This window comes from Anabaena sp. PCC 7108, assembly GCF_000332135.1.
Taxonomy (GTDB): Bacteria; Cyanobacteriota; Cyanobacteriia; order Cyanobacteriales; family Nostocaceae; genus Anabaena.
In genome coordinates, this window is the sequence record NZ_KB235896.1 from 990054 (window position 1) to 1046663 (window position 56610).

Consider the following 56610-nt stretch of genomic DNA (forward strand, 5'->3'; position numbering starts at 1 on the left):
TAAGTTTGGCACTGTCCAATGTAGACGCTGCTTCAAAAAGCGATACCAATGGTCAATCGTAAAGCGACGCAAGTAAAGAGACCAAACTTCTTCTAGAGGTGGTATTTCTTCTCCTACCCAAGCCAACCATAAAGGTTTGGATACCCTCATGTTACCTTGCGCGTCCAGACGTTCAACTCTGATGATTAACATTGGGTGTGTAGCAGCTTTACGGAAGTGTAAATCTTTCCACAAGCTCACACGCACACGTCCTAATTTTGAGTCATTTATTTCCAAAACAGATGTCGCTTCACTCCATGTTGTTGGCTCATTGAGTTTAAATTTATCACCGGTAAAGGCAGAGGGCAGGAGGCAGGAGGCAGAAGGAATGTCTCCTCTGCCCACGACTGAAAGGAGTAAGGGTATGAAGCCCCTCCCAAATCGAAAATTTGGGAGCTTCCGATTGGGAGGGGTCACAATCCCTTTCCAATTGGTTCCTTCTGCCCTCTGCCCTCTGCCTCCTGCCTTCTTGAACATGTTTTTTGGGTCGTCCCTTACCAGAATAAGCTCCCGGTTCACCCCATAAACACAAATTTGAACGCAACCGAACCAGAATATCTGCGGGAATACTGGCAGTTTTTAAGACAAACGGCGCACAACCGTATTCACTATCCCAAACGGAAATTGGTCTAGTAGGAAAATATTTACACACCTGTTTGAGTTGCCAAATTGCTTTGCTAATTGGACTTTCGGCACTTGTGATTCTTTCATGTCTTAAAGGTAATGCCCAACTCCCCTCTTTTTCTGGTATCCAGGCTATTGTGCTATATCCCTGTCCTACAGTTATTGGTTTATTTCCGGCGATGGATGTGCCACTATGTTGATAAGTTCTTTCTTTGAGTTTGACTGCATCTGGTCGTGACCAGTTCGTATGATCTCCTGCCAATAGAGGTCGCTCCACAGTTGGTATCTGTTTGATATATAGCTGCATCAATTTCTGTCGCTGTGGTCTGCTATCTTGTAGCGCCTCATAGATGCTTGGCCACTTGCGTCTAAATACTGGCGATAAGGACAACTCTGCTAGGCAATAAACATTTCGAGTCAGTAATATCGCATCTGTCAATTCAAAGGTAGCGTCTTTCGCTTTGCCTAAATGTTGGTAGGCTGCTTGACGGAATTCTTCTAATCTGGCAAGTTTCATATTGGCAGGTGAGTAATGGTAGTTCGTTTCTCAGCTTCTGCCAAAAGGGGGTCTGTATTCAATCAGACCCCCTTTTTTTTCTTGAACATCACCGATTTAGTCTAAACTCCAGTCTATAAAAGTTGCTGTTGTTTCATCCCCACGTTCACGCGCAAATTGAGCAGCGCAGATTAAGCCAGCAATGTTACAAGCTAGGGTAGAAGGTGAATAACCACTACATTCCTCCCATCGTTCTTGTTGGGTAACAGGACTATGACGAATTAAATAACCCGCCGCCCGTAAAATCATGGGATAAATATCAAAGTTTAAGCAAGTATTTTGCTGGTGTAATAGCCATGCTAATAAAATAGGAAATGCCACTTCATCCAGTTGAATACCTTGCCAGTAAGGTTCACCATCAACCCAGAAATTTTGGGCAAAACCGCCGTCTTCCTGCTGACTGGTGGCCAGATAAATGAGCGATCGCGCTGCCGTATCAATTTCCCCAGCCGCCACTAAACCTGCTACACTACTGACCATATCCCGCGTCCAGACAAGGTGATATCCTCCTCGATCTTGGTCGTCTTTGGCTTCACCCCAAGGGATAGCCAGGGAAGCGATTAAAGCACCAGGATAAGTTTTGTCTTCATGTGCTAACAATAAACTAATGCTGTTGTGATACAACTCGCCATGATCACAGGAAAGATTCTCTAATGGTTTGATATTATCGCGCGATAGCTTCCACTGTTTAATATAGTGTTGCTTCTGTTCTGAGAAAGGAATATTGAGTGATTGAAATAATGTAGATATGGCATTGTGAAATGTTGTTCCAAATGCCAATCCTAAAGTAAACTCTTTAGTGCTATCTAAATTTAGTTCTCCAGTCAGAGCCAGGTTGCCATCTACAGCGCTATCAAACTCCCAATCCATCTGAAAATTATCAGCTAAATCTGTCCAACCATCACTTTCACCAACGTAGCCACAAGAAAGACGGGTAAAGGGAATTGTTGCCACTACTGCTAACCATGTACCCCCTTTCTCAGCTGTCAGGATTCGATGTCCAGCAACTTCTACAGCGTAACCATTATTACCTCTACCTCCAACTTCCAAATGTGGCGCACACAAAGCGTATAACTGGAGTTGGGAAATAAACTCACTCTCTCCTGTGATTTTTGTGTGTTGTAAAATGCAGGATAAATGGGGGTCGGCAATCACTTCTTTAATGACAGCATAACGTCCTTGAGGATCAGAATTAGTGATTCGGTATCCTAAACTATTAGTGCATAGAGGTTCTGTGATTGATTGAAGATGGCGTTTCTCTTCGTGAAAAAAGCTTTTGCCATCAGAAATTAGGTATTGCAAATCTCGAATTTGGGGTCTGTCTACTGTGGGATAGTAAACTTCAGTAATCACACCGTTCCAAACAGTAAACCAAACGTGACTGGAGGTAGAGTAAGCTGTTCCGACTCCATCTTTATTGGCATGAGTCCAGCGCGGATCAATGCCTGGTGAGCCAAAAGCCGTTTTTTGTCCAAGAATTTTCATATTAACAAATTAACAAATTTTATTGAGAAGGTTGAGAAGATTTGCCAACGGAACTTAAAGATTTAGCTTCTATAAAAATTTGTTTAATTTCTGGATGATGTTGGCGAATTTTTGCTTCTAAATTATCTACAGTTAATGCTATTTTTTCACTTGTAAGATTTTGGGAAAATTGAATTTCTAAATTAAGTAATACTTCCTGTGGCGCAAGGTGCATTGTTAGCACCCGGATGATTGTTTGTACTCCTGGTTCTGTTTTTGATAAAGAACGAATATTAGCTACGGTTTGAGGATCTGCACTTTCCCCAACTAATAATCCTTTACTTTCTCTTGCTAATACCAAGGCGACAACCGCTAAAATAATGCCAATAATAATTGAGGCGATAAGTAGGTCGGCGTTAAAAATTGTCGTTATGACAAGGCAGGAGGCAGAGGGCAGAAGGCAGGAGGGAAGAGGTTTTTAGGCAACTTTACGTTTCGTTACATACTTCTGTTTTTCTGCGCCTTTCTACTTACCATCGAAATAAACATTATCAAATAAATGACCTAAAAAGATGCCGATCAAAGCGACAAGTAAACCTAAAATTGCGGCAGAATCTTCAAATAAGATCGTGAATACTGTCGGATCTTTACTGTTTCTAACTGCTTGCCAGAAATTTTGTTTACCCTTGGTTGGCAAAAACTCTTTTAAAGCTATAGTCCAAGAAAAGCCTTCAAAGAATATTGCGATAGCTAAGACAATATAATTCCAGATGGGGTTTTCTAAAGGACTAGGATTTATTAAATGAGTAATTCCTTGATAAATGGACATCCCGCCACCAATAGAAAAGATGAAGATAGCAACAATGAAAGTCCAGAAATAAAGTTCTTGACCATAACCAAAAGGATGACTATCATCTGCTGGTTTTTGACTCATGCTAATTCCTAGCAGAAGTAATAATTGATCTGTAGTATCTACTAGTGAATGAATACCCTCAGAGATCATCGCTGAACTATTGGTAATGAAAGCAGCAATAAATTTAGTAATAGCGATTGCTAAGTTAGCTCCCATTGCAGCAAAGATTGTTTTCTGAGATGAATCAGTGGCCATAATTGTCAATATTAGTAAAAATTAGCTGTCTAAATAGGTAAGTTTCTCACAGATTTTGTTTTCCTCTTTCCCACCGCATAATGCATCATATGGGTGGTTTATTTCCGCTGTGTTGTATAAGTCTCTTTTTTAACCATTTTCTGTAAATCCTGGATACAAGGTCATACCACCATCTACAAATAGTGTTGCCCCATTCACATAATCAGAGTCATCAGCAGCTAACCAAACTACTGCTTTGGCGATGTCTATAACATCACCAACTCGTTTTGCAGGAATAAGTTGCAGTAATTTTGCCTCTGCTTGTGGATTATCCCAAGCTGATTTATTAATGGGAGTTTTGATTGCACCGGGAGCAATACTATTAACGCGAATTTTGTGGGGAGCAAGTTCTTGGGCAATACTTCGCATCATCATATTAATACCACCTTTACTAGCGGCATAATTGACATGACCCGCCCAAGGAATAACTTCATGCACTGAACTAATACAAATAATCTTACCTGCGGCTGATGAAATATGTGGCTGTACACCTCGACGCAAAAATTCTTTTGCTGCTTCCCGCGCACACAAAAATTGTCCGGTCAAGTTCACCCCAATAACTGCATTCCATTGCTCAAGACTCATATCTACAAAAGGTGAATCTTTTTGCAAACCTGCGTTGTTTACTAATATGTCAATAGTTCCAAATTGCTGGAGTGTTTGACTAAACATGGCCTTGACTTGGTTTTCATGACTGACATCAGCCTGAATAGAAAAAGCTTGACCGTTTGCAGCCTGAATATCATCGACAATTTTTTGCGCTTCTTCAGCTTCAGAATGATAGTTAATCGCTACTGCTGCACCTGACTCAGCCAAAAGACGAGCTATAGCTTCACCAATACCGGAACTAGCACCTGTTACAAGGGCTTTTTGACCTTTGAGGAGGTAAGGAGAATAGCTCATAATATTTTTTCATAATAATGTAGAACTTGAGTGTTACTAATCCTGAAAACTTAGGCTTTTTTGGTCTTGTTCATTATGTAAATAGTTCAGGACTTACGCAACTGGCACATTGGTAGGGTGCGTCAGATATCAAAAATCTGTTTATTTACTAGATTTATGCAGTCTGACGCACCCTACAATAGATTTTTGGTGTGACACGCAGCTTTAGTCCTATAGTTGTGCAAAATAAATTAGCTGATGATGGCACTACTTTAGAGCTTTGCTGTAGCGATCGCTTCTAACTATTGGAAGAATCAGTATCTATAACTAAAGAGTTAAAATTTTCTTTGCCGATGATCAAGTTAGGTATTAGAAAAATATTTGTGATGAAAATTTAGTTTTTTTACTAAATTAAAATAAAGTTGCATAGGATGAGGATGTGAACGCAGATAAACGCAGATAAACGCAGATAAATACAGAGAATACTTGTATTTTGATTCTTTCTTAGATAAACATTTATAAAAAATAAAAATTGTTAATTTTTTATGTAAATCATCCCTAAGACAGGGTATTTTTTCTAATCTATTGGAGATACTATCAACAATCCAGTAGATTTTGATAATGAATTGATTTTTTAAGCAAAAATAAGGAAAAATACCACACTGAAAGAATTTTATTGTCACTAAAAACTCATCACAGCGTCTGGATATTTTCAGGAAAAAGTAATGCCTGCGCTACCTCTCAATAACCAAAATCTGCCATACCCTGACCCTATACATCCCATCATCGTCCACTTTGTAATTGCGATGGTGTTATTTTCGTTTTTCTGCGACGTAGTGGGCTATTTTACCCAAAATGTGCGTTTGTTAGAAGTCAGTTTTTGGAATATGTTTGTCGCTGCGGGAGCTATTTTCCTAGCAGTTATATTTGGTCAATTGGAAGCAGGTCTAGCACAAGTTTATGAAGCAGCCAAGCCAACACTAAATTTTCACACATTCATGGGATGGTTGCTGGCAGTACTTGTGGCTGTTGTCACAGGTTGGCGGTTTGGAATTCGCAATCGCAATCCCTTAAAAATACCACCTGCTTATCTTGGTGTAGCCACATTTTTGATTTGTCTGATTTTCTTGCAAATGTATCTAGGCAGTAAACTATTTTGGGTATATGGGTTTCATGTCGAGCCTGTTATTGAAGCCATGAAACAAGGAATTTCGCCATGAACTCCCAGCTAATTGACCAGTTCGGGTTGCAGTTCGGTGCTAACAGACTACCTTACGAAATTCCCATCCATCCCCAGTTGGTGCATCTGACATTGGGTTTATTTATTATCGGGATTTTATTTGACATAGCCGGAGCGATTTTCCCCATAGAACGACCTATCTTCAAATTTTTGTCTCTTCCTGTGATTCGTTCTAGCTTCTTCGATGTTGGTTGGTACAACTTATTAGGAGCATCTGTGATCACATTTTTCACTGTCGCATTTGGGTTTTTTGAGCTACTACTGGCGAACCCACCAGTTAATCAAAAGAGTGACTGGGGATTGAATGCTAGTTGGACGATGTTATTGCATGGTTTAGGCGGTATTTTACTGTTGGGAATCATTGTGGCGATGACGGTATGGAGAGGTTGGCAACGTTATCGTTGGCGCAAGAATGCTGCTAGACAAGTGCAGTGGAGTTACTTGTTGGTGGGTATAGCAATGTTCGGTATTTTGTATGTTCACGGAACTTTAGGGGGACAACTGGGAGAACAGTTTGGGATTCATGTTACTGCGGCTAAGTTAATCCGAGAAGGTGGAAACCCAAATTTACTACTCAAATAGACATCTTATCTGCTGGAAATGTAGAGACGTTTTGGAAATGTAGAGACGTTCCATGGAACGTCTCTACAAGAGTTAAAAGCAATACTTTATTTATAAGCATTTGTTGGGTTTTGCGATCGCTCAACCCAACCTACCTACATTTCCTTAACCGATAAATATTGGGGTTAAAGGTATCGCATATTTACTTTTCACCAGATGTCTAAATAATTAAACGAGAAGTTCTCGAATTTTATGTGGAGATTTTTAGAATATTTACTCATAGCTGGTTGTATTGCCGTGTTGCTCGTTGTCAGTCATTGGCTTGGACAACAAGCTTATACTTGGATGCCCGCTGAAGCGACAGCAGAAGCACAAAAGGTAGATAGTTTGTTTAGCTTTTTAGTCTCAGTGGGCGCGTTTATCTTCTTGGGAGTTGTGGGTATGATGGCATATTCGGTACTTTTTTTCCGCGCCCCCCAGGAAGACTACACAGAAGGTCATCCCTCCAGAGGTGATGTCAGACTAGAAATTCTCTGGACAGCAATTCCCACTTTGTTAGTGATGTGGATTGCTTTTCAAGGCTTCAATATTTATCAGCAATTAAATATTTTAGGTTTGCGGCAAATCGTGCATTTGCATACACCTCTAGAATCTCAACCAGCTAATGCTGCTCAAATTAACAATATTCCCACACCAGCAGATGAAATTATTGAAGTTTTTGTTAAGCAGTGGGCTTGGTCTTTTCGCTATGCCAATCATGTCACAAGTAATGAATTACACCTGCCTGTTAATCGTCGCACCCGTTTAAATATGCACGCCCAAGAAGTGATTCACGGGTTCTACGTGCCTGAATTTCGCTTAAAGCAAGATATCATCCCTGGGCGGGACATTGACCTGGTAGTTACACCCATTCGCCCTGGTAAATACAAACTAAAAGATTCTCAATTTAGTGGGACTTACTTTGCCTTAATGGATGCGGATGTATACGTTGAACCGATTGAGAAATATCACCAATGGCTCACTCAAGTAGCTAGTCAATCAATAAATACAAACAATCAGGCTGTGGCTGAATATACCCAACCGCCGAAAACATTATTTAAAACTAGCTGGTACACTGTCACACCCGCGCAAACAGCCGTTGCTAATGAGAGGAAGAATAATAATGACACATGATGCTGAGGCAAATATTACTACTGTCCCTACTGGAGAAAATTCACCTAACGAGATTGTTAATAACTGGCGACAATATTTCAGCTTCAGCACCGATCATAAAGTTATCGGTGTGCAGTACATGATCACGACCTTTATTTTCTTCTTGATTGGCGGTTTGTTAGCCATGCTGATTCGGGCGGAACTGCTGACTCCTGAATTAAATGTCGTTGACCGTCCCCTGTACAACAGCTTATTTTCTATGCACGGGACAATCATGATTTTCCTATGGATTATCCCCTTCAATGCAGGTATTTCTAACTACCTAGTACCTCTGATGATTGGAGCGCGAGATATGGCGTTTCCGCTGCTGAATGCCATTTCTTTTTGGATGATTCCACCTGCGGGGATTTTGTTAATCTCTAGCTTTTTGTTACCTAATGGACCTGCTAAGGCTGGTTGGTGGTCTTATCCTCCAGTCAGTTTACAATTTCCGCCCGGTCAACCTTTTAATGGTGAGTTGTTTTGGATTGTCAGTTTGTTACTAATTGGCATTTCTTCCATTATGGGGGCAGTTAATTTTGTAACAACGATCTTTTGGATGCGTTGCCCTGGGATGACTTTTTTTCGGATGCCTGTGTTTGTTTGGTCAGTTCTCAGCGCCCAGTTATTGCAGTTAATTAATTTGCCTTCTTTGACTGGTGCATTGGTCTTGCTGTTATTTGACTTGGCTTTCGGTACACAATTTTTCAAACCTTTGGAAAATGGCGACCCTATCCTTTACCAGCATCTCTTCTGGTTTTACTCCCATCCTGCCGTTTATATCATGGCGTTGCCAGCTTTTGGTATTTTTGCGGAAGTATTGCCAGCTTTTGCGCGGAATCCTCTATTTGGCTATCGCTCTTTAGCTCTGGCTTCTTTAGGCATTGCTTTGGTAAGCATTTTCGTTTGGGTACATCATATGTTTACCAGTGCTACTCCTGGCTGGATGCGAATGACTTTTATGGTGACATCAATGTTAGTTGCTATACCCACAGGTGTGAAGGCATTTGGCTGGACGGCTACAGTGTGGAAGAGTAAGCTGCATTTGAAAACACCGATGCTGTTTGCTATGGGAGGTGCAGCGATGTTTATTTTTGGGGGTGTTACTGGTGTGATGTTGGCTGCCACACCTTTCGATATTCACGTTAATAATACTTACTTTGTGGTGGGACATTTTCACTATATTGTCTTCAACACGATCACAATGGCAATTTTTGCCGCCATTTACTTTTGGTTTCCGAAAATCACTGGCAAAATGTACGCCGAAGGTTGGGGTAAAGTGCATTTTCTGTTGACATTTATCGGTGCAAACCTGACTTTTTTCCCTATGCACCCTTTAGGTTTACAGGGGATGGTGCGGCGGATTTCCTCTTATGATCCACAGTATCAGGGATGGAATGCGATCGCTAGTCTGGGAGGTTTTTTGCTGGGAGTATCTATCCTCCCCTTTATTGCGAATATGGTGGGTTCTTGGCTATATGGGACAAGGGCAGTCAACAATCCTTGGCACGCTACGGGATTGGAATGGACTACTACCTCACCACCACCGCAAGAAAACTTTGCAGAGATTCCTATTGTCAGAAGACCTCCTTATGATTACGGTGATCCTAAATACTCGGTTATAGAAAATTCTGACAATGGTGAGTCAACGGAATAAAGATAGAACTTACCCACAAGTCACGGAAGAATGAACCACGAAGGGACGAAGGACACGAAGAAAGAAGAGTTTTAGAGATATTTTGCGTAAGTGTTATTGCGATTAAATTCCTATCCAAAATCGCAAATCTAAAATCCCCAGTCACATTTTGAATTATGACCCGTCGCGTCATTCATATAGATGAAAGTCCTATCCGTTTTGAACGGTGGCTAAGATATTTACCACATTGGTTACAACGCTTTTTGCCCAGTGGTGGCGGAAATTTTGAAGACCATCATGGCAAAGGGATGTTTGGGTTTAGCATCTTCTTACTATCAGAAAGTTTAGTCTTTTTGAGTTTTATTTTGACATATATTGCTCTGCGGTTGACGCACTCAAAAAATTGGCTGCCACCTGGTGTTTCTGGTCCTGAATTGTCGATTTTTGTGATTATTAATACGGTGGTATTGCTTTCTAGTAGTTTTGTCATTCAACCCGCAGAAAATGCTCTTAAAGGAGGTAGACTTAATAAATTTCGGTGGCTGTGGTTGCTGACAATTATCATGGGCAGTTACTTCTTAGTTGGTCAAATCATTGAGTGGCACAAACTTGATTTTAAGCTCACTACTGGTTTAGTTGGTTCAACATTTTATCTATTAACAGGTTTCCACGGTCTGCACGTTCTCACTGGTGTGATTCTCCAGATAATTATGCTTGTCCGTTCTTTCCTTCGAGGTAACTATGAAAAAGGTCATTTCGGTGCAAGTGCAACTACTTTATTTTGGCATTTTGTTGATGTTGTTTGGGTGTTTTTATTTTCTCTTCTCTACCTTTGGCGGACATAAAATTTGCAAAAGTTAAAGATATAGGACTTACGCATTGACAAGATTCCTCAAATATGTAATATGAATTGTATTTCTTGTAGGGTGCGTCAGACACGATATTTTCACAAAAAACAGATTCTCTCTATCTGACGCACCTTACTCAATAAGTTATTCCCAAAGGCGAAAACGACGCAATTTCGTTCATTTACATCATGGCAGATTCGTACAGTGCGTAAGTCCTAAGATATTATAAATCCAAAAAAAATAAATAATTTAACAACAGTTGGGAGAGTTTTTTATGACCAGCCCAGTTTATCAAACGGTGATTGTCGGTGGTGGCTTTACAGGACTATTTACAGCCTTACATTTAGCTCATGAACATTATCCTCGTTCTGTGATTTTGATTGATAAAAATGAGCGATTTTGTTTTAAGCCATTACTTTATGAATATTTCGATGGTGAGATGAATGCTTTTCAAGTAGTACCGCGTTTTTCTGAATTACTCAAAGGTAGCGGTGTCATCTTTATTCAAGATGCAGTTCAGTCCATAGACTTACATCAAAAGGAAGTTAAATTAGCTTCGGGAAACTCCTATAATTACAGCAACTTAGTGTTAGCTTTGGGCAGTGTTACTGGCTATCATCATGTTGAAGGAGCAAAAGAACACGCATTTCCTTTTTGGACACAAGCAGATGCGATCGCTCTTGATCGACATTTACGTGATTGTTTGCAACAAGCAATCCAAACCAAAGATCCAGAACAACGCCGGAAATTGCTCACAGTAGTAGTGGTTGGTGGTGGTGCAAGTGGTGTGGAAATGGCAGCGACTCTAGCTGATTTTCTCCCCCGTTGGTATGGGTCTTTAGGAGGAAAAATTTGGGAAATCCGTGTGGTAATTATCCATCATGGTCAAGTAATTCTTGAAGGTGATATTAATGATTCACTACGTCCAATTGCCGAGAAAGAATTGCAGAAACGCACTGTCCCCATTGAAATCTTTACGGAAGCAGAAACTACATCTGTTCACCCTCATGAAATTGAATATAAGATTAACAATCAAGTTAAGAAATTACCAACATCCACGACAATCTGGACTGCGGGAACTTCTATTCATCCCTTGATTAAAGACTTACCAATTTCTCAAGAAAATCGAGATGAACATGACCGTCCTCTGGTGACTCGCGCTTTGCAATTGCTGGAATTTCCAGAAGTTTTTGCAGGTGGTGACTGTGCAGGAGTTCAGGATAAATCGTTACCACCAACAGCCCAAGTAGCCTATCAACAAGGATCTGATATTGCTCGGAATTTGAAAGCACTGGCGTTAGAAGAAAAACTCAAACCCAGTAAGGTTAACATTCGCGGAACTCTCTTAAAGTTGGGGATAAATGATGCGGCTGCTAATCTTTTTAACACTTTGGAAGTTGTAGGAGAACCCGCTCACCTGATTCGTCAAGGAACTTATTTAACTTTGTTACCAACTCCAATTCATGACTTTAAAGCCACGACTGAATGGCTGGATGAAAATATATTTCACCATCATTTACCTTTCAAAATGTTTTTCAAAAAAATGTGCAAATATTGGCATCGTTTGAAGTTGCAATTCTAGTGAGGAGAAAATTACTGCAAATGTTTGGAATTAGGAAGTAGAAAATACTTTTCTAGTCAACCCTAAGTATAGAGGTTGTTGAATATGTCTAGTCGAACTGATGTACAAGTAGAAAGAATTATATCTATTAGATTAACAGTAAAAAATTGTGATCGTTCTTTGGATTTCTATACACAAGCTCTTGGTTTTGAACTCGTTTCTGATCTGACTGTAGAAGGACAGGATTACAGTGATTTAGAAGGGGTAAATGAGGCAAAAATTCGGATTATTACTTTGCGACTTGGAGATGAATTAATCGAGTTAATGGAGTATTTTAATATTCAGGGTAAACCAATTCCCAGTGATTCACAAAGTAATGATTTGTGGTTTCAACATTTAGCAATTGTGGTGAGTGATATGGATCGCGCCTATGCTCATTTGCGCTCATTTCCTATGGAACCAATTTCAGTTAATCCCCAGACTATACCACCTGATAATGAAACCTCTGGTGGTGTTCGTGCTTTCAAGTTTAAAGACCCTGATGGTCATTTTTTAGAGTTAATTTGGTTTCCGCGTGATAAAGGACAAAAGAAATGGCATCAAAATACAAATCGCTTATTTTTAGGAATCGATCATAGTGCAATCGCTATTTCTAATACTGAACAAAGTCTACACTTTTACCGTGACCTTTTGGGAATGCAAATTGATAGCCATAGTTTCAACTGGCGTGCGACTCAAACTCGCTTGGATAATTTACCCGGAGCAGAAGTCAAAATCACAGCCTTACGACCTATTCAAGATGGTGTAGGAATTGAATTACTAGACTATATTGTGCCTGGTCACGGTCGCCCTATACCCAGTGATTGGCAAAGCTGTGATATTGCAAATATGCAAATTGAAATTGTTGTCAATGACATTGAACAAGCTATAGATAGACTACAGCAAAATCAGGTTAAATTTGTGTCAACAGAAATTGTACCTCATGGTAAGAGTTGTTTAGTTAAAGACCCTGATGGACACGCAATATTGCTACTGTCTAGAAATGAAAGCTTTTATTCAGAGGGAACGGGCAACAGGGAACAGGAAAAACTCATGTTTTTAAACATGAGATTGAAATAATGACACTGTTTTTTTTCGTGTCACTCTCCTGGTAAAAACATCCTTTTTTTGACTGAGCTTTAAACTGAGAACTAAAGTTTCTTATCTGTTCCCTGTTCCCTTTTTTTGTGAAAAAGTAGGCAATTGATCATCTGTTTATGGAAATAAATTTATATAATTTATATATTAATCTTAAATTAGTTATCAACAACAAAATATCCGAATTCTTACTTAAATAAATCGGGAATCTGACTCTTACAAATTATCAAAAATGGCAAATTTTAGAGATAGAGAAAATGGACAATCTCGGTTAACTCATGGCGCACCATTGGCAGTCCTACTTGCAGCAACACTCTACATCTTATATCACCTTTTACCAGTCTTAGAACTATTAGCTATTGCCGCCTTAATTGCTTTAGTTTTGCGAACCCTATTACAGTTTTTACAAAAACTAGTTAAATCACAGGATGTTGCCGTTTTGCTATTAATTGGATTAATAGTTGGTTTTGGTGTATTGCTGGCTGGTATAGTCATACCTAACGCTATCTCTGAGCTTCAAAATTTACTCATCACATTGCCAGATTATCTCAATAGATTGACGGGAGATGTTGAGCAACTACGGCGCAAATTTACCTTTATTCCTGACATATCCCTATCCCTAATACAATTGCGGAACTTTATCAATCAGTTATTAGGTAGAGTTCCAATTTTTTTGAGTCAAGCCTTCAATTCCACAGTCGAATTGATAGCGACGGTAGTTTTAGCACTGTATATGGCTTACGACCCTAACTCTTTGGTAAATGGTATTCTCCGGTTAATTCCTCGCCGACATCACCAACAGTTTACACGAGTCCTCAACGCTTGCCAAACCAGACTCCGTGGTTGGATTTTTGGTACAGGAATTGCGATGATCTTTCTGGGAGTAGGGGCAGCATTTGGACTATGGATTTTGGGGATTCCCTCAGCTTTTGCTTTTGCCACTATTGCGGGTTTATTCGAGATTATTCCTTACTTTGGTTCGATTGTCGGGACTTTTTTACCAGCATTAGTAGCACTGAGCATTTCACCGATAAAGTTCGTATTTGTTCTGATCCTATTTTTAATTCTGAATCAAATAGATGCTCATCTGATTCAACCATTGGTAATGGGGCGGCAAGTTAATATACATCCTGTCATGGTAATTGTCACGTTTCTGGTTATGGGGAAATTATTCGGATTTATTGGAGTGCTACTTGCAGTTCCAGCAGCTGCTATCATGGTGACACTAATAGATGAATTCACGGTTAAGGAATCGGAACCGGAATTGCCGCTGACAGAGGAATAATTCGCTAACTTAGTAGCAATATAGAAGTCATATTTGATTTTTGAAAAAATTAGGTATTGTAGGGAACTTAGTAGCAATATAGAAGTCATATTTGATTTTTGAAAAAAATTAGGTATTGTAGGGTGCGTCAGATATTACAAATCTGTTTATTAATAGAATTTATGGAGTCTGACGCACCATACGTATCTTTTCATAAATCAAATATTATTCCTATAGCAGGAAGATTAGTCTGAAAATATCATTTTGAGGGCGATAGCTAATATTGCAAATCCAAACACTTTTTCTAAAACATGATTAGATAGTGAAATTGCCAGTTTAGCACCCAAAAACCCTCCCAGAAAAAATCCTAGACAAATGAAAGCTGCTATTTTCAAATCTACATAACCTTGCTGATAATATGCCCACGCAGCAAGTAATCCAATCGGTGGGACTAATAATGCCAATGTTGTACCTTGAGCTTCATGCTGTGATAAACCAAACCAAAAAACTAGAACGGGAACAATCAATACTCCGCCACCAATACCCACCAGCCCACTGATAAATCCTGCTAGTAAACCCAAAAATAAGTAAAGTAAAATGTTAGTCATAATTAAAAAACTTAAATTTAGCAAGACGTTTTATAGATTAGTCTCATACTAGAAATTTAATTTTCACTGTCCAAAAATGAGAGCATCTAGGGAATATGCACCAGGACCAAATACGGCGAGCGCTATCAACATGACACAATACATAAACGCCTTTTCCCAACTTGGCGGTTCACCTTTTCCTAATGGTCCTTGATACTGATCTTCGGAAATTAAATAGGGATCTTTAGCTATAAAAGGTTTGCTTTCAATTAAATGTAATACGATCGCAAACAACATCGAAGCCAAAATCGGCAAAGTTGCCAAAAGTGTGAGAAATCCCAAAATCAGGAATAATCCCCCACCTAACATCGTCCATGCTGACAAAAAGCAAAGAAACACAGGTGTTTTGATAGAATTAGCCCACTGACGCAGATGTAATACTTTAGGATAACCGTGGATCATAAACAAACCACCAACACTAACTCTCAGCAGTAAAAGTGCTAATCCTGAAACTCCGCTAGGATAAGCATGGACAAGAGAACTCAACAGATATGGTCCGAGAAATGGATGATTAACCGCAGCTAATAGAAAAGCGATTCCCTGGGGTAGTATCCACAGCGTAATCGCTAAACCCAGAACAAATTGATAAATCATAACTGGACACCACGGGTATTCAGGTCAATAGCATATAGAGAATGACCAGCGGTAATAAATAAGCGTTCATGTTCTTTCCCGCCAAAAGTTAGATTCGCGCATATTTCTGGTACGAAAATTTTTCCTAATAGAGTCCCGTCAGCGGCGTATATCTGCACACTATCTTGAGAACTAGTAAAAACATTGCCATATTCATCAACCCGAAATCCATCTGGTTGTCCTGGTTCAATAGTTGCGAACACACGGCCATTTTTTACATGGCGATTATCTACAACCTCGTAAACTCGAATATGATGAGGTCCTCCAGGAATATTAAAGGCGGCTGTATCTGAAACATACAAAAGCCTTTCATCTGGACTAAAAGCCAGCCCATTAGGACGTACCATATCAGTGACGACAGGATCAATTTCACCAGTTGCTGGATCAAAGCGATATACGTAACTTCCCGGCTGTTCTTGCTCACCTCCATAACCTTGGTTTGGTTCAGTAATGCCATAGGGAGGGTCAGTAAACCAAATTGTGCGATCGCTTTTAACTACCAAATCATTGGGACTATTGAGGCGTTTACCCTGATAGCGATCAACTAAAACCTGCCATTCCCCATTATGTTCACGGCGGATAATAGCACGCAAACCCGACGAACAGGCAACTAAACGACCCTCTAAATCTCTGTAATTACCGCTTTGGTAATCAGATGGTTCTCGGATCACACTCACGTTCTCAGTCGGACTCCAGCGCAACAGACGATTACCGTGAGCATCACTCCAGATAACGCTATCGTCTTCGTGGAAGTAAACTGGACCCTCGCTATGGACTGCACCATTAGCCAGCTTTTGCAGTGAAGCATCCATCGGGACAATAGCCCGCAAGCGATCATCATAAATTTCCATAGTTTCAGCCATAATTATCTTCTGTTATTTAACTTGGTTACAAAAAAAGGGAACAGGGAACAGGGAACAGGGAACAGACAAGAAACTAAAGTTTAAGAGTTTAGAGCTTCAGTCAAGAAAAAGATGTTTTTACCAGGAGAGTGACACGAAAAAAACAGTGTCATTATTTCAATCTCATGTTTTTAAACATGAGTTTTTTCTGTTCCCTTTTACCCGTTCCCTGTTACCTCTGAAAGCAATTTTTGGAATAACCCAATAGACATTTGTCACCAATTGGGATTTATGCTTTGATAGAAATGCCAAATAAATTTGATTTTTCTAGACTATAATTTCTGGACTAGAAAATATTTTGAAAATCTATTTTTTTGAGAAAGCTATTTTTAAATTAAATTTTTTAACTAAATCTAATTTCAACTTTAGATAAAAGATACAGAAATGCTATTAAACAGTAACCTCTCTTCAGGCAGAAATAGTAACTAATCCATTAGGTAGAAGTCATTTTATTATAAAAGTTTTAATCTAAACATAATAAACTAAGTAGGTTGGCGTTGAAAATTGTCGTTATAGCAAGGCAAGAGGCAAGAGGCAAGAGTAAAGAAGGTTTCAGCGATTTTACGTTTCTTTACACAGTTTGGTTTTATTATGTTCACCTACTTATCTTGACATTATTTGTTGAGCTTTTTAAGTTGAGCTTTTAAAAAATATCTAGCGTTTTCTAGTCTGATGATTACAAATTCATCTGCGTTGATCTGTATTCATCCTTTTCCATCTGCGGTTAATTCTTTCTTCTTGTACTGAATTGAATGAAAACTACTATAGTGCTATGTACTTGAATGAGATAAATCATAAGCCCCCTCCTCGCTTGCGGGTTGGGGGTGAGGTTCTTGTATCTCACTCAACCGAGAACCGTTATATATACTATCAAATTAGCTTTAAATAACTTTATTTACTCATAATTAGTATAAATTACAAATTATGGCGAGTATCAAAGAACATTATGACATCATTATTATCGGTACAGGAGCAGGTGGAGGGACATTAGTTCACCGCCTTGCACCCACAGGTAAAAAAATTCTAGTGCTAGAAAGAGGCGACTTTTTACCGAGAGAGAAAGCTAACTGGAATCCAGAGGAAGTTTATCAAAAACATCATTACCATACTCATGAAGAATGGTATAACCAGGAAGGCAAAGCCTTTCAACCCCAGACAGGTTATTGGGTTGGCGGTAATACTAAACTTTACGGTGCGGCTCTAATTAGATTGCGAGAAAGAGATTTTACAAAGGTAGTTCATAAAGGCGGAATTTCTCCAGAATGGCCTTTAAAATATCAAGATTTTGAGCCGTACTACACACAGGCAGAAAAGTTATATGAGGTGCATGGTAAAGAAGGTGAAGATCCCACAGAACCACCTCGTAGCGAGTCATATCCTTATCCAGCAGTAAGTCATGAACCGGATATGCAAGCAATTGCTGATGGTATCCGCAAACTGGGTTACTATCCCTTTCATTTACCACTAGGATTAAAGCTGAATGAAAGCGATCTCATAAATAGTCGTTGTATTCGTTGCGATACTTTTGATGGATACCCTTGTCTGTTAGGAGCAAAAGCTGATGCTGAGGTAAACGCTATTCGTCCTACCTGGGAAAAGTATAGTAATTTCACTCTTAAAACTAATGCTAAAGTCTTACGACTGCATACTAATGAATCAGGGCGAGAAATCACAAGTGTAGAAACTGAAATCGCCGGCGAAAAACATTATTTTGCCGGTGATATTGTCGTTGTTGCTTGTGGTTCTGTTAACTCTGCTGCCTTGCTGTTACGCTCTGCTAATGATCAACATCCCCAGGGATTAGCTAACAGTTCTGATCAAGTGGGGCGAAATTTCATGAAACAACTGGAAACAGCGATAGTTTCCATCCATTTAGAAGTGAATCACGCCAACTTTCAAAAAACCATCGCTGTTAATGATTTTTATTGGGGAGAGCCAGATTTTCTTTATCCGATGGGTATGGTACAGAATACGGGCAATGTCCTTGCCGATATGATTCCCGCAGAAGCACCGCCATTAATGGCTCCATTGGTTAAATTAATTCCTCACCATGAGCGCCATTTGCTGGCGGAGAGGTCTGTGGGCTGGTGGTTGCAGACAGAAGATTTACCAGATCCAAATAATCGGATTCGAGTTGTGGGTGACAAAATTCATGTTGACTATACAGTAAATAATACTGTGGCTGGCGATCGCTTAATCCATCGTTGGACATCTGTACTCAAAACCATCCCCCGTGCTGCTAAACACGTCCTACCATTTAGTATTTACCCCCGCACTCACTTACCAGAACAAGCAGTTGCTCATCAATGTGGCAGTTGTCGCTTTGGCACAGACCCCAAAACCTCAGTCCTTGATCTCAATTGCCGTACCCATGATATTCATAATCTTTACGTGGTAGATAGTAGTTTTTTTCCTTCCAATTCAGGTGCTAACCCGACATTAACAATTATGGCCAATGCCTTGCGGGTTGGCGATTTTCTGGCAGCAGTGCTTCGTTAACCCATAGCAGACATTACCGCATAATGACTAATTTTTGTAAGCACAAAAAAGGCAAAGATGATGACAAACGATGAACGACAAATTACACCACCGCAACCGGACAATTTAGAAAGGACAAATTCTCTTGAGGGGGCGACAAGTCTAGGTACTGGAGGACTTTCTCCTCAGATAGGATTACTTTTTTTAATATTTGCTACAGGTCTAGGTGCTGTAGGTGGTGGTATGGCCGGAGTCGCACTAGGTCGCTCTCTTAGTGGGAAAACAGGTGCTGCAATTGGTGGGGTTGCAGGGGCAATTGTCGGTGGAGTTGCAGGTAATAAATTAGCAGAGTTGGCTGAGGAATTTACTGAGGAACTTCAGCCCGAAATCGGCTTAGGATTAGGAGCGAATGACAAACCCATTGAACTACCCCCTCACTATTCCTGGGAAGAATTACAAGCATTATCAAAAAACCACACGGTGGAGAAAGTCAACCAAGCCGCTATCAGAAGCCTTAGCTAGGCTAGACTTTGGTCGGGTAGCAGGACTATATCGCTATAATCCCGCCCCCTCAGAACCGGACTTGCGTCTTACGACGCATCCGGCTCAAGCAAGTCTCAAACTACTTGTTGTTCCAGAATGTATTTGCTGATGGCAGTACAGATGTACGAGTTGTAGGTTGCCGTAATTGTCACCACCACCCTGCGATTTGGGCTTTTTATGATGAAGATGTAACTCCTCATCATTTAATAGAGATTCCCCGCATACAGGACAGACATATTGTTGCCTTTGGGCTATCTTCTGTCTACTTTTGATTAATTCGGATTTAGCTTTAGCTTCCTGTCGTTTAATCCAGTAGTCCCTTAAATTGGGGTCATCGGGTGATGATTTACCCTTAACAAGAATGTGCCTTTCAATCTTGAACCAAGTAAATTTCAACATATAGGCTCCGGTTTGTTTATTACCGAATACCCATCGGTCAAATGGTCTATCAAAATTTAGATTCCCCCAATATTTAGCCTTACGCCAGCTATCGGATTTATTTCGATGGGTGCGTTTGGCATACATTTTCTGCTTCTCATATAACCAGTGGTCAAGAGAATTGAAAATTTTTGAGGATACCCCATTTCGGAAGTAATTGGCTTGTCCCCGAATAATCGGATTAAGCTTTTTAACCACTGCATCTACTGGTTTACCTTTACAGTTACGCCATTCGGAACGCAGTTTACTCCGAATATTTAGCACAGACTTTTTGCTAGGTTTAATTAACAGCTTCCATCCAGTTTTAGTAGTTTGGTCTTGATAGTGCCTGATATTGAAACCCAAGAAGTCAAAACCTACTGCAAGATGCGATATTTTGGTTTTCTCCTGGGAGAGGGTAAGCCCCCTGACTTGCATCCAATTATTGAGGATTTGAATAACATTTTCTGCATCTTCAAGTGTTTCACAGAACACCACAAAATCATCGGCGTATCTCACCAAAGCTCTTGCTGCACGGAGTTCTCCATCCTTGTTATATTTAACTCCAAGAGCAGATTCCATGCCATGTAAAGCTATATTCGCTAACAACGTACTGACAACAGACCCTTGCGGTGTACCTGCATCTGTAGGATGCCATGAACCCGCTTCCATATATCCTGCTAGTAGCCATTGTTTAATTAATTCACGGGCTGGAAAGCCTGTTAATCGCTCTAACAGAAAAATATGCGAAATGTTGTCAAAACATTGCGAGATATCTGCATCTACCACCCATTTCTTCCGTTTATTGGGACGGGCGAGGTTATAGATACTGGCAATAGCATCATGGGGGCTGCGTCCTGGTCGGAAACCGTAACTTGACCTTTCAAAAATTGCTTCCCATTCGGGTTCTAAGGCATTTTTAACCATTGCCTGGATGGCACGGTCTTGTATGACTGGGATTCCTAAAGGTCGTTTCTTCCCATTAGCTTTTGGGATGTAAATTCGTCGTGCTGGTGATGATTTCCAGGGAGAATAAACAGTTAATTTATCTACTAACTGACCCCTGGCTGTAGCAGTTTTAACTACTACTTTATCTATTCCTGGTGTGTTTCGACCTCTGTTATACTGCGTCACTTTTCTAACGCTAACTAGGCGATTAGAATGGCTACGTAGCATCAGTTTCTGGAGAGAGCGTACCTTTTTCAGGTTGCCCTCAGTTTTTGCCCTAAAGATTCGTTGTCTCAAATTCCGAACAATCCGATTAGCCTTGCGCCAATTAACGCAATTCCAATCTGTTTGTCCCTTGGTTCTGTTTACAGTTACCTGCATCTAACTTACACCTCGGTTTGAAATCATTACAACGGATATTGGTTGACTCACCTGCTCCCCGTCAGCACCCTTTCAGGTTAGGCATCTGCCCTATCCACCGGGTTATGGATTCCCCTTTCCTTTCGGCTGGTGGCTTTCGCTTTTGGAAGCATCCTTGACCCACTGAAGAATTAGGCTCCCCTCACGGGTTGCTTACTGGGCAAATCCCAGACTTCATTGGGGTTACTACGTTACGCACGGATGAGATTTAATTGGGTAGGGTGTCCTCTCTACACCGGAGTATTTGGTGTCCCAGTTCAACCAAATTGGGGGGCTGAACCTTGACTGAATAATTTTGGGGTATTCAGTGCCTTTACTCGTATCATCGTTTCAGCCTTTTCGATGACCATTTCTAACGATGCCTAAACAAGGATTCATTTACATTCACCCATCCAATCTTTCCTTTGCCCGGTTACATTTCTAGGCTAAATGCTTCCTTGGGCTTTACTTTCCGCTTCACACATCACCGTTACCAGTGACGCATGGGAATGTTAGGAACAGTCTTGGACACCAGACTGGAGGAATCGGTTCCTCACTCATCTTTTGGAAGCTTTATATATAGGGGCTTCCAGCCCTTCGTGCGTCATCGTGTCGCACCCGAAACGGGAAATTTGTACGCTGAGAAAGACGAAGGAATACTCAGTAATTTCCTCCGTGTCTCTCTCCCTTAAGAAAAACTCAATTTATTTCTCGATACCGTTCCTGAAGATCCGTAATTGTAAATAAGGCTACAAATTTCAATCCAGCAGACTGATATAACTCTGCTCCCCCTTGCAGCCTATCTATCAGGGAAATTACAGTATCCACTGTATAACCCGCTGCTTGCAAACGCTCCACCGCCTTGAGTGCAGACTGTCCAGTCGTCACCACATCTTCCAAAACCACCACATTTGCACCCTCTGGCAAAGTCGGACCTTCAATATAAGCCATTGTCCCATGACCTTTAGCTTCTTTGCGAATAATCAAAGCTGGTAAAGGGCGATTTTCATAGACAGAAATCACACTCACCGCTGAGACAATAGGATCAGCCCCCAGCGTTAAACCTGCTACAGCTTGTGTATTTTCAGGTAGCATGGATAACAATAACCTGCCCACAGCCACAGCACCTTGGGGATGAAGTGTTACCTGTTTGCCATTAATATAGTAAGAACTACGTTGTCCAGAAGAAAGAACAAAATCACCTTCTTGATAAGCAAGTTGGCAAAATAAATCTAGTAACTTCTGACGCAGAGTAGTTAAATCTGTAATAGCTGCCCAAATATCTGAATAGGTAGAGGTTTCAGTAGAATAAGTCATTACAAGCTGTTAAAAGTTGTGCTACACCAAAGATTGAACTCATGTGAGTTCTGAAATTAAGCATAAATTAAGATTCGCTCAAAAATTGAGGAGTAGTGAACATGAGTATAAAATTTCAAACCCTGAGTGGATTGTTGTTACTGTTAGCTACTAGTAGCGCTTTTCCTTTAGCTGCATCTGCTGAAATGCAAACAGACAATTATTCACCAATTAATGATACATTCGAGAGAGCTTTTTATCGTAATGATCCTAACTTTTACGACAATGGCAGTTTACAGCGTCAAGTGGATTCTTTAATTGGTCCGGGGAAGAAGTTCGGAACTACTTTCCCTGACAATGAAATTGCCAAAGATGCCGAGTTAGTGAATACTGTCTATCGTGATCTTCTCACTCAACAGGCTATGAATGATCCATATCTTCGCACCCCAGATTTACCCAATCCTTACGATTCTTCCCTGTTGATGTCTCCCCGCTACAATGCTAATAAGCTCAAAGTCGGGACTGAATTCCGTTTTGAAAGTTTTACTTCTCGCTAAGAGGCTGTTTGTTTCTTGAGTACTGAGTAGTTATTTAGTTACTCTCAGGACTCAGGACTTTCTGTAAATATTAAATGCGCCCTGCTGGAATCGAACCAGCCTATCTAGCTGATTCCCGATTTTAGCGGGTTTGGATTACCAGTTTTCTTTCAATTCCGTTCTTACTGATAAGCAGAATTGAGAGAGAAATGAGAGAAACTGAAAAGCAAGTTACAGCAAGCAATCTAACCAGCCACTTAATCGGCTATGAACGCTTATTAGCATTATTCAAAGATATTCAGAAACAAACACCCAAAGGTGTGGGACTGAAACGGGAAGTAAAGGCATCTGGTACATATATATTACTTCAGTTTAAGTTGGGTGATAAGCGAGTAGGTAAAGCGTGTAATTGTGACTTTACTGAAATAGGTATAGTCAAGGCGTTAGAAAAAGCTAACAAGGTAAGTGAAGCGTTAACTAAGTTTAGCAGTGAGACAGAATTTTGCGATTGGTACGATACGGTAATACTTGAGAAGAATGTTGTCAGGAATGATCTGATTACATTTAGTGAAGCAATTAAGCTGGTAGAAGAAAACTATTGGAACAGCTACACAAAGAAGCGTCAAGAGCGAGATAGAAAAAATCCTAGTCATCAATCATGCTGGTATGACACTTATGGGATGTTTTACAAGCTGCTACCACTAAATAACACAGTCAACTATAAGGACATTAAAGCCGTAATTGATAGTAAAGAACGTGGTACTAAGGTATTCAAGCTTTGTATTTGTGCTATGAAAAAGCTTGCTGAAATTGTTGATAATGTCAAGTTACGAGATGAATTAACTAAAATTGATGCCACTCAAACCAAGTTTAAGGAAAATCTCCAAAGCATCTCATTAGATGACTTTCTGAACTTGAGGGAAAGTGTAATTACAGAAGCGTTGAATGATAACAGATGTAATCTTGAATCTAGGCAGTGTTGGCTGTTTGTGTTTTCAATGCAGGTCATTTACGGCATGAGACTACATGAAGTTTTTGCAGTTCAAAATATTAATCAGCCATACAAAACGAAAGATGGGGTGATCATAGCGGCGCTTAATGACCCGAATAATAAAGAAATGATTGCTGTAGTAGGTGATAAAACGCTGTTAGGTACTACGACTAAAACAGGCTACAGGTTAGCACGTCCGATGATTCCACCTACTTATCCTGATTTGATTGAGAAGTTAGATATTAAATCAGGTAAGTTACCAACTATTGAACTTAATTCAGATAATCCAGGTTTCATTAGGAAGTATCTTAGTGATATTGCAAGAAAGTCATTAGTGAGATGGACTAAGGACACAAGATTTACTCAGACTCACGCTTTACGTCATTTAGCTAATCTCAATGGGATGATGGCAGGAATACCGTTAGAAAAAAGAGCAATGTCTTTAGGTCACAGTCCCACTATGAATGATACTGTTTACAAGAAACGTCAAACGACTAAAACGACACTGGACTTACTTACACAGTCAAGTAATCAAGCTATTCCATTACAGTCAGCAGTTGCAATGGCTCAACAGTTAGGTTGTATTGATGATAAGTCAATCAAGTTATTAGCTGCTATCTACAACGTTGCTGAAGTTGAGATTAGTAAAGTTATGGTGGTACGTTAGGTACAACAAGTAGCACAGCTATAACTGCATTATCTTACTGCCAGTAACACCACTTCAAATAAATACAGTAAGAAAAAAAGGGATAGTAATAACAGCTTTACTATCCTTTTATTTTGCGCCATTTAACTATGCACACAATAACTCACTTTAGAATAACGTCATTAAGTTAGTTACAACTAAATGCAGTTAGTGGATTACATCTAACTCAGTTAATAATTAAATGGCTTTAGATTGCAAAATAAAAGCTGCTAAATACGAAATCAAATAACGTGCTTTAATAATGCTCAAATAACTAACGTTATTATTGGGATAACTAAAGTAACGATAACTCACATAACTATAATTACAATAATAGCGATAACAGTTATGTTGATATTGCGATTACGTTAATTAGATTATGCAATCTCAACTAACTAAAACTTGATAACTCAAATAGCGAGTATGAGAAACATGAGTTATGTGATATAAGATGTTAAATTATTATTGTAATCAGCAAAGATAACCAATACTAATGTTACTTATCTATCACCTTATTTTGCAAAACCATTGTAATTTAACCCTTGTGACTAAAAAACAAAATTAATGAGTAGAACTCAAGTATAATTTTTTCAAATACAAAAAACTTACAAAATGTAAACACAACTTGACGATTACGTTTACAATATTAATTGTGAGGAATAAAACAAGCATCTCTGAACCTTGAAAAATGAATATCCAAGACGCTCTGAGGTAACAGAGGCATCGAATAGTCAAGGATGCCGACGGTAGGTAAAAAACGGGCTGAGGATATTCTGCATAGTACCTGACCATACTTGTAGAACAAGTCCGGTTATTCCTTTTCGTAAGAAAGGAAGAGTTATCTATTCAGATAACTAGGTTGTGTTTCTCAAGTTAACTTTAACTATAAAGATAGCAATGACAACTATTAAACAAAACTCTCTAACTCGTGTTGTACCAACTAGATTAACCATTAACGACTATGACCTTTTATCAGATGTTGCCAGACAAAATAAAAGTACAACTTCGGCTTTACTCAGACAGTTAGTGATGAAGTGTATTGAGAAGCAAGATAAAGAAATACCACCACTTGATTAAGTGATGGCATCTCCAAATCTGTTCAAATATACGAAACAAACCAAATTGAGTAACAATCTAACTATGATAAACAATTATAATATAACACTTTTTCCGATAATCAAGACCTAGAAACAACCGAATTAACACAGGAGGAACACAATCTAATACCGCTATTGATGCCACAAAAGTTAGATGCTAATCAACATCTACAAGACAGAGATAATGAAATTGGCATTAGTTCAAAAACTAAACAAGGAATTCCAAAAGCTGATATTTTAGGGGCGGAAATAGCTGAAAAATATAGAGGAAAATGGATATTTAACTGTGAAGCAAATTGTTGGATGGTTTATGAATTAGATCAGGTTGGTATTTGGAGTAAAGTAACCGATTACTATATTGAAGGATTAATTAATAAAGAACTAAAGGAGCAAGAAATCGCTGGTTATGGAGCTTCTAGCTATATAACTAACATTATTAGTAAAGTTAAACTTGAATTGATAGAGGTTGGTTGGAAAGAACAATCTCCTACTGAACTACTACCATTTCAGAACTGCGTATTAGAAATAGCTACAGGAAACACTTTCAATCATTCACCAGAATATCGGTTTACTTGGTGTTTACCCCGTCAATTTGATAACTCTAGTGATGAGTTTCCATTGATCAATCAATGGTTAGATGAGGTTACAGATAATAATGAATCAGTTAAAGAAATTCTATTATGTTACCTAGCTGCAATTCTGAAAGGTCGTTCTGACCTCCAACAGTTCTTGCATTTAGTTGGTTCTGGTGGTACAGGTAAAAGTACATTTGTTAAACTCGCACAATCGCTAATAGGTGATAACAACGTATGTAGCACTACTTTAAAAGACTTTTGTACTAAAGGTTTTGGGGTTGCTAATGCTTTCAAAAAGCGTTTGGTAGTATTTCCAGATCAAGATAGATATAAGGCAGAGGTGCAAAAGTTTAAGTCACTTACAGGACAAGATGAACTTCAGGCAGAAGAAAAATATAAACAACCGTTTCAATTTAGATTTGATGGTATGGTAATCATGGCATCAAACGCTCCTGTTTTTGATGGTTGTAACTTATCTTGGTTGACAAGGAGACAAATTTTAGTTCCTTTCAATAAGACTGTAGATAAAAATAAACGTAGAGATTTAGAAAAAGAGTTTCAACCGGAATTAAACGCATTAACTCAATATCTACTGGATATTTCTGATGATAAAGTTACTCAAGTATTGAGAAACGCAAGCGATAATCCAGAACTCGCTCAACATAATTTGGAACAACAAATAGCTAGTAATCCTATTGCGGGTTGGATTGATGAATGTGTTATTAGAGATGCCAAGAGTAAGTGTCAAGTAGGAAGCGATAAGACAAATAAAAATACTTTATTTGGTAACTATACAGAATGGTGTCGTAAGTCTGGTAATTACGCTCTTAGTTCACGCTACTTTAGCCAAAATCTACTAGACTTTTGCACCTCTACGATGGGGTGGAAAGATATTAAGAAACTACGTAATAAAAAGTGTAATTTGATTGACGGGTTGAGATTACGTGAGGCTGGTAAGGATGATCATCTTCTTTCACCACTAGAAGTCAGTGTAGAGTGCAACCTACACAGTGAAGGGTGAGGTGTAGCGTTGTAACCCAGTCACCATAAGGGTTGTGTAGGTTGTGTAGGGTCAGAGTATTATTCCTTTTATATTATTTATTGAGGGATGATACTCTGAGATAAAAACAAAATATGTTCAAATAATTACATAAAGATGTATCTATCACCCTACACACTCTACATAATCCAGTCACAATAAGGATTACAACTATACACCCAATCCTACACAATGTAGTGTCAACTGTACACACCCAAAACAATAGTGGTGAGTAGGTTTATTAATTTCTGTTGATTACTGTGATGTCTTAGTTAATACTGAAATACTCTAGCTATAGGTGGTATAAATAAAATAAAGAAACCATTACAGGAATTGGGTATGGATAATGCAATCTCAATATATCTAGGTGGTGAAGAAGTTTATGCAAAGAACTGTAATTTTAATTCATATTTAGAACTTGGTTTAATTTGTCCTGTTTGTGAGCAAGAAGTTTATCTAAGAAGGGGTGATATTAAAGAACCTTATTTTGCTCACTTTCATGCTAGTAATTATAGACAAGTGAAACAATGTAGCCGGAGAGTATCATCAGATGAAACTGCTACAGAAACAAATGAATTTATTGAAGATAGGGGACAAAGATTAAAGATATTTCAAGATCATTTTTTAAGTAAATTTTCTATTGAAAACTCGAAAATTGTTGATGACGTAAATTTTAAAAAATGGATTAATTCAAAAAAAGGTGGAAACAATAAAGCAATCAATAATATTCTTCTAGAAAGTGTTGAGTATTTTATAATATATCGACAACAAATGACAGATAAATATCTGAAGGGGGGACAAAATCAACTAAAAGACTGACTGTATAAGGTTCATAGCTCTTAGACCTTGTTGATAATACTTGCGCTTATTAGGATTAAGTCTCATTAATTGGGCTACTAAAGGTTGACAATTATCCATAAAACTGATCCAAGTATAACCATATAGACCAATATAAAAACTGCTATGTCGTCTGGTACTACGGCTGTTTTCTTTAACTCTTCCGACATATTCTTGTACTCCCTTGCGTTTAATTTGTTGTCCCTGAATTGTGGCTGATGTGTAGGCAATAGCTATTAATAAAATTAGTGAAATCAACCGTTCTCCCGTGACTTTCGTATCTTCTAAATTATAACCTCCTGTTTTAAAATCTCTAAACATTTCCTCAATATCAAAGCGTTGTTTATAAGCTGTAATAGCTGCTCCTAACTCTGGTAAATCTGTGAGAATAAACCATCCTTCTTTTGGTGCTATACCCTGGAGTTTCCTTTTCCATTTACAGGCTAAATTAAAATATCCAAAACCTCTAAGTTTCGTAACTTTAACTCCCGGCAAAAATAACGATAATCCCGGTGCTAATCCCAAATCTTTCAACTCTAACCAAATATCTGATTCTTTTTTGACAAATTCATTCTTTCTTAACCTTAAACAAAAGCTTAAACCTTGCTGCTTCAACCAGTTCGCTAATTTGACAGAACAGAATTCTCTATCTCCTAATACACATATTTTATATTTTTTTACTATCGCTAAAATCTCGGTCAACGCTTCTGTTTGTTGTTTGAGATTGCTATTTCCTTTTTGCTTCAATAATTCAAAATATATCGGTATTGCTCGTTTCTCCCACACCATGCTGATCATTAATAAATTTATACATGACCATTTAGTCCGGTCTATTACTAGATATATTGTTTCTTTCTCTTGAAGGTATGTCTCTAACCAGACTTCAATTATGGGTAACCATATCTTCTTTATTGTTAATTTTGGCAATGATAAAAATCTTTGTATTTTTCTGCGTCTACTTTCAAATTTTATGGGTATTGGTAAGGCATTCGCTAAACTTTCTAGACTTACCTGTTTAATTGACTGTAAAATCTGAAGCAGGATTTTTAACAATAGGTATTCTGCTAGACTTAATTGACTTCTGAGATGGTTTTGATAGAATGTTGGTATCATTTTCATTAGATAGGTCTTATTGACAATACTTGACCTATCTTTTTTTACCATAAATCGTCACATTCTTTACATTGCCTTGCTTTCAGCCTTGTTTGTCTCCCCTTCAGCTTATCAAGTTATGGGTAAAGATAGATTTAAATTTCCTGTAAGTGGTGATCAATTAGAGGAAATGAAGTAGTTATTTATTGACATAGTTATTTAAATAACTATTATATCTATCAAGCTATTCTATTTAATTGTTATAACTGTTATTTACTTAATTATTAATTGAGATAACAATGGATTAACTTAAATAATGAACAACTTAATCATTTAATTTGTAAGTTAGATGAAGATGAATTAGAGTAATTTTATTATGGTGATATTAACCATCATTAATATCAACAAAAGAATGATATTTAATTATTCAATAAAGTGACTTAATAATTAATATCGTATCAAATCACTTGGTTTATCTAGTTCTAATACTACTCATACATCAACATTAGTTATTAAACAACCAACTATAACTAAGTTCGATAATTTGATGGTTAGTCCACCGGATTATCAATTAGCTAAACAATACCAAATAGGAAATCGCCGCATTACTTATTTTTCTTACTCTGATGAATTTATTGTTGAACGAGTTGATGATGAGTCAAGCAAACAACTGTTCCCTAAATATAAAGTAGATAAATTATTTAGATTGTTAATAGATATGCTAATACATATAATTTAAATGGACTATTCCTATAAGTGGATAATAATTACTTTAACTAACTGTTTTAGCTTTGATACCACTAACTAAGTTTGTTATCTTAACCAATGACGAACTTCCTTAGCTGTACCTAATACAGTGCCAAGTAAATCTCTAGTTCCTCTAGATACTTTTAATATGTTTTTTACTTTGTCGTGGGTACTAGATGTATGTTGTTTAATTCGTTTGTTCTTACTGCCTTTACGTCTACCACGTTTAAAGGTAATTATGGAGTAATCAGATAATAGAAACATTATTGTAGTATTATTTATAGATTAATGATTATTCATATCTTAACTAAAAATAAAACCTCCTTAATCATGAGATAAAGAGGTTAATCTTATTAATACAATTGTGGTATTAGACAATCAGAATGTCCATTCGTGATCTGGGTCTTCAAGAGCAGCTTGAACATTTGCTAAATTTGATAGTTCTTTAAAAGGACTGGATTTAGCAATTTCCGTAATTGAATTTAAAGTCAAAGCTAGTTGTTCGTTATTACCTGATGCGATTGCATCATCCACCACAGTGAATAATGAGCGAAAGTTTTTTTCACGTTCATCAAAAGAGCGATCAAGATATCCTATTAGAAACTCTCGTAAAGTGTTAATCTTGCGTACTGTTGTTCTTTCCCAAGCATCAATCTCACGTCGCTTTGTTTGTTCTTGTTCAGCTATTTTCAAGTAATCTGTGTATGCTTCAACTAATTGTTGAAGGCAATCATTAGGATTTACTACTTCATTAAATGCTGCTTTAACAACTTTTTTAACAGTCATTATTAACTAGCTCCTAATGTACGATACTTAGATTGAACAGTAGCAGTAGCAGGATTCAGCTTACCTTCACTATCTAAAATCGGGGTTTTCATAATTTCAGCAAGTGCTTTAATTAGAAGTGCTACTTGTTGGAACTTAGCAGCATCACGTTTGCGATCAAAAGGTTGAGATTCTAACTGATTAAGGCTAACAACAGCACATTTATTCAAACTGTCTACTACGACACTTAATTCATCAATTCTGCGTCTTACTTGTTGTAGAAATTCTTTAGCAGTTTCAAGTTTTGCGATTTCGACATTAACTTTAGCTTCGTATTCTCTTGCCTCTGTCAAAGCTTTTTCACCTTTGCCAGCAATTACAAAACCTCCAACAGCTAAGGCTGGTGCGACTGTAATACCACCCAAAACAACAGTACCAAGTGCCATGCCACCACCACCAGCAGCTAGTGAACCACCACCCAGCCAAGCTAAAGTGGCATTCCAAGCGGCTGCCCCACTTAACCCTGAAATAGCTGCACCCGTACTAGCAACGCCTACAGATGTTGCAAGACCTGTTGCAGCTTGACCTGCTGCTGCACCTGCCACAACTGCTTTAATTCCACCTTTAAAAAACCGTTCAGCTTCCATCACATCAGTTTTGTATTCTTGAATCTGCTGAACAGATATTCCTTCCAACCCTTCTAAAAACTCCGTATCTTGTTTTGCGCGTTGTCCGATTTGCTCAATAAAAGCTACAAAACGCCCAATTGTATCAATCTTGACATTTAACTGTTGTTGACCATATTCTTCTGCCAACTTATTAGTAGTTTCCCAGTCTGATTGCAACTGATTGACAGCTTGTTCATGCCGTTTCTTAGCGCGTTGACCAATTTCATTTGCGTCTTTCATGTTGTCAACGCCTTCTTTACCTTTAACTACTCCATAAGCAGCAGTTCCCAAAGCTATAGCACCGAGGATGAATGGTATCGGCATAAATTACTTCTAATTGTTATTTATTACATTCTAAATACATAATATCCATTAACTAATGCAAAATAAGGCATTACAAAACATTTAAACTATTTATGTTTCATATAGTTTCTATTCCTAATGATGAGATTGATAAATATTTGCTTTTTTCTATCTCAATGCTACTGTTGTTACATAAATAAGCTTTGTATTGACTTGATTAAATGTAGTCCTAAATTTAATCTTCCTATATGCCTCTAAAACAGCCAATATCACCTTTGCATCACTGTTTCTACCTGAAACTCAAAACAGAGGCATTAGCAGGTCAATATGGCGTGATTAGTTATCTGATATGGTTGTCTGCTAAATAAATATAAGATGAATAGATAAAATCAACACTAATTAATTAGTTACTCTTATGTAATAGCCAGATGCAATAATTTTATCTCAATCAACCAATTACCCGTAAGTAGTTGTTTGGGGATACAATGGTTGTATTGAGAGAAAACTGAGAGAAAGTAAGTAGTTAAGTAACTACTCACCAAATCCAAAAAGCTTATTATATATAGGTTTTCGTTAAATGCGCCCTGCTGGAATCGAACCAGCCTGAAGACGAATTATGAGTTCGTTGCCTCCCCAATCGGCCAAAGGCGCTCGTCGTGTTAGATTTTGATCTATCTTAGATTAACTTAAATGTCAATCTTGGCTTGTGATTCTCATCTTAGAGAAAATGCACTCTTGTAAGTATAGCATGATTTTATAACTTTGAACAATTGAAAACAATATTACCCGATTCTAAATTTAAAATATGACAGATAATCAATGCCAAGCAGCGCAAATCGCTTTCGGCATGGAGAGTGTCAATAAGAAATAGAGCAGACTAATATTGATTAAGTTCCTGTGAGGATTGAGGTTCAAAGCTTCAATACTTTTAAATAGACTAGGCTTCTTCTGTAATAGCTTGTCAGCGATGAAAATAAATTCCACTGTAGTTCTGACGTTGATTTTGTTAACCCTAATGTTGGGTTCAGGTTCTGTGAGTGCATTTTTGGGCTTCACTATGGGAAGTTCTGCACTCAAGGGTGTTACCTCACCAGATGGTCGTCCCACCACTAAATTTGCCAGCAATAAGAGTAATAACGCCCAACAGGGTGGAATAAGTCTTTTAAAGGAGGATGAGATTCTTAAGAATGTCAAATCGCGGATTAATGGTAATGCCAATACTAGCAACACAAAAAAGCTAGATGACGATGACGATGAAACCAAAAACAAGAAGCCTGAACCTAAGGAAACTCCCCAAGAGGTGATTTCGGAAAAACTTCAACCTGGATTTCCGGTAGCTGCTGAAAGTGAAGGTGTAAGTCTATCTGTACAATCGGCTCGTTACTCTGGTGGTGATTTATTACTAAAAGTGAAAATGCAAAATAAAGGTGCTGATTCAGTGCGCTTTTTGTACAGTTTTCTAGATGTTACTGATGATAAAGGCAGAACACTGAGCGCTATCACAGAAGGGTTGCCCGCAGAATTACCTGCTAAGAGTTCGACATTTACAGGTACAGTGAGTATTCCCACAGCCTTACTGGATGATGTCAGGAATATATCACTAGCACTGACGGATTATCCTGCTCAAAACCTGAAGTTACAGGTGTCCGATATTCCTGTAGAAAAATAGAAATGCTATTGTTAGCGTTTTAGTATCGGCGTAATTTTTACACGAGCTTTAGCGGTGAGTGGTTTTCCTAATTTAAGTTGGACAGATGTAGGGTTACGATTGTTATCAGTGCTACTGCTGATTGCTATTAATGCCTTTTTTGTCACGGCGGAGTTCTCAATGGTGACAGTGCGACGAACACGTATCCACCAGCTGGTTCAGGCTGGTGATATGCCAGCGATCGCAGTGGAAATGTTACAACGTAGTATTGACAGGCTGCTATCTACTGCCCAGTTAGGGATTACTCTCTCTAGTTTGGCATTAGGTTGGATTGGAGAAGGTACGATTGTTGTACTGATGGATGCCTGGTTAAAATCCTGGTCTTTACCCATAGGAGTGAGTAACTTCTTTGCTCATTCCCTATCAGTGCCGATTACTTTCTTCTTGATTGCTTATTTGCAAATTGTATTCGGGGAACTATTTCCTAAATCGGTGGCTATGCTGTATTCAGAACAGCTGGCAAGGTTTTTGGCACCTTCAGTTAAAGCGATTGTCCGTTTTTTCAGTCCTTTTATTTGGATTCTCAACCAATCCACTCGCTACCTATTGCGATTATTTGGTATTCAATATACAGGACAAAGTTGGAGACCCCCAGTCACCCCGGAAGAATTACAACTGATTATATCAACAGAAAGAGAATCCACAGGTTTAGAGTCATCAGAGCGACAACTGTTGAATAACGTCTTTGAGTTTGGAGATATAACAGCAGAAGATGTGATGATTCCCCGTACCAGCATTATCGCTTTACCAGAAGATGCCACCTTTGGGATATTACTTCAGCAAATTACATCCATTGGTCATTCCCGTTATCCCATTATTGGCGAATCTTTAGATGACATTCTTGGCATTGTTTATTTTCAAGATTTAGCACAACCTTTAGCTGCGGGAAAGCTGAGTTTAGAGACACAAATCCAATCTTGGATGCGTCCCCCCCGGTTTGTCCCTGAACAGACACTTTTGAGTGAACTATTGCCAATGATGCAGCAAGAGAAACCAGCTATGGTGATGGTAGTGAATGAATTTGGCGGTACTGTAGGATTGGTGACCATCCAAGATGTAATTGCCGAAATTATTGGTAATGCAGGTGAATCGGAAAGCAGCGACGACTTGCTGATCCAAATGGTAGACAAGCAAACATTTTTAGTGCAAGCACAGGTAAATCTAGAAGAACTCAACGAAGTTTTACATCTCAATTTACCATTGATGAGGGAATATCAGACCTTGGGCGGCTTTTTGCTATATCAATGGCAAAAGATCCCCACTAAAGGGGAAATCTTCAACTATGAAAATCTTGAATTCACCGTCATGTTAGTCATTGGACCACGCCTACACCAAATTCAAATTCGACGTTTAGAAGGTGACAGGTAGAAGAAGTGGGGGAGGCAGAGAGCAAGGGAAAAAAATTACATAATTCGTCATTCGTAATTCAGTTTTGCAATAGTTAATTCTTTCTCCTGAACTCAATACTCAGCACTCAGCACTCAATACTCAGCACTCAGCACTCAGTACTGAGCATAAGGAACTAAATCATGTAATCCCAATTCAGCGAAAGCTGCTAAACGCAACCGACAGGAATCACAGACACCACAGGCAACATCACCACCAGCATAGCAAGACCAAGTTAGCTCCCAAGGTACACCCAACTGGTTGCCTAATTGGATAATTTCAGTTTTTTTCAAATTAATCAGCGGTGCAACAATTTCAATTGGTTCTCCTTCTCGTCCTTGTTTGGTTCCCAAGCGAAAGACTTCTTGCATAGCTTGGATATAATCAAGACGACAATCAGGATATCCAGAGTAATCTAAGGCATTCACGCCGATGTAGACACGTTGAGCGCCTATAGTTTCAGCATAGCCCAAAGCAAAGCTTAAAAAGATGGTATTACGGGCAGGGACGTAGGTGACAGGAATGTTTTGAGACATTTCATCTAAAGACCGTTCCTGAGGTAGAGCGATCGCATTATCCGTGAGCGCTGAACCACCCCATAGCCGTAAATCAAAATTCACTACCTGATGTTTTACTACCCCAAATGCTTGAGCAATCAGCAAGGCCGACTGTAACTCTCGTTGGTGTCGCTGCTGATAATCAAAGGAAATGGCGTAACATTCACAACCATCCGCCCTTGCTTGGTAGAGAACTGTAGAAGAATCTAATCCCCCAGACAACAGAATTACAGCTTTCATCACTCAAAACAGCCCCAGAAAATCATTAACACCAATTTCACCCAAAAGGTGAGACAATCAACAAAATGCAACAAGCTAAACAGTAAATATGAAAATAAACTAATTCCCGGTATCGGATGTAACTATTTTGCTGAAGATTATACTTACAGCATTAGTTATTAAACTGTTTGTAATTTTACTAGCAATAAGCGTGATTAATTTACTAAGGGTAAAAATAGGTAATTATCTCAGTAATTAACTACCTGACTACCACCTGTGAATTTACACTTAAGTCTTACAGAGCTTGTAAAGTCAACAAAACAACACATTGTCTTTTTTGTAATTTACAAAAAGTAGACTAATGAAGAACTATCTATCCAAAAGATAGCCAGATAGTGGGAACTGAACACAAACTTTGAAATTCTTCATAAATAGAACCACTATGTTACCATCTGGATGGTTTTAGACGGATCGTACATGGTACTTGAGTATAAAGACCAACGACCGTAGCGGCTCTAAATTTGGTGGTTGAGGAGAAAATAATAGTGCAAAATAGCATGTCAGTGGCAGAACCAAATCTATATTCACAGCGCAACCAGCCACGAGCAATCCGCATAGGCGTGATTGGGGTGGGTAACATGGGACAACATCATACCCGCGTCCTGAGTTCAATGAAAGATGTTGAACTAATAGGCGTGTCAGATATTAACGTTGAGCGGGGCTTAGAAACCGCCAGCAAATACAAAGTCCGTTTTTTTGAAGATTACTCTGATCTACTACCCCATGTAGATGCAGTCTGTATTGCTGTACCCACCCGATTACATTATGCCGTAGGCATCAACTGCCTGTTAGCCGGAATTCATGTTTTGATTGAGAAACCAATCGCTGCGAGTATTTCCGAGGCTGAGTCTCTGGTGAATGCGGCTGCTGAGTCTCAATGTATTTTGCAAGTAGGTCATATTGAGCGTTTTAATCCAGCATTTAGAGAATTGAGCCAAGTCCTCAAAACAGAGGAAGTGCTGGCGCTAGAAGCTCATCGGATGAGTCCTTATTCAGCCCGAGCTAATGATGTTTCAGTAGTGCTGGATTTAATGATCCATGACATTGACCTACTTCTAGAATTAGCTGGTTCTCCCGTGGTGAAATTGACAGCTAATGGTACTCGTTCCCTAGACTCTGGTTATTTAGATTATGTGACTGCTACTTTGGGTTTTGCCAATGGTGTCGTCGCTACTCTGACGGCTAGTAAAGTGACTCACCGCAAAATTCGCCGTATTGTCGCCCATTGCAAAAACTCATTCACTGAAGCAGATTTTCTCAAGAATGAAATTTTGATTCATCGCCAAACTAACACCAATTCTCTCAATGAGCATCGTCAAGTCCTTTACAGGCAAGATGGTTTGATAGAAAAAGTCTATACTAGTAATATTCAACCTCTCAGTGCAGAGTTAGAACATTTTGTCAACTGTGTGCATGGTGGCAATCAGCCTTCGGTTGGTGGTGAACAGGCTCTAAAAGCTTTAAGGTTAGCCAGTTTAATCGAGCAGATGGCTGTGGAAGAGCGGGTTTGGAACCCATTAGACTGGCAATCGGAATCGAGAGTACAATCATTAACTCCAACTGCCTAAACAATGGCGAAGCAAGACAAAATTAAAAATTTGATTTTGTCTTCGCTTCTCCCTAACTGACTTAAATACATAATCCTGAATAGTACTACTGAGATAAGTCTACTAATGTACTCAGGATGCTGATTAAGTATTAAGTATGAACTTGTGGACAAACACTCTGGGCGTGTATCCAACATAGTGATTGGGGATCTAGTTCTTATATTTTTTTGGTATTCAAGCGCAAGCGAGAAGGAACTAGAAACTGAAGCACTAAGGCTGTTAATGGGTTATTAGGGATGACATCTGTGCAAAATTCGCCGACACTATGATGTCAAATAATGTTAAATTCACGTTAGCGTAGCCCAGCGCAGGTATAACCTACAATAATTTTCGACGTATTTCTAGTTACACTTGACCCAATCTAGAATTTTTCATAGCTCGTATTTTTGTAAGATGGGCATGATAAGTTTTTACAGTTAAGTTACCACATAGGAGCTTTTATGACAGACCAACCCCCAGTAGCTAACCCGATGAATGCCGCTGCTATTCCCATGAACCGAGTAGCATCAACCCCACTAAATAGTAATCCCAATGCTAATAAGCCACCAACGAATAGTTCAGGGAAAAATATTCTCAGCGTGGATTTAGGTAGAACCTCTACTAAAACTTGTGTCAGCCGCGAACCTGGGAATGTGGCTTTCATTCCTGCCAATGTCAAGCAGATGTCAATTGATGAAATCCGAGGTGGCGTGTTTGAATCGAAGGCAACTGATCCTTTAATGGATTTGTGGCTGGAATATCAAGGCAGTGGCTATGCTGTAGGACAATTAGCAGCGGATTTTGGGGCAAATCTAGGAGTCGGACAATCTAAGGTCAATGACGCACTAGCTAAAGTTCTGGCTTGTGCTGGTTATTTTAAACTCAAAGACGAGATTTCTGTAATCGTCGGTTTGCCTTTCCTGTCTCTAGAACAATTTGAACGGGAAAAAGCCCAGTTAATCAGCTTAGTAACCGGACCCCATGTATTGAATTTTCGGGGTGAATCTTTGTCGCTCAATATCACTAAAGTTTGGGTAATGCCAGAAGGTTATGGCAGTTTGCTGTGGTCTGAAGCTCAACCTAATAAACCAGCAACAGCCCCTGACTTTACAAAAATGTCAGTAGGTATTGTCGATATCGGTCATCAAACGATTGATTGTATCATGGTGGATAATTTCCGCTTTGCCAGAGGTCTTTCTCAAAGTGAAGACTTTGGTATGAACAAGTTTTATGACCTGGTGGCTAACGAAATACACGGGGCTGATAGTCAATCTCTAGCACTGATTTCTGCGGTTAATAAGCCTAAAGGCGAGCGTTTTTATCGGCCTAAAGGTGAAAGCAAGCCCACAAACTTAGACGATTTTCTACCTAACCTCACAGAGCAGTTTTCACGAGAAATTTGCTCTCGCGTTTTAGCCTGGTTGCCAGAGCGTGTAACTGATGTGATTATCACTGGTGGCGGTGGAGAATTCTTCTGGGAAGATATTCAACGTCTGCTCAAAGAAGCTAAGATTAATGCCCATTTGGCTTCACCCTCTCGCCAAGCTAACGCTTTAGGGCAGTATCTTTACGGAGAGGCACAATTGTCTGCTGTTCGCTCTGCTAGGTAATAAAACTGATGTTCCAATGGTCAAAAAAGGTAGTTAAATCCGTCACTTTCAATCCAGAAATTGGGGATGAAAGCTTGTTGGCACAGGTGGAAAGTTACTTGGAGGCACAGCCCGAAAAGACTTTCAGCGACCTCTGTAAAGAGGCTCTATGGCAAGCTTTATGTGTACCGGACTCTGTACGACCTTCTCCGAATACAGCATCACTGCCGATGGAACAACAAATCGGTGAGTTGCAACGTCAAATGGCTGGACTTGAGGAACGTTTTTTTGCTAAGGAATCCAACCGTTTGGAGGCGATGGAAAGCCAAATATTGCAACTTACTCAACAAGTGGCACAATTGGCAATTATCCTTAATCAAGGAGTATATAATCAGTCTTCAAACTCATCAGTACCAGCAGCAGAAGTAGTTAACAATTTTGTTTCTACTCCTAATCCCACTCCGCAAGAAGTTGACCCTGTAATTAGTCGTCTGAGTCAGTATCTTGATGATTTCTAAGAAACAAGCAACTTTATCAGCCTGTTGACAAGATCAAGTGGGAAGTGTGAGAACCATAGCATTTATAACAGGTGACTCTTAACAGGTGACAGGTGACAGTCTGAAAAGTCTTTTGAGACTGTCACCTGCTATATTAAACCAATTTACGTGTTTTCCATAAATAACTAGATAGCCAATTTGTGAGGATATGAGCCACAATTGGAACTAACAAATTACCGCTGAGTAGAGCGCTATAACCTAGAATGATGCCGATAAGAGTTGCCCAAATCACATAAGGCCACTGTTCGGAACCACTCAGGTGTAAAACACCAAAGCAAAGACTTGAGACAATGATGGCTACATGATCAGCGCCTAAAGCTGGTAACATAACACCACGAAATAATAGTTCTTCACTTAACCCCGGTAGTAATCCCAGCCATATCAAGTCGGGTAAAGCTAATGGCTTAAGTATTAGTTCTAGGTAATAATCAGCACTTTTACGATAGGGAGGGGAAAAGCGGTAAGCTAAACCACTGAACACAGTGATCATTAAACCCAACCCCAGTCCCAAGAAGAGATCCCTTTCGTACCAGTACAATTTAAATATAGGAAAGTTGCCAAAGCGCAACCATAGTTTGGCGACTATCCACAAAATAACCGCAGTTGCACCCATAGCTACGAGTACTTGGATGCGTGTGAGGTAAGGAATTTCTGGTTCTTGCTTTTGTTGTTCAACCACAGGCGTTTGGGTAATGGGTAATTAGTAATGGGTAATTGGTAATGGGTAATTGGTAAAAACTTTTTATTCCCTATTCTCTGTTCTTTGACTAATGAATGATGTATTAATACCAGCTTTGTGAGCTACTAATACTCCTACTGCTTCTAAATATGAGTTTACTTGTATGGATTTGATTGCCAACGCTGGAGCAGAAACTTCTATGAGGGTTTTATTTTCTGCGACTGTAATTATTTGACATTGCTTGTGGCTTAAACTTAGTAAAGCACTGCTACCACAAGCGTTTGCAGGTACAATAATGGCATTAACTTGATCTGCCCAGATATCTTCTGGTAAAGAATTGATAACTTCCTTCTTAATAATAAATTGTGGAGCGCGACTTAAGCCAACAAGAACGCAGGGTAAAAAGGTATAGCCCAGTTCTTCGGCAGCCGAACGAGGGGATAAATCAGGGTCTGGGGGGGCTGTAGAAAGGGCTGGAGCATGGGCGCAAGGTATTTGAAAGGTGCGGACTAATAAATGGCTAATGACGGCTTCTGCACCTGCTAGAGGGTCTACTCCTTTTCCATGTCGGTAGTTCTGAACTGCTTTTTCATCTATATCTTCAGGAAAACGGGCTACGACTGCGATCGCATCTGCTCCTTCTTTCTTAATTAATATCTCAGCTGCTCGTAATAAGCTATCTGGGTTGCCAATTGTTCCCCAACTCGCACCCGATGCAGAAGTACGCAATTCTACGTTTAATGGTGCATCTGTGACAACATGATTGGTGATGGTTAATCCCAGGGTTGCTCTAGCTGCGTCTGCGGCTTGCAGGTGTCGCAGCATGAGTTCTGGTTCAATGGCTTGGTCTAAAAGCAAACCTACTCGGTTGCTATGGACGGGACGCAGCCCCCAGCATTGTGAGGCAAATTTGTCAAGTCCATAACCTTCAACGTAGAGAGTGTTGGGGAGATTCCAGTACAAACTAGCGCCATTGAGGACATTGGGGTGAGTGATCAGGCGATCGCACACCTGTGATATGAGTCTAGCTACGGGCAATGCGTCTCCGGCATAACCGCCAATTGCTGCCCCAATGCCCGTAGGGATGATGAGAATAGCTGTATAGGGAAGATGCATAGTAGAACGGACTAAAAGCCCCTACTTAGTGACAACAGCTTCCACTGTAGCTTTTTCCTTTGACTTATCTACGGAGGTAATAGCCCAACGCAGGGGTTCACCTTGTTTTTTCAATTCTGTCTCAATGGCTTTTTGTAATTCTGTGGGGGTTTCTTGAAGGTCGATTTCAGCAGTAATAAAATGAGTAGTCATAGTGGTAAATTTTGTGGCTTTGTGTTTTCTAGAATAGCTGATTTTAGAATCAATGATGAAGTGTGGAGTTGAAAATTTTTATTTTTATTTTAACTTCATTCCACTTCATCTTTTTAGGTTTATTTTCCAAACTGCAATTGATAAACTATGTCTTCTTTTTCGGTGACAAGTTTCAGATTAGAAAGGGGTTTAGCAACACAAAGCAATACATAACCTTGTTTTTGCAGTTCTGGACTCACACCCATGCCATCAGCTTGATCTACAGTTCCTTCGCTAATTTGACCAGCGCAAGTTGTGCAAACACCTGCACCACAAGATGTTGGTAAATCTAAACCAGCAGCGTGGGCAACGGATAAGATGGTTTCGTTATCAGGCACTTGTAAGGTATGAATTGTGCCTTGGTGGTTAATTTCGACGGTGTAGGTTGTGGACATATACACAAGGAATGTGTGACAGATAACAGGTCAATTATTTTATCTGATAAATAGGTGCATAAACAAGGGAATTGTGGAAAAAATATTTTTTAATCCTATTTTGATGGGGAAAATATTGAAAATTCAATAACATTCAAAAAAGTATTATACCAACAGGGCTATTAAATCTCATCTTTTTTTACCAGTTCTGAATCACAAATTAACCAGGATATCGAGGATCTTAGGATTTACAGGATGGGGTTATTTTTGAGGATGAAATTGTCAGAATCAGGATATCCAGGATTTTAGGATTTACAGGATGGGGTTATTTTTAATTAATAAATATTCAGCAAGAGATCGTACTAATTACCATTTAGAAGGATTATTAGGATGTAATTGATCATTTTCCCAAGATAAAGGATTATTTTGGATGTATTTTCTAATTTTTGTTAAAGATTCATCATTTCTAATAATATGATCATAATAATTACGTTGCCAAACGGAATTTTGAGGTGTATTACGAATGACGTTAATTTTCTTAGTTGTTGCTGATTTAAAACCTGCCATTAATGATGATAAAGATTTTGGTTTCATTGATATTCTTGGTGCTGATGATTGGATTTGTGGTAGCGAACGGCCGTTCGCCCCTACATTATTATCTCTGTTTATTTCGTGATTAATCATAACAATTCCATGAAAATGATTAGGCATAATTACAAATTCATATAATTCAATTTCTTTGCGGATTTATGCTGATTTTAACCATTCTTCTTTGATTAATTCACCAAAATTATTTAATATCACTTGATTATTTATAATATTTCCAAATAAACATTCACGTTGATAACAACAAATTGTAATGAAATAAAGACCAGATTGAGAATAATCATAGCCTTTAAGACGAATTGATTGGCGTTTATGTATATCAGGATTATAGGTCATAAGATTAAACTTTATGTATATCAGGATTATAGGTGATTAGATTCAAGTTTAGATATATTTTTCATATATTAATTTATATTGTAGGGGTGAACGGCCGTTCACCCCTACCCAACCATTAAATAATGTTGTTAAAAAATGACCATAAATAAAATTCTTTTCTGGAATAAATCCACTAATTTTAAACTATAAACTGTTCTTGATAATCAATTCCGTCCATTCGTAACTCCTGTAACAATTCCCTTACAATAAAATAAAGAAAACAAGACATTACAGGAGAAAAGCTAAATCATGTTAGCTGAATACCAACAACACATCCAAGAACGCGCACAACTGGGTATTCCCCCATTACCATTGGACGCAAAACAAACTTCAGAATTATGTGAATTACTGAAAAATCCACCTAAAGGTGAAGAAGAGGTATTATTAAATTTATTACGCGATCGCATTCCCCCCGGAGTTGACCAAGCTGCTTATGTAAAAGCTGGATTTCTCACAGCAATTGCGAAAGAAGAAATTACTAGTCCCTTAGTTTCCCCAGTTGATGCAGTAGAATTACTGGGAACAATGATTGGTGGTTACAATGTTCAATCTTTAATTGATTTACTTCAAGTTTCCAGCAATTCTGAATCAGAATCGTCAGCAGCACCTTTAGTTATGGGGGGACAAGGGAAAGAACCTATAGCCGCTTATGCAGCCAACGCCCTCAGCAAAATTATGTTGGTGTATGATGCTTTCCATGATGTTTTGGAATTATCAAAAACCAACCCCTACGCTAAAAGAGTGGTAGACTCTTGGGCAGAAGCAGAATGGTTTACTCTGCGTCCCACATTACCCGAAGCTATCACCGTCACCGTTTTCAAAGTTCCCGGAGAAACCAACACCGACGACTTATCACCCGCAACCCACGCTACCACCCGTCCTGATATTCCCCTTCACGCTTTAGCAATGTTAGAAACCCGTCAACCGGGAAGTTTAGAAACCATTGCAGACTTGAAGAAAAAAGGACATCCCGTTGCTTACGTCGGTGATGTGGTTGGTACAGGTTCATCTCGTAAGTCTGCAATCAATTCTGTGTTATGGCATTTAGGAAATGATATCCCCTTTGTTCCCAACAAACGCGCCGGAGGTTATATATTAGGAAGTGCGATCGCACCTATCTTTTTTAACACAGCCGAAGATGCCGGTGCATTACCCATCCAATGCGATGTCAGCAAAATGGAAACCGGTGACGTAATCACCATTTATCCCTACAAAGGTGATATTCTCAACGCCGCAGGAGAAGTTATTTCCACCTTCAGCCTCAAACCTGACACCATTTTAGACGAAGTTCGCGCCGGTGGACGTATCCCCTTATTAATTGGACGTACCCTCACCGATAAAACCCGTCAAGCATTGGGTTTAGAACCCAGCACTTTATTTATCCGTCCCCAAGCCCCAGCCGACACCGGAAAAGGCTACACATTAGCTCAGAAAATGGTCGGTAAGGCGTGCGGTTTATCTGGTGTGCGTCCGGGGACATCTTGCGAACCAATCATGACTACAGTCGGTTCTCAGGACACTACAGGACCAATGACTAGGGATGAATTAAAAGAACTTGCTTGTTTAGGTTTCAGTGCAGACTTAGTAATGCAGAGTTTCTGTCACACAGCCGCATATCCCAAACCAGTAGACATCAAAACCCACCAAGAACTACCCGACTTTTTTGCACAACGTGGTGGTGTGGCCTTGCGTCCTGGTGATGGTATTATCCACTCCTGGTTAAACCGGATGTTGTTACCCGACACCGTAGGAACAGGTGGAGATTCACATACTCGCTTCCCATTAGGAATATCCTTTCCTGCGGGTTCTGGTTTAGTTGCGTTTGCTGGTGCATTGGGTGTAATGCCTTTGGATATGCCAGAATCAGTTTTAGTAAGATTTAAAGGAGAATTGCAACCAGGAATTACATTGAGAGATATTGTTAATGCAATTCCTTATGTAGCCATGCAAAAAGGGTTGTTAACTGTAGAGAAGCAGAACAAGAAAAACGTCTTCTCTGGCAAGATTTTGGAAATTGAAGGTTTACCAAATTTGAAAGTTGAACAAGCTTTTGAATTAACCGATGCTTCCGCAGAACGTTCTTGTGCTGGTTGCACAATTAAGTTGAGTGAAGAAACAGTTGCGGAATATTTGCGTTCTAATATTGCCCTGTTAAAAAACATGGTAGCACGGGGTTATCACGATGAGCGAACCATTATGCGCCGAGTAGCGAAAATGGAAGAATGGTTAGCAAATCCGGTGTTAATGTCAGCCGATGCAGATGCGGAATATGCAGAAATAATTGAAATTGATTTAAGCCAAATCAAAGAACCAATTGTAGCTGCACCAAATGACCCTGATAATGTTAAGTTATTATCGGAAGTTGCCAATGATCCTGTACAAGAAGTATTTGTTGGTTCTTGTATGACAAATATCGGACATTATCGCGCAACTGCGAAGGTTTTGGAAGGTGCTGGTAAGGTAAATGCTCGTTTGTGGATAGCACCACCTACAAGAATGGATGAACACCAATTAAAAGCAGAAGGTGTTTATGACGTTTTCGTAGCTGCAAATGCCAGAACTGAGATTCCAGGATGCAGTTTATGTATGGGAAATCAGGCGCGAGTTGATGATAATACAACTGTGTTTTCTACCTCAACTCGTAACTTCAATAATCGCATGGGAACAGGCGCACAAGTGTATTTAGGTTCGGCGGAATTAGCAGCAGTTTGTGCTTTGTTGGGAAGGCTACCTAATGTGCAGGAATATTTGGATATTGTCGCCGAGAGAATTCATCCTTTTGCTGATAATTTGTATCGTTATTTGAACTTTGATCAAATTGTTGGTTTTGAGGATGAGGGTAGGGTGATTAGTAAGGAGGAACAGGCGGCTTTGGTGTAATTTAGGTTAGGGTGGGTCTTGATGGCTCACCTGAATGTTTTGAAAAAGGTTAGAATATGTGCAGTACCAAATAGAATTTAAACCCAAAGCTATTAAAGATTTACAGAAAATTCCTGTAAATGAAAGAGAACGCATTATCAATAAAATTGAAGCAATGCAAGATGATTTACAGGGAGATGTAAAACGCTTAACAAATTTTACTCCAGAATATCGTTTAAGAGTTGGTGATTATCGAGTTTTGTTTGAATTAGAAGAACAAACTATAATCGTGTATAGGGTTAAGCATCGTAGTAAAGCTTATGAATAACTGGAGTTTTAAAAAATGATTGAATTACATCCTGAGTTTTTAACAAAAAATGGTGAAAAACAATTTGCTATTTTACCTTATGAGGAATTTTTAAAGATTAAAGAATTGTTAGAAGATTTGGAAGATTTAAAAGATTTGCGTGATGCTAAAGAAGAAGAGAAAGATAGTCTTTCAGTATCTTTAGCCGAGGTAAAAAAGATGTTATTATCTTGATGCTAGAAAATCAAGTGTTATTAACAGGGTAATAATGCCAGCAAAAAATATTTACCATGATGCGGTTAAAAATGCTTTAATTAAGGATGGGTGGACTATTACTTTTGATCCTTATCCAATTAAATATGAAGAAGTTAAATTACTTGCTGATTTAGCTGGTGAAAAAACAATTTCTGCAACAAGAGAAGGACAAAAAATAGTTATTGAAATTAAAAGTTTTCTCAGTCGTTCTCCTATGCGTGAATTTGAAACAGCGTTAGGACAATATCTAATTTATCAAACCTTTCTTTCTCTGACTCATCCTGAGTATAAAGTTTATTTAGCAATTAGTGAAAAGATTTATGAGAAGTTTTTTAAACAAGTAGCAATTGAATTAATTTTACAAAAATATCAAATTTCATTGTTGGTTGTTGATATTAATAAAGAGGAGATTATCAAATGGACAAGCTAACTCATTATCAAAATATAATCAAACAAATCCTCACTGAATATGAAAGAATCTCAGCACAAGTACCTGATCCTGATATAGATGAGGTATTAATGTTTGATGATCAAAGAAGTCAATATCTTTGGTTTAATATTGGCTGGAAGAATAATAAAAGAGTGAAAGCAATTTCGGTTTATGTGAGAATTAAAAATGAGAAGATTTACATTGAGGAAGATTGGACTGAGGAAGGTATTGCAACGGAGTTATTAAGGGAAGGTGTACCAAAAGAGGATATTATTTTGGCTTTTCATGATCCAGAAACTCGTAAGTTGACTGAGTTTGCTGTAGCTTGAGTAATTTATAATGAGAAAATTTTGTTAGTATAATGTAAGTTAGGGTGAGTTTTAATAGCTCACCTTGATTAGCTAATTATTAATAGGTGAAAAAAATCATGTTAAAAACTTTTAACGCTATTTTGAAAAATAATTCTATTCAATGGGTTGATGAAACTCCTGAAATAGAATTGGATAGTTCAATAAAGGTGCATATTACTTTATTAGAAGAAACAGCAACACCTAAAACTAAATCTAATGGTCAAAAAATGGCAGAAGTGTTAAGAAAAATCTCAACAAAGAAAATTTTTGAGGAAATTGATCCACAAAAATGGCAACAAGAAATTCGTCAAGATCGATCTCTTCCTAATCGTGATTAAATGATGTTACTTGATAGCAATATTATTATCTATGCAGCACAAGCAGAAAATGAGTTTTTAAGGGGGTTTATCGCTGAACATTCTCCTTATGTATCTGCTCTTTCTTGTCTCGAAGTATTGGGTTATCATCAGCTAAATTATGAAGACAAAACCTATTTTGAGGAGTTTTTTAATGCTTCTCAAATTTTATCAATTTCTCAAGCTGTAATTGAGCAAGGAGTAAGACTAAAACAAATGAAAAAAATGTCTTTAGGAGATGCTATTATTGCCGGAACAGCATTAGTTCATGATTTAAGTGTTGTTACTAGAAATATTGATGATTTTCGTTGGATTACTGAGTTAAAATTACTTAATCCTTTTGATAGCTTGGAAAATGAATAATTTAAACTCTATCAAAGCAACTGAGTTATTAAGGGAATGTGTACCAAAAGAGGATATTGTTGTAGCTTTTCATGATCCTGAAACTCGGAATTTGACAGAGTTTGCTGTGGTTTGAGTAATTTATAAACAGGAGAAAAATAATCCTTGGAGATAGGTTATACTCCTTACTCCTTATGAGTGTCGGGATATGCACCAAAGATTAATTCAAATAGTTTCATATTTACATAATATAGCGATTGTTTTTAACGATTCTAATAGGGAAGAAAATAATTTGGAATACCTATTAAATATGTGTATAGATTACATAGATAAAATAAAGCCTTTTTGTGAATATGAACGAGATAAAGCTAAATAATTAGCTCCTGTGATAGATATTGATATATTGAAAGAGCGATCGCTCTTTGCTTATGGTTTGGGAGTGCGATCGCTATTGGGGTATGATTTTATGAAGAGCGATCGCTTTAAATATACTAATTTACAAATCAGGCTTTTTGACTATTGAATTAGATAAACTCTGAGACTTTTTAATAAATTTTTCATCAAAAGTATAAAACTCTAAACAATGATTACTGGAAGCTAAATGAAAAGCATCTGCAAAATCAAGACCATTTTCATGCCATTCAATAACTTGTAAAATTAACTTTTCATTAGTTAAATAAACATTAGGTAAACCAAAAACCTTTCTCAAAGCTTGACAAATTTCCCAAGCTTTAAATTTGTAAGCAAACCGCAACACCCATTCAGTTTCTAAGATTACAGTATCAGGAATAAAAATATTTTTACTTTTGAATAATGCTAAACTTTGTTGATACTGTAGATCATCATCTTTAGTAATAAATCTAACAATAATATTAGTATCAATAGCAATCATTGATTCCATAATTCTTCTATTCCCTGAGCGATTGCTTGATCCATTTCTTCAATTGTTTTGGCTTTTCCTTGATAGTTCAAACAACCAGCAACATCATCTAATTTGGTTTCTGGAAAAGTTTTTTTAGGCTTTAATAAAATTCCATCACCCAAATTAATGATTATTAATTCTTGACCATCTTCCCAATGATACTGATCTCTTAAGACTTGGGGAATAGTAACTTGACCTTGACTTGACAGTTTAGTAATTTCCATTGAAATAACATTCAAATATTTATTCCAATTCAAGTTTAACATAAATTCATATCTGTATCAATTCAGATCATTGTGCATTCGCATAGCTTACTTTATCCCTTACACAAGCGTAGGCATAGATATGACTTGTTGAATCTGAATTATTGAATTACGGCTTTCTTCACACCATCTCAAACTCTAATTGATGACTTTTCATAAAATCATGAGTGAAATGATCAACTACATTGGTATCACTCAACTCTAAATTATAAAAATCTACAAACTCATGGTCAAAATATGGTCCTGCGTGCCAAGTTCCTACCTCTAACTTAATAAAACAATCTCCCGGAATGCGGAAAACAGCAATCTCATCTAATCGAGGTTCATTAATATCATGATCAGGTGGACAAACTGCTATTAACCAATCCTTACCTTCCAAAGAACCCAAACATTGAGTACATTGTTCATGACGAGTAATTTTATGAAACTTCCGGCCTTTGTTGTGCAGTCGCATAATATAAAAGCGGGGAATGCCATTTTGTAAATTTAAATGTGCCTCTTCTGCATCAAAAGTCTTCCTCTCTCCACTAGGAAATATCACCTGTCCATAACGCTGAAAATTCTCTGGTGTGATCAATTCTACTTTTAACTGTTGTAATGTTGGAGATGTATTCATAAAAAATTTTGTTTATTTATTTTAATTACTTGTGTGTTAGATTTTCAAATATACTTATTTCAATACAATATTTTTCCTTGTTGGTCAATCAGACATTAATCAGTCAGGCAAAGAATATCCTGTATGTTCCTTGAGATATTGTCTAATCTTTTCATAAGATTCTAGATTACTTACGGGGTTGATAATAATAGGAAAAGTAACATCCGGCAACCAAAAACTTATCCTGCCGTTCTCTTCATAACAAAAAGAACTAATACAGTTGAGATTAATAATATATTCTTTTCTGTCGTAAGTTATTGTTACCCAATAAGCACTATCTAATTCCAGTCCTTGGATATATTGTATATATTCCGAAATCTTCTGATAGTCTTCCCCATTGCTTTGGGGGTTAATGACGATAGGAATGGAGCTATTAGGTATCCAAAAGGTAAGTCTACCGTTCTTTTCATAACAAAAAGTATTTATACGGTCAAGGTTAATTACATATTCTTTCCTTTGATCTTGTATTTTTACCCAGTAAGCCACAAAATTTCCTCAACACTGACTACATATTATTGCTTCTCCTAGAAGTAATTTTACCCAGTATGGCTGCAAATTTTTTGTGCTTTTGCCTTTTTTGCCAAATTCTACTTGATGCCGTTTGACTTTAAGGCTGATACAAAATACATATAGCTGTTGCCAGGTAAGGTATTGACAGAAACTGAGCATAAAACCCAGATAAAAACAGACTTTTACGCCTGTTCTGCTATGTTTTGTATTTTGTATCAGAAATTCCTAAGAAACTTCCACAGGTGTTGGTGTAGTGGGGGTAGGATGAGCCAGAGAAATAGCAGCTGACATAAATCCTTTAAATAAAGGATGAGGGGTGCTGGGACGAGATTGAAATTCGGGATGAAATTGGCAAGCGATAAAGAATGGGTGCTGGGGATATTCGACAATTTCGACTAAACGTCCGTCGGGAGAAGTCCCACTAATGACATAGCCCGACTCTAACAAGGGATTGCGGTAAACATTGTTAAACTCGTAACGATGGCGATGACGTTCATAAATTACTTCTTCTTGATATAATTCAAATGCCAAAGTGTTGGGAAGAATACGACAAGGATAAAGCCCCAAGCGCATAGTTCCGCCTAAATCAACTACATCCTGCTGTTCAGGCAACAAGTTAATAACTGGATAGTTAGTGTAGGGATCAAATTCGGCACTATTTGCATTGACTAGTCCCTCTACATTTCTCGCCCATTCAATCACAGAACATTGCATTCCCAAGCATAAACCTAAGAAGGGAATTTGGCGATCGCGTGCGTATTGAATCGCGGCAATTTTCCCATCTATGCCTCGGCTACCAAAGCCGCCAGGAACAATAATACCATCAACACCAGAAAGATAATTTTCCGGCGGTTCATTTTCCAAAGCTTCCGAGTTTACCCACCGTAAACGCAAATCACCGTGAGTAGCAATAGCCGCATGACGTAACGACTCGACTACGGAAAGATAAGCATCACTTAACCGCACATATTTACCAACAATGGCAATTTCGACGCTGTATTTGGGATTATACATCCGTTCTACCATAGTTTCCCACTGCGTCAAATTGGGTTGGCGTTGTTCCATTTGCAGTAAGTCTAGGACTTGCTCTGCTAATCCTTCCCGTTCTAAAATTACTGGTACTTCATAGATACTGGGGGCATCTGGGCTGGTAATCACGCATTCTACTGGTACGTCGCAAAACTCTGACAACTTTTGTTTTAAGCCCACAGGGATGGGGCGATCGCTCCGACATACTAAAATATCTGGTTGAATGCCAATTGATCTCAATTCCTTAACAGAATGCTGAGTCGGCTTAGTTTTCATTTCTCCCGCTGCCGCAATCCAAGGCAAAAGAGTGACGTGCATATATAGAACATTTCGCCGTCCTACTTCCTTCCGCAATTGACGAATTGCTTCTAAAAACGGTAGTGATTCAATATCACCTACAGTACCACCAATTTCAGTAATTACTGCTGAGGGATTAGTTTCTTTAGCAACTCTAATAATCCGCTCTTTAATCTCATTAGTAATATGGGGAATTACCTGAACTGTGCCGCCATTATAGTCTCCTCGGCGTTCCTTATTAATAACTGACTGATAAATTAAGCCAGTAGTAACACTGTTCAGACGAGACATTGAAGTATCAGTAAAGCGCTCGTAATGTCCCAGATCCAAATCTGTTTCTGCACCATCTTGGGTCACAAAAACTTCCCCGTGTTGAAAAGGACTCATTGTCCCTGGATCAACGTTAATATAGGGATCTAGTTTGAGAATCGACACCGAATAATCCCGCGATTTTAGCAATCGTCCCAGACTTGCTGCTACAATGCCTTTACCAATACTGGAAACAACGCCTCCAGTTACAAAGATAAACTTAGTCATAGTATTTTCAATTTCTAGCAACTTCTAAAAATACATTCCATCTCCTGAGGGAGAAATTGTGTTTACGCCTGAAAACAAGTGTGTGTGGTCAGTTATCATGTATCAGTAGCTTTACAAGTTTGTTCTGACAAGCTTTGAAGCTAAGTTTATCTGCTCAATGATTTCTGCTGTACTACGCTAGTATGAAGGATGAATTACCCCCCGCCGACAAATTTACGTGCTTTTATGCGATTTATTTGCCTTTGTTTTCATCCTTGAATTTCTATTCATTCCTGGTTATTGTCCCACAATTACTATCGTGAAATCTTCTGTGTTTTTGCCGTGAATAAACTATTAGTATTAGTAGTATTTAACTTTCTCTTCACCTCCTCAGTGGCTTTAGCACAAACCTCTCTTGTAGTAGTTTTTCCCCCAACAAACTACCAAACCAGTACAGAAAAAATATTTTTTATTGGTACCGCGCCGCCAAATGGGCAAGTTCTCATTAATGGTAAGCTAATTAGCCGAAGTAAAACTGGTCATTTTTCTCCCAGTTTCCCCTTGCGGTTAGGGGAGAATGTGTTTACAGTTATCTACCAAAATCAAGAACGAGAGATTAAAGTCACAAGGCTTTCTACTCAGCCAGAATTACCAAAAAGTTTAGGGTTTGCTAAAGATTCTCTAACTCCTGCTGCGGATATTGCTAGACTACCGGGCGAACTGATATGTTTTGGGGCTATTGCTCCCCCTCTAGCTAGTGTCTCCGTCAAGCTGGCTAATCAAACTATTCCCCTTTCACTCCAACCGTCACAAGTCCAATTACCTCCTAATTCTGGTGTACTGACGGGGCGAAATCAGCCTACTGCTTCTAGTCCTAGCAAATATCAAGGCTGCACAACAGTGGCCAATGCTGCCGATTTGGGACAACCTCAATTTAGTTTGGCATTGAATGGTAATACTGTGACTCAACTTGGTGAGGGTAAAGTTCAAATTCTCACACCTGCACAACTGCCAGTTACTGAGGTGACAGCAGCATCAGGTGTGGCTCGAACTGGACCTAGTACAGATTATTCACGACTTACACCCCTACCAAAAGGGACAAGGGCAACAGTGACAGGTAGAGAAGGTGATTGGTTACGATTAGACTATGGGGGTTGGATTAATAGCAAAGAAACCAAAATTCTTCCCGGTGCAGTTCCTCCACAAACAGTAATTCGCAGTGTTGGATATCGTCAGGTTGTAGGTGCAACAGAGATAGTTTTCCCATTACAAGTTGCTGTACCTGTGAGTGTAGAACAGAGCGATGGGCAAAGCCCCACCTTCGGTGATCGCTCTTTCACTCTCACTCTCTACAATACCATTGCCCAAACAGATACCATTCGCCTAGATGATAATCCCTTAATTTCTCGACTGGATTGGCAACAGGTGAATCCCACACAGATTAAATATACTTTTAACCTCAAAAAGTTCCAACAGTGGGGTTATAAGCTCAGATATGACAAAACTACTTTGGTTTTGACTTTGCGTCACGCGCCTAAAATTGAAACTAGAAAACGCTTGCCTTTATCTGGTATCAAAATTGTACTCGATCCAGGACATGGTGGGAAAGAATCTGGTGCCAGTGGTCCAACAGGATATTTAGAAAAAGATGTAAATTTGATAATCTCTAAGTTACTGCGAGATGAGTTGGTGCAGCGGGGTGCAAAGGTGGTGATGACAAGGGAGGATGATCGAGATGTTTCTTTAGTGGAACGTCAGGAGATTATTAGTAGAGAAGAACCTGCGATCGCTCTTTCTATCCATCATAACTCCTTACCTGATGATGGCGATGCCGAAAAAACTAAAGGCTTCGGGACTTTTTGGTATCATCCTCAATCACACAGCCTAGCAGTATTTTTACATAATTACGTAGTCAACAAACTTCGTAAACCTTCCTATGGAGTGTTTTGGAATAATTTAGCTTTAACTCGTCCTACTGTTGCACCTTCGGTATTGCTAGAATTAGGATTTATGAGTAACCCTTATGAATTTGAAGACGTAGTCAACCCTCAAGAACAGAAAAAAATGGCGAAGACCTTGGCTGAGGGAATTACAGATTGGTTTAGAAGTGTAAAGTAGCATTTTTGTCCATATTTTCAACTTCTTTGTCAAAAGATTGCTACAATTTACCCATCAAACTCCAATCCCAAATTAAAAATTGGTATGACTCGTAACCTATGGCCGAGTAAATTTTTGAGTCGATACAATTTTCTCTCCAACCCGATATTGCTAATTCCCCTACTGTTAAGCTTGGGCTTCATGGGATTTTTAGCAATACATATAATTATCGACATCAATCAAGTGCATCGCTTGACAATTGCGGCAGGATCAAAACAAAGTGAAAGTTATATATTAAGTCAAGCGATCGCTCAAGTCATAGCTAAACATGAGCCAAAAATTCAAATTCAAGTCATAGAAACTAACGGTTCCGAAGATAATATTAAACTTCTAGAAGAAAACAAAGTACAACTAGCTACAGCACAAGCTGATATTCCCACCTTACCCTCAGCCCGACTCATTTGTAATTTGTTTTCAGACGCATTTCAGCTAATAGTCACAGAAAAATCTGGTATCCAGCAAGTTGCTGGACTCAAAGGTAAACGAATCGCCTTACCACCTCAAGGTGGTGGTCAGTATAATTCATTTTGGGAATTAGCAAAACATTACCGTTTAGTACCCAGTGAGTTTACACACACAGCAATGTCAGAACAAGAAGCAGATGTTCTCTTTCGCAACCAGCAAATAGATGCAATTTTTCGGGTTCGTCCCCCAGGGAATAAATCAATACAGAAACTGGTGCAGAATAGTAATGGTAGGTTAGTGGCTATTGATCAAGGTGCGGCTATGAAAATCACTCAGCCCGCCTTTGAACCAGCATTTATACCCAAAGGCGCTTATCAAGGAAATCCCCCCATTCCCGCGATAAATTTACCGACAGTAACTTTACAAAGAACTTTTTTAGCTTCTAAATCTGTTGATGCTGGTATTATCCGACAAATAACCTCAATTTTGTATGATTATCGCCAAGAGTTGGCAAAATTGATGCCTTTAGCAGCAAATATTAGTCCTCCCAGCACAATTAGTGGAACTGGTTTACCACTCCATATAGGCGCTGCTGCTTACTATGACCGAGAAAAACCTAACTTTATCCAGGAAAATGCTGATTATTTTGGCTTAATTTTAACATTTATCCTGTTATTAGGGTCTTGGCTTTGGCAGCTGAAAGTGCGATTAGAGAAAATGCAAAAAAATCGGGGTGATGACTATAACCAAGATATTGTTAAATTGATCAGAACAATTGAAAGCTGTCAAAATATTAACCAGCTAGAAAAAATTCGGATTGAATTATTAGATGAATTTGAAAAAGTTGTGGAAGCTTTAGACAAAGACAGAATTACACCAGAAACATTTCAATCATTTACTTTTACATGGGAAGCGGCTATGTCAGCATTGCGCGATCGTAAACTGTGGTTAGCTAGACAAACTCTAGCCCGTCAGCAATCTAAATCATAGTTTTGGACATCATTTACCTCCAATCTGCCGTATATCTGTTGTATTAAATAACTAAAAATAATACACCTTATTAATGCTTTTGATAATAAAAAATTGGCATAGTAAATAAACCCCAAGCCAAACCCGTAATCAAACCAAAAGGTGTAACAATATAATTATTAAAATCCCACAAACCGAAAACTTGCGCTGCTAACTCCAAAGGGTAAGCCATCATCAACACACTAGCAAAAGCCGCACCATTCCAACCATATTGACTTAACCAAAAAACACCTTTTCCATTAGTTAAACCATACAAAATCCGAGTTATCAACAAACCCGTCACCGTACCATAACAGCGCATACAAACCGCCATAATAAAAGGTGGCGATAACTCCAAACCCATAGTAGGTTGCGGACATACATGATTACCCATAAAGTAAATGATGTCCGCAATACCTGGAAGCAAAAACACACCAGACGCAGCCAAAAAAGGAGCAATAGGTGGACCAAAAACCATTCCAGCTAAGAGGAAATCAGCAAAAAAACTCACCCAATTAACCCGTAAATCCCTTGACAAAATAACCCTTTGCATTTTTTTCCCTTGCGCGAAATATTTCTTAATCTATTTTATCTGGATTAATACCCATTTCTCGCAATCGTGCTGCTAATTGTGCTGCTTTAAGTTCTGCTTGTTCAGCCCTTAATTTTTGTAATTCGGCTTCTTCTTTACCAACTAATAATAAATTACCATCCAAATCCCACCAGCGCAGCCAAAGTTGTTCAGGATTATTTAAATAACTTCCTTGCCATAATCCTAATTCTACACCTAAAGGGGGAATGGGATAATGTCCGCATTCATTAGGTTGCATCGGTTGCATTTTTGTCTTATTTTCTATTACTGTATTTGTCAGAATCAGGATGTCCAGGATTGACAGGATGTTATTAGTAAATTTCTTTTTTCCTTGGCGTGAAATCAAATATTAAATTTTATCAGAACCTGAAAATTTTTAAATTTCTCCTGCTGTGATGAGAGCATAATTATAAATTTTAGGGCTGATTCTTGTACCTTTCATTATTAAATCATCCAAAATATTTTTGACGCTATCAATTAATCCTTGTTCTTTGGCTAAAATTATCACTCCCACTAAACCAATAATTGGTAAACCTCTACTAATAGCAACTTTTCTGCCAGCTTTT

Annotated in this window: 60 protein-coding genes, 1 tRNA gene and 1 pseudogene (1 of these 62 cut by a window edge); 32 read left to right on the forward strand and 30 right to left on the reverse strand. The window is 38.6% G+C overall.

What is annotated here, in order from left to right; genetic code table 11:
• From ANA7108_RS26810 to ANA7108_RS0105160, 6 genes and pseudogenes are all read right to left on the reverse strand, one after another.
• Positions 1-330 (reverse strand): annotated as a pseudogene (locus ANA7108_RS26810) (transposase); the annotation flags it as partial.
• The gene (locus ANA7108_RS26815) at positions 326-1180 is read right to left on the reverse strand and encodes a transposase (RefSeq protein ID WP_237741483.1); all 855 of its coding nucleotides are present in this window, start codon (positions 1178-1180) and stop codon (positions 326-328) included. The gene ANA7108_RS26815 and the pseudogene ANA7108_RS26810, both read right to left, overlap by 5 nt.
• 96 nt (positions 1181-1276) lie before the next feature.
• Positions 1277-2704, reverse strand: coding sequence for a glycoside hydrolase family 15 protein (locus tag ANA7108_RS26820; RefSeq protein WP_016949697.1), 1428 nt, complete (start codon positions 2702-2704; stop codon positions 1277-1279).
• Positions 2705-2723: 19 nt separating this feature from the next.
• A complete protein-coding gene (locus ANA7108_RS28570; RefSeq protein WP_016949698.1) occupies positions 2724-3044 on the reverse strand; it encodes a hypothetical protein in 321 nt (106 codons plus the stop codon).
• A gap of 165 nt (positions 3045-3209) precedes the next feature.
• A complete protein-coding gene (locus tag ANA7108_RS28575; protein ID WP_016949700.1) occupies positions 3210-3791 on the reverse strand; it encodes a cation diffusion facilitator family transporter in 582 nt (193 codons plus the stop codon).
• A gap of 129 nt (positions 3792-3920) precedes the next feature.
• Positions 3921-4733: an SDR family oxidoreductase gene (locus ANA7108_RS0105160; RefSeq protein WP_016949701.1), complete on the reverse strand. Its 813-nt coding sequence runs from the start codon at positions 4731-4733 to the stop codon at positions 3921-3923.
• Between the two features lie 704 nt (positions 4734-5437).
• On the opposite strand from ANA7108_RS0105160, the gene ANA7108_RS0105165 reads away from it, so the two are divergent.
• The 8 genes from ANA7108_RS0105165 (at position 5438) to ANA7108_RS0105200 (ending at position 14171) form a co-directional block, all read left to right on the forward strand.
• Positions 5438-5932, forward strand: coding sequence for a DUF2231 domain-containing protein (locus tag ANA7108_RS0105165; RefSeq protein ID WP_016949702.1), 495 nt, complete (start codon positions 5438-5440; stop codon positions 5930-5932).
• Positions 5929-6534 (forward strand): DUF2231 domain-containing protein, encoded by a 606-nt coding sequence (locus tag ANA7108_RS0105170; protein WP_016949703.1) that lies wholly within the window; start codon positions 5929-5931, stop codon positions 6532-6534. Before ANA7108_RS0105165 ends, ANA7108_RS0105170 begins: the two co-directional genes overlap by 4 nt.
• 231 nt (positions 6535-6765) lie before the next feature.
• Positions 6766-7686 carry a cytochrome c oxidase subunit II gene (locus tag ANA7108_RS0105175; RefSeq protein WP_016949704.1) on the forward strand — a complete coding sequence of 307 codons (921 nt, stop codon included), beginning with the start codon at positions 6766-6768 and terminating at the stop codon, positions 7684-7686.
• Positions 7676-9361 carry a cbb3-type cytochrome c oxidase subunit I gene (locus ANA7108_RS0105180; RefSeq protein WP_016949705.1) on the forward strand — a complete coding sequence of 562 codons (1686 nt, stop codon included), beginning with the start codon at positions 7676-7678 and terminating at the stop codon, positions 9359-9361. Before ANA7108_RS0105175 ends, ANA7108_RS0105180 begins: the two co-directional genes overlap by 11 nt.
• A gap of 155 nt (positions 9362-9516) precedes the next feature.
• On the forward strand, positions 9517-10185 hold the full coding sequence (locus ANA7108_RS0105185) for a heme-copper oxidase subunit III (protein WP_016949706.1): 669 nt from the start codon (positions 9517-9519) through the stop codon (positions 10183-10185).
• A 277-nt stretch (positions 10186-10462) separates the two neighbouring features.
• Positions 10463-11770, forward strand: coding sequence for an NAD(P)/FAD-dependent oxidoreductase (locus ANA7108_RS0105190; RefSeq protein WP_016949707.1), 1308 nt, complete (start codon positions 10463-10465; stop codon positions 11768-11770).
• Between the two features lie 84 nt (positions 11771-11854).
• On the forward strand, positions 11855-12868 hold the full coding sequence (locus ANA7108_RS26830; RefSeq protein ID WP_016949708.1) for a VOC family protein: 1014 nt from the start codon (positions 11855-11857) through the stop codon (positions 12866-12868).
• Positions 12869-13118: 250 nt separating this feature from the next.
• Positions 13119-14171, forward strand: a complete 1053-nt coding sequence (locus ANA7108_RS0105200) for an AI-2E family transporter (RefSeq protein WP_016949709.1) — start codon at positions 13119-13121, stop codon at positions 14169-14171.
• A 224-nt stretch (positions 14172-14395) separates the two neighbouring features.
• Here the strand turns inward: ANA7108_RS0105200 and ANA7108_RS0105205 are convergent, their stop codons facing one another.
• The 3 genes from ANA7108_RS0105205 to ANA7108_RS0105215 all read right to left on the reverse strand — a co-directional run bounded on the left by ANA7108_RS0105205 (position 14396) and on the right by ANA7108_RS0105215 (position 16293).
• On the reverse strand, positions 14396-14758 hold the full coding sequence (locus tag ANA7108_RS0105205; protein WP_016949710.1) for a TSUP family transporter: 363 nt from the start codon (positions 14756-14758) through the stop codon (positions 14396-14398).
• Positions 14759-14821: 63 nt separating this feature from the next.
• Entirely contained in the window at positions 14822-15391 is a 570-nt protein-coding gene (locus ANA7108_RS0105210; RefSeq protein ID WP_016949711.1) for a DoxX family protein, read from the reverse strand.
• Positions 15388-16293, reverse strand: coding sequence for an SMP-30/gluconolactonase/LRE family protein (locus tag ANA7108_RS0105215; RefSeq protein WP_016949712.1), 906 nt, complete (start codon positions 16291-16293; stop codon positions 15388-15390). Before ANA7108_RS0105215 ends, ANA7108_RS0105210 begins: the two co-directional genes overlap by 4 nt.
• A 963-nt stretch (positions 16294-17256) precedes the next feature.
• Between ANA7108_RS0105215 and ANA7108_RS0105220 the strand changes: the two genes are divergently transcribed.
• Both ANA7108_RS0105220 and ANA7108_RS26835 read left to right on the forward strand, forming a co-directional pair.
• A complete protein-coding gene (locus ANA7108_RS0105220) occupies positions 17257-18831 on the forward strand; it encodes a GMC oxidoreductase (protein WP_016949713.1) in 1575 nt (524 codons plus the stop codon).
• Positions 18832-18888: 57 nt separating this feature from the next.
• Positions 18889-19332, forward strand: coding sequence for a hypothetical protein (locus ANA7108_RS26835; RefSeq protein ID WP_237741484.1), 444 nt, complete (start codon positions 18889-18891; stop codon positions 19330-19332).
• Between the two features lie 84 nt (positions 19333-19416).
• On the opposite strand, the gene ltrA is transcribed toward ANA7108_RS26835, so the two are convergent.
• A complete protein-coding gene (ltrA, locus tag ANA7108_RS0105230; RefSeq protein WP_016949715.1) occupies positions 19417-21099 on the reverse strand; it encodes a group II intron reverse transcriptase/maturase in 1683 nt (560 codons plus the stop codon).
• Between the two features lie 717 nt (positions 21100-21816).
• Positions 21817-22434 carry an orotate phosphoribosyltransferase gene (gene pyrE, locus ANA7108_RS0105235; RefSeq protein ID WP_016949716.1) on the reverse strand — a complete coding sequence of 206 codons (618 nt, stop codon included), beginning with the start codon at positions 22432-22434 and terminating at the stop codon, positions 21817-21819.
• 101 nt (positions 22435-22535) lie between these two features.
• Between pyrE and ANA7108_RS0105240 the strand changes: the two genes are divergently transcribed.
• The 5 genes from ANA7108_RS0105240 (at position 22536) to ANA7108_RS0105260 (ending at position 28155) form a co-directional block, all read left to right on the forward strand.
• Positions 22536-22970: a hypothetical protein gene (locus ANA7108_RS0105240; RefSeq protein ID WP_016949717.1), complete on the forward strand. Its 435-nt coding sequence runs from the start codon at positions 22536-22538 to the stop codon at positions 22968-22970.
• Between the two features lie 188 nt (positions 22971-23158).
• Positions 23159-24607 carry a hypothetical protein gene (locus tag ANA7108_RS0105245; RefSeq protein WP_016949718.1) on the forward strand — a complete coding sequence of 483 codons (1449 nt, stop codon included), beginning with the start codon at positions 23159-23161 and terminating at the stop codon, positions 24605-24607.
• Between the two features lie 915 nt (positions 24608-25522).
• The gene (locus ANA7108_RS0105250) at positions 25523-25702 is read left to right on the forward strand and encodes a hypothetical protein (protein WP_016949719.1); all 180 of its coding nucleotides are present in this window, start codon (positions 25523-25525) and stop codon (positions 25700-25702) included.
• Between the two features lie 158 nt (positions 25703-25860).
• On the forward strand, positions 25861-27318 hold the full coding sequence (locus tag ANA7108_RS0105255; RefSeq protein WP_016949720.1) for a phage/plasmid primase, P4 family: 1458 nt from the start codon (positions 25861-25863) through the stop codon (positions 27316-27318).
• 357 nt (positions 27319-27675) lie between these two features.
• Positions 27676-28155: a competence protein CoiA family protein gene (locus tag ANA7108_RS0105260; protein ID WP_016949721.1), complete on the forward strand. Its 480-nt coding sequence runs from the start codon at positions 27676-27678 to the stop codon at positions 28153-28155.
• On the opposite strand, the gene ANA7108_RS0105265 is transcribed toward ANA7108_RS0105260, so the two are convergent.
• Entirely contained in the window at positions 28144-29286 is a 1143-nt protein-coding gene (locus ANA7108_RS0105265) for an IS4 family transposase (protein WP_026103995.1), read from the reverse strand. The genes ANA7108_RS0105260 and ANA7108_RS0105265 overlap by 12 nt on opposite strands.
• A gap of 526 nt (positions 29287-29812) precedes the next feature.
• On the opposite strand from ANA7108_RS0105265, the gene ANA7108_RS0105270 reads away from it, so the two are divergent.
• Positions 29813-30004 carry a hypothetical protein gene (locus ANA7108_RS0105270; protein ID WP_016949723.1) on the forward strand — a complete coding sequence of 64 codons (192 nt, stop codon included), beginning with the start codon at positions 29813-29815 and terminating at the stop codon, positions 30002-30004.
• Between the two features lie 386 nt (positions 30005-30390).
• Here the strand turns inward: ANA7108_RS0105270 and ANA7108_RS30815 are convergent, their stop codons facing one another.
• The 3 genes from ANA7108_RS30815 to ANA7108_RS0105285 all read right to left on the reverse strand — a co-directional run bounded on the left by ANA7108_RS30815 (position 30391) and on the right by ANA7108_RS0105285 (position 32399).
• Entirely contained in the window at positions 30391-30798 is a 408-nt protein-coding gene (locus ANA7108_RS30815) for a hypothetical protein (RefSeq protein WP_016949724.1), read from the reverse strand.
• A 2-nt stretch (positions 30799-30800) separates the two neighbouring features.
• Positions 30801-31769 (reverse strand): hypothetical protein, encoded by a 969-nt coding sequence (locus tag ANA7108_RS0105280; protein WP_016949725.1) that lies wholly within the window; start codon positions 31767-31769, stop codon positions 30801-30803.
• A gap of 557 nt (positions 31770-32326) precedes the next feature.
• A tRNA-Ile gene (locus tag ANA7108_RS0105285) sits at positions 32327-32399 on the reverse strand.
• Positions 32400-32715: 316 nt separating this feature from the next.
• On the opposite strand from ANA7108_RS0105285, the gene ANA7108_RS0105290 reads away from it, so the two are divergent.
• Both ANA7108_RS0105290 and ANA7108_RS0105295 read left to right on the forward strand, forming a co-directional pair.
• Positions 32716-33417 (forward strand): hypothetical protein, encoded by a 702-nt coding sequence (locus tag ANA7108_RS0105290; protein ID WP_026103996.1) that lies wholly within the window; start codon positions 32716-32718, stop codon positions 33415-33417.
• A gap of 54 nt (positions 33418-33471) precedes the next feature.
• Positions 33472-34824 (forward strand): hemolysin family protein, encoded by a 1353-nt coding sequence (locus tag ANA7108_RS0105295; protein WP_016949728.1) that lies wholly within the window; start codon positions 33472-33474, stop codon positions 34822-34824.
• A 134-nt stretch (positions 34825-34958) separates the two neighbouring features.
• On the opposite strand, the gene queC is transcribed toward ANA7108_RS0105295, so the two are convergent.
• Entirely contained in the window at positions 34959-35639 is a 681-nt protein-coding gene (gene queC, locus ANA7108_RS0105300) for a 7-cyano-7-deazaguanine synthase QueC (RefSeq protein WP_016949729.1), read from the reverse strand.
• A gap of 524 nt (positions 35640-36163) precedes the next feature.
• On the opposite strand from queC, the gene ANA7108_RS0105305 reads away from it, so the two are divergent.
• From ANA7108_RS0105305 to ANA7108_RS0105315, 3 genes are all read left to right on the forward strand, one after another.
• Positions 36164-37246, forward strand: coding sequence for a Gfo/Idh/MocA family protein (locus ANA7108_RS0105305; protein ID WP_026103997.1), 1083 nt, complete (start codon positions 36164-36166; stop codon positions 37244-37246).
• A 479-nt stretch (positions 37247-37725) separates the two neighbouring features.
• Entirely contained in the window at positions 37726-38874 is a 1149-nt protein-coding gene (locus tag ANA7108_RS0105310) for a ParM/StbA family protein (RefSeq protein ID WP_016949731.1), read from the forward strand.
• 8 nt (positions 38875-38882) lie between these two features.
• Complete coding sequence (locus tag ANA7108_RS0105315; RefSeq protein ID WP_016949732.1) at positions 38883-39371, forward strand: hypothetical protein; 489 nt, start codon at positions 38883-38885, stop codon at positions 39369-39371.
• A 133-nt stretch (positions 39372-39504) separates the two neighbouring features.
• Here the strand turns inward: ANA7108_RS0105315 and ANA7108_RS0105320 are convergent, their stop codons facing one another.
• From ANA7108_RS0105320 to ANA7108_RS30825, 6 genes are all read right to left on the reverse strand, one after another.
• On the reverse strand, positions 39505-40089 hold the full coding sequence (locus ANA7108_RS0105320; protein WP_016949733.1) for a CPBP family intramembrane glutamic endopeptidase: 585 nt from the start codon (positions 40087-40089) through the stop codon (positions 39505-39507).
• Between the two features lie 63 nt (positions 40090-40152).
• Positions 40153-41205, reverse strand: a complete 1053-nt coding sequence (locus ANA7108_RS0105325; RefSeq protein ID WP_016949734.1) for a DUF3326 domain-containing protein — start codon at positions 41203-41205, stop codon at positions 40153-40155.
• A gap of 21 nt (positions 41206-41226) precedes the next feature.
• A complete protein-coding gene (locus ANA7108_RS30450) occupies positions 41227-41397 on the reverse strand; it encodes a hypothetical protein (RefSeq protein WP_016949735.1) in 171 nt (56 codons plus the stop codon).
• A 119-nt stretch (positions 41398-41516) separates the two neighbouring features.
• Entirely contained in the window at positions 41517-41831 is a 315-nt protein-coding gene (locus tag ANA7108_RS0105335) for a 2Fe-2S iron-sulfur cluster-binding protein (protein ID WP_016949736.1), read from the reverse strand.
• 345 nt (positions 41832-42176) lie between these two features.
• Positions 42177-42557, reverse strand: a complete 381-nt coding sequence (locus ANA7108_RS30820; protein WP_369750735.1) for a transposase — start codon at positions 42555-42557, stop codon at positions 42177-42179.
• Positions 42558-42752, reverse strand: coding sequence for a hypothetical protein (locus tag ANA7108_RS30825; protein ID WP_016949738.1), 195 nt, complete (start codon positions 42750-42752; stop codon positions 42558-42560).
• Between the two features lie 288 nt (positions 42753-43040).
• Between ANA7108_RS30825 and acnB the strand changes: the two genes are divergently transcribed.
• The 9 genes from acnB (at position 43041) to ANA7108_RS30085 (ending at position 48213) form a co-directional block, all read left to right on the forward strand.
• Positions 43041-45671 (forward strand): bifunctional aconitate hydratase 2/2-methylisocitrate dehydratase, encoded by a 2631-nt coding sequence (gene acnB / locus ANA7108_RS0105345; protein ID WP_016949739.1) that lies wholly within the window; start codon positions 43041-43043, stop codon positions 45669-45671.
• 58 nt (positions 45672-45729) lie between these two features.
• Positions 45730-45978, forward strand: a complete 249-nt coding sequence (locus ANA7108_RS0105350; RefSeq protein WP_016949740.1) for a type II toxin-antitoxin system RelE/ParE family toxin — start codon at positions 45730-45732, stop codon at positions 45976-45978.
• Positions 45979-45993: 15 nt separating this feature from the next.
• Positions 45994-46191, forward strand: coding sequence for a hypothetical protein (locus ANA7108_RS0105355; protein WP_016949741.1), 198 nt, complete (start codon positions 45994-45996; stop codon positions 46189-46191).
• 34 nt (positions 46192-46225) lie between these two features.
• The gene (locus ANA7108_RS0105360; protein WP_016949742.1) at positions 46226-46642 is read left to right on the forward strand and encodes a XisH family protein; all 417 of its coding nucleotides are present in this window, start codon (positions 46226-46228) and stop codon (positions 46640-46642) included.
• Positions 46630-46971 carry a XisI protein gene (locus ANA7108_RS0105365; protein WP_016949743.1) on the forward strand — a complete coding sequence of 114 codons (342 nt, stop codon included), beginning with the start codon at positions 46630-46632 and terminating at the stop codon, positions 46969-46971. Before ANA7108_RS0105360 ends, ANA7108_RS0105365 begins: the two co-directional genes overlap by 13 nt.
• Before the next feature lie 98 nt (positions 46972-47069).
• Positions 47070-47330, forward strand: coding sequence for a hypothetical protein (locus ANA7108_RS0105370; protein WP_016949744.1), 261 nt, complete (start codon positions 47070-47072; stop codon positions 47328-47330).
• Positions 47331-47711, forward strand: a complete 381-nt coding sequence (locus tag ANA7108_RS0105375; RefSeq protein ID WP_016949745.1) for a type II toxin-antitoxin system VapC family toxin — start codon at positions 47331-47333, stop codon at positions 47709-47711.
• Positions 47704-47826: an element excision factor XisI family protein gene (locus tag ANA7108_RS28585; RefSeq protein ID WP_016949746.1), complete on the forward strand. Its 123-nt coding sequence runs from the start codon at positions 47704-47706 to the stop codon at positions 47824-47826. Before ANA7108_RS0105375 ends, ANA7108_RS28585 begins: the two co-directional genes overlap by 8 nt.
• 249 nt (positions 47827-48075) lie before the next feature.
• Complete coding sequence (locus ANA7108_RS30085) at positions 48076-48213, forward strand: hypothetical protein (protein WP_158318341.1); 138 nt, start codon at positions 48076-48078, stop codon at positions 48211-48213.
• Here ANA7108_RS30085 and ANA7108_RS0105385 read toward each other — a convergent pair.
• From ANA7108_RS0105385 to ANA7108_RS0105405, 5 genes are all read right to left on the reverse strand, one after another.
• Positions 48187-48591 carry a type II toxin-antitoxin system VapC family toxin gene (locus ANA7108_RS0105385; RefSeq protein ID WP_016949747.1) on the reverse strand — a complete coding sequence of 135 codons (405 nt, stop codon included), beginning with the start codon at positions 48589-48591 and terminating at the stop codon, positions 48187-48189. The genes ANA7108_RS30085 and ANA7108_RS0105385 overlap by 27 nt on opposite strands.
• Positions 48579-48878, reverse strand: coding sequence for an AbrB/MazE/SpoVT family DNA-binding domain-containing protein (locus ANA7108_RS0105390; protein ID WP_016949748.1), 300 nt, complete (start codon positions 48876-48878; stop codon positions 48579-48581). Before ANA7108_RS0105390 ends, ANA7108_RS0105385 begins: the two co-directional genes overlap by 13 nt.
• A 118-nt stretch (positions 48879-48996) precedes the next feature.
• Positions 48997-49491, reverse strand: coding sequence for an ureidoglycolate lyase (locus ANA7108_RS0105395; protein ID WP_016949749.1), 495 nt, complete (start codon positions 49489-49491; stop codon positions 48997-48999).
• A 99-nt stretch (positions 49492-49590) separates the two neighbouring features.
• Entirely contained in the window at positions 49591-50016 is a 426-nt protein-coding gene (locus tag ANA7108_RS0105400) for a hypothetical protein (RefSeq protein WP_016949750.1), read from the reverse strand.
• Between the two features lie 249 nt (positions 50017-50265).
• A complete protein-coding gene (locus ANA7108_RS0105405; protein ID WP_016949751.1) occupies positions 50266-51903 on the reverse strand; it encodes a CTP synthase in 1638 nt (545 codons plus the stop codon).
• 321 nt (positions 51904-52224) lie between these two features.
• Between ANA7108_RS0105405 and ANA7108_RS0105410 the strand changes: the two genes are divergently transcribed.
• Positions 52225-54000 (forward strand): N-acetylmuramoyl-L-alanine amidase, encoded by a 1776-nt coding sequence (locus ANA7108_RS0105410; RefSeq protein WP_026104000.1) that lies wholly within the window; start codon positions 52225-52227, stop codon positions 53998-54000.
• Between the two features lie 84 nt (positions 54001-54084).
• Entirely contained in the window at positions 54085-55434 is a 1350-nt protein-coding gene (locus ANA7108_RS26845) for a TAXI family TRAP transporter solute-binding subunit (protein ID WP_084776867.1), read from the forward strand.
• Between the two features lie 70 nt (positions 55435-55504).
• On the opposite strand, the gene ANA7108_RS0105420 is transcribed toward ANA7108_RS26845, so the two are convergent.
• From ANA7108_RS0105420 to ANA7108_RS0105430, 3 genes are all read right to left on the reverse strand, one after another.
• Complete coding sequence (locus tag ANA7108_RS0105420; RefSeq protein ID WP_016949754.1) at positions 55505-56005, reverse strand: DUF2085 domain-containing protein; 501 nt, start codon at positions 56003-56005, stop codon at positions 55505-55507.
• 25 nt (positions 56006-56030) lie between these two features.
• Positions 56031-56291: a hypothetical protein gene (locus ANA7108_RS0105425; RefSeq protein WP_016949755.1), complete on the reverse strand. Its 261-nt coding sequence runs from the start codon at positions 56289-56291 to the stop codon at positions 56031-56033.
• 129 nt (positions 56292-56420) lie between these two features.
• Positions 56421-56610, reverse strand: the 3' end of a protein-coding gene (locus tag ANA7108_RS0105430) for a DUF3368 domain-containing protein (RefSeq protein WP_016949756.1). 296 nt of this gene lie beyond the right edge of the window; only the last 190 of its 486 coding nucleotides appear in the window; its start codon lies beyond the right edge, outside the window; its stop codon occupies positions 56421-56423.

What these genes read in the sequence shown, in the direction of transcription:
- ANA7108_RS0105325 (WP_016949734.1), bottom strand. Translation starts at nt 41,205, where the DNA reads ATGCATCTTCCCTATACAGCTATTCTCATCATCCCTACGGGCATTGGG.
- ANA7108_RS0105190 (WP_016949707.1), top strand. Translation starts at nt 10,463, where the DNA reads ATGACCAGCCCAGTTTATCAAACGGTGATTGTCGGTGGTGGCTTTACA.
- ANA7108_RS26815 (WP_237741483.1), bottom strand. Translation starts at nt 1,180, where the DNA reads ATGAAACTTGCCAGATTAGAAGAATTCCGTCAAGCAGCCTACCAACAT.
- ANA7108_RS0105405 (WP_016949751.1), bottom strand. Translation starts at nt 51,903, where the DNA reads ATGACTAAGTTTATCTTTGTAACTGGAGGCGTTGTTTCCAGTATTGGT.
- ANA7108_RS0105165 (WP_016949702.1), top strand. Translation starts at nt 5,438, where the DNA reads ATGCCTGCGCTACCTCTCAATAACCAAAATCTGCCATACCCTGACCCT.
- ANA7108_RS0105210 (WP_016949711.1), bottom strand. Translation starts at nt 15,391, where the DNA reads ATGATTTATCAATTTGTTCTGGGTTTAGCGATTACGCTGTGGATACTA.
- ANA7108_RS0105375 (WP_016949745.1), top strand. Translation starts at nt 47,331, where the DNA reads ATGATGTTACTTGATAGCAATATTATTATCTATGCAGCACAAGCAGAA.
- ANA7108_RS0105245 (WP_016949718.1), top strand. Translation starts at nt 23,159, where the DNA reads ATGAGAGAAACTGAAAAGCAAGTTACAGCAAGCAATCTAACCAGCCAC.
- ANA7108_RS0105265 (WP_026103995.1), bottom strand. Translation starts at nt 29,286, where the DNA reads ATGATACCAACATTCTATCAAAACCATCTCAGAAGTCAATTAAGTCTA.
- ANA7108_RS0105260 (WP_016949721.1), top strand. Translation starts at nt 27,676, where the DNA reads ATGGATAATGCAATCTCAATATATCTAGGTGGTGAAGAAGTTTATGCA.
- ANA7108_RS0105270 (WP_016949723.1), top strand. Translation starts at nt 29,813, where the DNA reads ATGGTTAGTCCACCGGATTATCAATTAGCTAAACAATACCAAATAGGA.
- ANA7108_RS28585 (WP_016949746.1), top strand. Translation starts at nt 47,704, where the DNA reads ATGAATAATTTAAACTCTATCAAAGCAACTGAGTTATTAAGGGAATGT.
- ANA7108_RS30450 (WP_016949735.1), bottom strand. Translation starts at nt 41,397, where the DNA reads ATGACTACTCATTTTATTACTGCTGAAATCGACCTTCAAGAAACCCCC.
- ANA7108_RS0105255 (WP_016949720.1), top strand. Translation starts at nt 25,861, where the DNA reads ATGCCACAAAAGTTAGATGCTAATCAACATCTACAAGACAGAGATAAT.
- ANA7108_RS0105365 (WP_016949743.1), top strand. Translation starts at nt 46,630, where the DNA reads ATGGACAAGCTAACTCATTATCAAAATATAATCAAACAAATCCTCACT.
- ANA7108_RS26830 (WP_016949708.1), top strand. Translation starts at nt 11,855, where the DNA reads ATGTCTAGTCGAACTGATGTACAAGTAGAAAGAATTATATCTATTAGA.
- ANA7108_RS0105385 (WP_016949747.1), bottom strand. Translation starts at nt 48,591, where the DNA reads ATGGAATCAATGATTGCTATTGATACTAATATTATTGTTAGATTTATT.
- ANA7108_RS0105220 (WP_016949713.1), top strand. Translation starts at nt 17,257, where the DNA reads ATGGCGAGTATCAAAGAACATTATGACATCATTATTATCGGTACAGGA.
- ANA7108_RS0105395 (WP_016949749.1), bottom strand. Translation starts at nt 49,491, where the DNA reads ATGAATACATCTCCAACATTACAACAGTTAAAAGTAGAATTGATCACA.
- ANA7108_RS0105160 (WP_016949701.1), bottom strand. Translation starts at nt 4,733, where the DNA reads ATGAGCTATTCTCCTTACCTCCTCAAAGGTCAAAAAGCCCTTGTAACA.
- ANA7108_RS0105425 (WP_016949755.1), bottom strand. Translation starts at nt 56,291, where the DNA reads ATGCAACCGATGCAACCTAATGAATGCGGACATTATCCCATTCCCCCT.
- ANA7108_RS0105280 (WP_016949725.1), bottom strand. Translation starts at nt 31,769, where the DNA reads ATGCCGATACCATTCATCCTCGGTGCTATAGCTTTGGGAACTGCTGCT.
- ANA7108_RS0105250 (WP_016949719.1), top strand. Translation starts at nt 25,523, where the DNA reads ATGACAACTATTAAACAAAACTCTCTAACTCGTGTTGTACCAACTAGA.
- ANA7108_RS28575 (WP_016949700.1), bottom strand. Translation starts at nt 3,791, where the DNA reads ATGGCCACTGATTCATCTCAGAAAACAATCTTTGCTGCAATGGGAGCT.
- ANA7108_RS26820 (WP_016949697.1), bottom strand. Translation starts at nt 2,704, where the DNA reads ATGAAAATTCTTGGACAAAAAACGGCTTTTGGCTCACCAGGCATTGAT.
- ANA7108_RS26845 (WP_084776867.1), top strand. Translation starts at nt 54,085, where the DNA reads ATGACTCGTAACCTATGGCCGAGTAAATTTTTGAGTCGATACAATTTT.
- ANA7108_RS26835 (WP_237741484.1), top strand. Translation starts at nt 18,889, where the DNA reads ATGATGACAAACGATGAACGACAAATTACACCACCGCAACCGGACAAT.
- ANA7108_RS0105215 (WP_016949712.1), bottom strand. Translation starts at nt 16,293, where the DNA reads ATGGCTGAAACTATGGAAATTTATGATGATCGCTTGCGGGCTATTGTC.
- ANA7108_RS0105355 (WP_016949741.1), top strand. Translation starts at nt 45,994, where the DNA reads ATGATTGAATTACATCCTGAGTTTTTAACAAAAAATGGTGAAAAACAA.
- pyrE (WP_016949716.1), bottom strand. Translation starts at nt 22,434, where the DNA reads ATGACTTATTCTACTGAAACCTCTACCTATTCAGATATTTGGGCAGCT.
- ANA7108_RS0105360 (WP_016949742.1), top strand. Translation starts at nt 46,226, where the DNA reads ATGCCAGCAAAAAATATTTACCATGATGCGGTTAAAAATGCTTTAATT.
- ANA7108_RS0105420 (WP_016949754.1), bottom strand. Translation starts at nt 56,005, where the DNA reads ATGCAAAGGGTTATTTTGTCAAGGGATTTACGGGTTAATTGGGTGAGT.
- ltrA (WP_016949715.1), bottom strand. Translation starts at nt 21,099, where the DNA reads ATGCAGGTAACTGTAAACAGAACCAAGGGACAAACAGATTGGAATTGC.
- ANA7108_RS0105175 (WP_016949704.1), top strand. Translation starts at nt 6,766, where the DNA reads ATGTGGAGATTTTTAGAATATTTACTCATAGCTGGTTGTATTGCCGTG.
- ANA7108_RS0105205 (WP_016949710.1), bottom strand. Translation starts at nt 14,758, where the DNA reads ATGACTAACATTTTACTTTACTTATTTTTGGGTTTACTAGCAGGATTT.
- ANA7108_RS0105370 (WP_016949744.1), top strand. Translation starts at nt 47,070, where the DNA reads ATGTTAAAAACTTTTAACGCTATTTTGAAAAATAATTCTATTCAATGG.
- ANA7108_RS0105170 (WP_016949703.1), top strand. Translation starts at nt 5,929, where the DNA reads ATGAACTCCCAGCTAATTGACCAGTTCGGGTTGCAGTTCGGTGCTAAC.
- ANA7108_RS30825 (WP_016949738.1), bottom strand. Translation starts at nt 42,752, where the DNA reads ATGACCTATAATCCTGATATACATAAACGCCAATCAATTCGTCTTAAA.
- ANA7108_RS0105180 (WP_016949705.1), top strand. Translation starts at nt 7,676, where the DNA reads ATGACACATGATGCTGAGGCAAATATTACTACTGTCCCTACTGGAGAA.
- acnB (WP_016949739.1), top strand. Translation starts at nt 43,041, where the DNA reads ATGTTAGCTGAATACCAACAACACATCCAAGAACGCGCACAACTGGGT.
- ANA7108_RS0105290 (WP_026103996.1), top strand. Translation starts at nt 32,716, where the DNA reads ATGAAAATAAATTCCACTGTAGTTCTGACGTTGATTTTGTTAACCCTA.
- ANA7108_RS0105315 (WP_016949732.1), top strand. Translation starts at nt 38,883, where the DNA reads ATGTTCCAATGGTCAAAAAAGGTAGTTAAATCCGTCACTTTCAATCCA.
- ANA7108_RS30815 (WP_016949724.1), bottom strand. Translation starts at nt 30,798, where the DNA reads ATGACTGTTAAAAAAGTTGTTAAAGCAGCATTTAATGAAGTAGTAAAT.
- ANA7108_RS0105335 (WP_016949736.1), bottom strand. Translation starts at nt 41,831, where the DNA reads ATGTCCACAACCTACACCGTCGAAATTAACCACCAAGGCACAATTCAT.
- ANA7108_RS0105390 (WP_016949748.1), bottom strand. Translation starts at nt 48,878, where the DNA reads ATGTTAAACTTGAATTGGAATAAATATTTGAATGTTATTTCAATGGAA.
- ANA7108_RS0105310 (WP_016949731.1), top strand. Translation starts at nt 37,726, where the DNA reads ATGACAGACCAACCCCCAGTAGCTAACCCGATGAATGCCGCTGCTATT.
- queC (WP_016949729.1), bottom strand. Translation starts at nt 35,639, where the DNA reads ATGAAAGCTGTAATTCTGTTGTCTGGGGGATTAGATTCTTCTACAGTT.
- ANA7108_RS0105240 (WP_016949717.1), top strand. Translation starts at nt 22,536, where the DNA reads ATGAGTATAAAATTTCAAACCCTGAGTGGATTGTTGTTACTGTTAGCT.
- ANA7108_RS0105200 (WP_016949709.1), top strand. Translation starts at nt 13,119, where the DNA reads ATGGCAAATTTTAGAGATAGAGAAAATGGACAATCTCGGTTAACTCAT.
- ANA7108_RS0105185 (WP_016949706.1), top strand. Translation starts at nt 9,517, where the DNA reads ATGACCCGTCGCGTCATTCATATAGATGAAAGTCCTATCCGTTTTGAA.